Annotated in this window: 55 protein-coding genes (1 of these 55 only partly in view); 28 read left to right on the forward strand and 27 right to left on the reverse strand. The window is 71.3% G+C overall.

Going from position 1 to position 55,564, the window contains the following annotated elements; translation table 11 throughout:
* Both ABD437_RS41035 and ABD437_RS41040 read right to left on the reverse strand, forming a co-directional pair.
* Positions 1-2,197 (reverse strand): GAF domain-containing protein (locus tag ABD437_RS41035; protein ID WP_344654400.1); only part of this gene is annotated, 2,197 nt, incomplete at its 3' end.
* 27 nt (positions 2,198-2,224) lie between these two features.
* Positions 2,225-3,022: an alpha/beta fold hydrolase gene (locus ABD437_RS41040; RefSeq protein ID WP_344654401.1), complete on the reverse strand. Its 798-nt coding sequence runs from the start codon at positions 3,020-3,022 to the stop codon at positions 2,225-2,227.
* 178 nt (positions 3,023-3,200) lie between these two features.
* Here ABD437_RS41040 and ABD437_RS41045 point away from each other — a divergent pair, with 178 nt between their 5' ends.
* The 3 genes from ABD437_RS41045 to ABD437_RS41055 are packed head-to-tail and all read left to right on the forward strand — an operon-like array spanning position 3,201 to position 5,023.
* Positions 3,201-4,115, forward strand: a complete 915-nt coding sequence (locus ABD437_RS41045) for an SPFH domain-containing protein (RefSeq protein WP_344654402.1) — start codon at positions 3,201-3,203, stop codon at positions 4,113-4,115.
* 15 nt (positions 4,116-4,130) lie between these two features.
* Positions 4,131-4,355 carry a type II toxin-antitoxin system antitoxin gene (locus tag ABD437_RS41050; RefSeq protein ID WP_344654403.1) on the forward strand — a complete coding sequence of 75 codons (225 nt, stop codon included), beginning with the start codon at positions 4,131-4,133 and terminating at the stop codon, positions 4,353-4,355.
* A gap of 11 nt (positions 4,356-4,366) precedes the next feature.
* A complete protein-coding gene (locus ABD437_RS41055; protein ID WP_344654404.1) occupies positions 4,367-5,023 on the forward strand; it encodes a GOLPH3/VPS74 family protein in 657 nt (218 codons plus the stop codon).
* Between the two features lie 3 nt (positions 5,024-5,026).
* Here ABD437_RS41055 and ABD437_RS41060 read toward each other — a convergent pair whose 3' ends face one another.
* Both ABD437_RS41060 and ABD437_RS41065 read right to left on the reverse strand, forming a co-directional pair.
* Positions 5,027-6,697, reverse strand: coding sequence for a YibE/F family protein (locus ABD437_RS41060; protein ID WP_344654405.1), 1,671 nt, complete (start codon positions 6,695-6,697; stop codon positions 5,027-5,029).
* Between the two features lie 84 nt (positions 6,698-6,781).
* Positions 6,782-8,266 (reverse strand): DUF4331 domain-containing protein, encoded by a 1,485-nt coding sequence (locus ABD437_RS41065; RefSeq protein WP_344654406.1) that lies wholly within the window; start codon positions 8,264-8,266, stop codon positions 6,782-6,784.
* A 163-nt stretch (positions 8,267-8,429) separates the two neighbouring features.
* Here ABD437_RS41065 and ABD437_RS41070 point away from each other — a divergent pair, with 163 nt between their 5' ends.
* The 3 genes from ABD437_RS41070 (at position 8,430) to meaB (ending at position 13,520) form a co-directional block, all read left to right on the forward strand.
* Entirely contained in the window at positions 8,430-10,253 is a 1,824-nt protein-coding gene (locus ABD437_RS41070; protein WP_344654407.1) for a methylmalonyl-CoA mutase family protein, read from the forward strand.
* Complete coding sequence (gene scpA / locus ABD437_RS41075; RefSeq protein WP_344654408.1) at positions 10,250-12,418, forward strand: methylmalonyl-CoA mutase; 2,169 nt, start codon at positions 10,250-10,252, stop codon at positions 12,416-12,418. Before ABD437_RS41070 ends, scpA begins: the two co-directional genes overlap by 4 nt.
* 106 nt (positions 12,419-12,524) lie before the next feature.
* The gene (gene meaB, locus ABD437_RS41080) at positions 12,525-13,520 is read left to right on the forward strand and encodes a methylmalonyl Co-A mutase-associated GTPase MeaB (protein ID WP_344654409.1); all 996 of its coding nucleotides are present in this window, start codon (positions 12,525-12,527) and stop codon (positions 13,518-13,520) included.
* 101 nt (positions 13,521-13,621) lie between these two features.
* Here meaB and ABD437_RS41085 read toward each other — a convergent pair whose 3' ends face one another.
* Positions 13,622-14,611 (reverse strand): DUF2867 domain-containing protein, encoded by a 990-nt coding sequence (locus tag ABD437_RS41085; RefSeq protein ID WP_344654410.1) that lies wholly within the window; start codon positions 14,609-14,611, stop codon positions 13,622-13,624.
* Positions 14,612-14,735: 124 nt separating this feature from the next.
* Between ABD437_RS41085 and ABD437_RS41090 the strand changes: the two genes are divergently transcribed.
* Positions 14,736-15,302: a TetR/AcrR family transcriptional regulator gene (locus tag ABD437_RS41090; RefSeq protein WP_344654411.1), complete on the forward strand. Its 567-nt coding sequence runs from the start codon at positions 14,736-14,738 to the stop codon at positions 15,300-15,302.
* Positions 15,303-15,311: 9 nt separating this feature from the next.
* Positions 15,312-15,701 (forward strand): pyridoxamine 5'-phosphate oxidase family protein, encoded by a 390-nt coding sequence (locus ABD437_RS41095; RefSeq protein WP_344654412.1) that lies wholly within the window; start codon positions 15,312-15,314, stop codon positions 15,699-15,701.
* 2 nt (positions 15,702-15,703) lie between these two features.
* Here ABD437_RS41095 and ABD437_RS41100 read toward each other — a convergent pair whose 3' ends face one another.
* From ABD437_RS41100 to ABD437_RS41135, 8 genes are all read right to left on the reverse strand, one after another.
* Positions 15,704-16,222: an excalibur calcium-binding domain-containing protein gene (locus ABD437_RS41100; protein ID WP_344654413.1), complete on the reverse strand. Its 519-nt coding sequence runs from the start codon at positions 16,220-16,222 to the stop codon at positions 15,704-15,706.
* Between the two features lie 173 nt (positions 16,223-16,395).
* Positions 16,396-16,644 carry a hypothetical protein gene (locus ABD437_RS41105; RefSeq protein ID WP_344654414.1) on the reverse strand — a complete coding sequence of 83 codons (249 nt, stop codon included), beginning with the start codon at positions 16,642-16,644 and terminating at the stop codon, positions 16,396-16,398.
* Positions 16,645-16,708: 64 nt separating this feature from the next.
* A complete protein-coding gene (gene mmsB / locus ABD437_RS41110; RefSeq protein WP_344654415.1) occupies positions 16,709-17,935 on the reverse strand; it encodes a multiple monosaccharide ABC transporter permease in 1,227 nt (408 codons plus the stop codon).
* Positions 17,932-19,470, reverse strand: coding sequence for a multiple monosaccharide ABC transporter ATP-binding protein (gene mmsA / locus ABD437_RS41115; RefSeq protein WP_035857373.1), 1,539 nt, complete (start codon positions 19,468-19,470; stop codon positions 17,932-17,934). Before mmsA ends, mmsB begins: the two co-directional genes overlap by 4 nt.
* Positions 19,471-19,530: 60 nt before the next feature.
* A complete protein-coding gene (chvE, locus tag ABD437_RS41120) occupies positions 19,531-20,658 on the reverse strand; it encodes a multiple monosaccharide ABC transporter substrate-binding protein (RefSeq protein ID WP_344654416.1) in 1,128 nt (375 codons plus the stop codon).
* Positions 20,659-20,693: 35 nt separating this feature from the next.
* On the reverse strand, positions 20,694-21,347 hold the full coding sequence (locus tag ABD437_RS41125; protein WP_344654417.1) for an L-ribulose-5-phosphate 4-epimerase: 654 nt from the start codon (positions 21,345-21,347) through the stop codon (positions 20,694-20,696).
* Positions 21,344-23,017, reverse strand: coding sequence for a ribulokinase (gene araB / locus ABD437_RS41130; RefSeq protein ID WP_344654418.1), 1,674 nt, complete (start codon positions 23,015-23,017; stop codon positions 21,344-21,346). The genes ABD437_RS41125 and araB overlap by 4 nt, the downstream gene beginning before the upstream one ends.
* A 10-nt stretch (positions 23,018-23,027) precedes the next feature.
* On the reverse strand, positions 23,028-24,017 hold the full coding sequence (locus ABD437_RS41135; RefSeq protein WP_344654732.1) for a LacI family DNA-binding transcriptional regulator: 990 nt from the start codon (positions 24,015-24,017) through the stop codon (positions 23,028-23,030).
* 359 nt (positions 24,018-24,376) lie between these two features.
* Here ABD437_RS41135 and ABD437_RS41140 point away from each other — a divergent pair, with 359 nt between their 5' ends.
* The 5 genes from ABD437_RS41140 (at position 24,377) to ABD437_RS41160 (ending at position 30,140) form a co-directional block, all read left to right on the forward strand.
* Positions 24,377-24,511 carry a hypothetical protein gene (locus tag ABD437_RS41140; protein ID WP_344654419.1) on the forward strand — a complete coding sequence of 45 codons (135 nt, stop codon included), beginning with the start codon at positions 24,377-24,379 and terminating at the stop codon, positions 24,509-24,511.
* A gap of 228 nt (positions 24,512-24,739) precedes the next feature.
* Positions 24,740-25,711: an endonuclease domain-containing protein gene (locus tag ABD437_RS41145; protein ID WP_344654420.1), complete on the forward strand. Its 972-nt coding sequence runs from the start codon at positions 24,740-24,742 to the stop codon at positions 25,709-25,711.
* A 19-nt stretch (positions 25,712-25,730) separates the two neighbouring features.
* A complete protein-coding gene (locus ABD437_RS41150) occupies positions 25,731-26,366 on the forward strand; it encodes a hypothetical protein (protein WP_344654421.1) in 636 nt (211 codons plus the stop codon).
* Entirely contained in the window at positions 26,363-29,467 is a 3,105-nt protein-coding gene (locus ABD437_RS41155; protein WP_344654422.1) for a helicase HerA domain-containing protein, read from the forward strand. Before ABD437_RS41150 ends, ABD437_RS41155 begins: the two co-directional genes overlap by 4 nt.
* A 181-nt stretch (positions 29,468-29,648) precedes the next feature.
* Positions 29,649-30,140, forward strand: coding sequence for a hypothetical protein (locus ABD437_RS41160; RefSeq protein ID WP_344654423.1), 492 nt, complete (start codon positions 29,649-29,651; stop codon positions 30,138-30,140).
* Positions 30,141-30,183: 43 nt separating this feature from the next.
* Here the strand turns inward: ABD437_RS41160 and ABD437_RS41165 are convergent, their stop codons facing one another.
* Complete coding sequence (locus ABD437_RS41165; RefSeq protein ID WP_344654424.1) at positions 30,184-33,033, reverse strand: YfhO family protein; 2,850 nt, start codon at positions 33,031-33,033, stop codon at positions 30,184-30,186.
* 151 nt (positions 33,034-33,184) lie between these two features.
* Here ABD437_RS41165 and ABD437_RS41170 point away from each other — a divergent pair, with 151 nt between their 5' ends.
* A complete protein-coding gene (locus ABD437_RS41170; RefSeq protein WP_344654425.1) occupies positions 33,185-34,186 on the forward strand; it encodes an NAD-dependent epimerase/dehydratase family protein in 1,002 nt (333 codons plus the stop codon).
* On the opposite strand, the gene ABD437_RS41175 is transcribed toward ABD437_RS41170, so the two are convergent.
* A complete protein-coding gene (locus tag ABD437_RS41175) occupies positions 34,183-34,410 on the reverse strand; it encodes a DUF6480 family protein (RefSeq protein ID WP_344654426.1) in 228 nt (75 codons plus the stop codon). The genes ABD437_RS41170 and ABD437_RS41175 overlap by 4 nt on opposite strands.
* A 112-nt stretch (positions 34,411-34,522) precedes the next feature.
* Between ABD437_RS41175 and ABD437_RS41180 the strand changes: the two genes are divergently transcribed.
* Together ABD437_RS41180 and ABD437_RS41185 are read left to right on the forward strand one after the other, a co-directional pair.
* Positions 34,523-35,428, forward strand: coding sequence for a Rieske (2Fe-2S) protein (locus ABD437_RS41180; protein ID WP_344654427.1), 906 nt, complete (start codon positions 34,523-34,525; stop codon positions 35,426-35,428).
* Positions 35,425-35,613 (forward strand): CDGSH iron-sulfur domain-containing protein, encoded by a 189-nt coding sequence (locus ABD437_RS41185; RefSeq protein ID WP_344654428.1) that lies wholly within the window; start codon positions 35,425-35,427, stop codon positions 35,611-35,613. Before ABD437_RS41180 ends, ABD437_RS41185 begins: the two co-directional genes overlap by 4 nt.
* A 46-nt stretch (positions 35,614-35,659) precedes the next feature.
* Here ABD437_RS41185 and ABD437_RS41190 read toward each other — a convergent pair whose 3' ends face one another.
* From ABD437_RS41190 to ABD437_RS41200, 3 genes are read right to left on the reverse strand one after another with little or no spacing between them, the layout of a single operon-like run.
* Entirely contained in the window at positions 35,660-36,664 is a 1,005-nt protein-coding gene (locus tag ABD437_RS41190) for an iron-containing redox enzyme family protein (RefSeq protein ID WP_344654429.1), read from the reverse strand.
* Between the two features lie 52 nt (positions 36,665-36,716).
* Positions 36,717-37,526, reverse strand: coding sequence for an MBL fold metallo-hydrolase (locus ABD437_RS41195; RefSeq protein ID WP_344654430.1), 810 nt, complete (start codon positions 37,524-37,526; stop codon positions 36,717-36,719).
* A gap of 27 nt (positions 37,527-37,553) precedes the next feature.
* Positions 37,554-38,195 carry an ATP-binding protein gene (locus tag ABD437_RS41200; protein WP_344654431.1) on the reverse strand — a complete coding sequence of 214 codons (642 nt, stop codon included), beginning with the start codon at positions 38,193-38,195 and terminating at the stop codon, positions 37,554-37,556.
* A 263-nt stretch (positions 38,196-38,458) separates the two neighbouring features.
* Here ABD437_RS41200 and ABD437_RS41205 point away from each other — a divergent pair, with 263 nt between their 5' ends.
* From ABD437_RS41205 to ABD437_RS41215, 3 genes are all read left to right on the forward strand, one after another.
* Positions 38,459-39,454, forward strand: a complete 996-nt coding sequence (locus tag ABD437_RS41205) for a chemotaxis protein CheB (protein WP_344654432.1) — start codon at positions 38,459-38,461, stop codon at positions 39,452-39,454.
* Positions 39,455-39,523: 69 nt separating this feature from the next.
* Positions 39,524-41,392 carry a CheR family methyltransferase gene (locus tag ABD437_RS41210; RefSeq protein WP_344654433.1) on the forward strand — a complete coding sequence of 623 codons (1,869 nt, stop codon included), beginning with the start codon at positions 39,524-39,526 and terminating at the stop codon, positions 41,390-41,392.
* Positions 41,393-41,445: 53 nt separating this feature from the next.
* Positions 41,446-43,410: an acyltransferase family protein gene (locus ABD437_RS41215; protein WP_344654434.1), complete on the forward strand. Its 1,965-nt coding sequence runs from the start codon at positions 41,446-41,448 to the stop codon at positions 43,408-43,410.
* A 4-nt stretch (positions 43,411-43,414) separates the two neighbouring features.
* On the opposite strand, the gene ABD437_RS41220 is transcribed toward ABD437_RS41215, so the two are convergent.
* The gene (locus ABD437_RS41220; protein WP_344654435.1) at positions 43,415-44,077 is read right to left on the reverse strand and encodes a nucleotidyltransferase family protein; all 663 of its coding nucleotides are present in this window, start codon (positions 44,075-44,077) and stop codon (positions 43,415-43,417) included.
* Between the two features lie 178 nt (positions 44,078-44,255).
* Here ABD437_RS41220 and ABD437_RS41225 point away from each other — a divergent pair, with 178 nt between their 5' ends.
* The 5 genes from ABD437_RS41225 to ABD437_RS41245 are packed head-to-tail and all read left to right on the forward strand — an operon-like array spanning position 44,256 to position 47,928.
* Complete coding sequence (locus tag ABD437_RS41225; RefSeq protein ID WP_344654436.1) at positions 44,256-44,990, forward strand: STAS domain-containing protein; 735 nt, start codon at positions 44,256-44,258, stop codon at positions 44,988-44,990.
* 46 nt (positions 44,991-45,036) lie between these two features.
* Positions 45,037-45,963 carry an acyl-CoA dehydrogenase gene (locus tag ABD437_RS41230; RefSeq protein WP_344654437.1) on the forward strand — a complete coding sequence of 309 codons (927 nt, stop codon included), beginning with the start codon at positions 45,037-45,039 and terminating at the stop codon, positions 45,961-45,963.
* On the forward strand, positions 45,960-46,688 hold the full coding sequence (locus ABD437_RS41235; protein ID WP_344654438.1) for a PIG-L deacetylase family protein: 729 nt from the start codon (positions 45,960-45,962) through the stop codon (positions 46,686-46,688). The genes ABD437_RS41230 and ABD437_RS41235 overlap by 4 nt, the downstream gene beginning before the upstream one ends.
* Positions 46,685-47,287 carry a class I SAM-dependent DNA methyltransferase gene (locus ABD437_RS41240; protein WP_344654439.1) on the forward strand — a complete coding sequence of 201 codons (603 nt, stop codon included), beginning with the start codon at positions 46,685-46,687 and terminating at the stop codon, positions 47,285-47,287. Before ABD437_RS41235 ends, ABD437_RS41240 begins: the two co-directional genes overlap by 4 nt.
* Before the next feature lie 14 nt (positions 47,288-47,301).
* Complete coding sequence (locus ABD437_RS41245; RefSeq protein WP_344654440.1) at positions 47,302-47,928, forward strand: glycosyltransferase family 2 protein; 627 nt, start codon at positions 47,302-47,304, stop codon at positions 47,926-47,928.
* A 162-nt stretch (positions 47,929-48,090) separates the two neighbouring features.
* Here ABD437_RS41245 and ABD437_RS41250 read toward each other — a convergent pair whose 3' ends face one another.
* The 7 genes from ABD437_RS41250 to ABD437_RS41280 all read right to left on the reverse strand — a co-directional run bounded on the left by ABD437_RS41250 (position 48,091) and on the right by ABD437_RS41280 (position 51,492).
* The gene (locus ABD437_RS41250) at positions 48,091-48,609 is read right to left on the reverse strand and encodes a DUF1360 domain-containing protein (protein ID WP_344654441.1); all 519 of its coding nucleotides are present in this window, start codon (positions 48,607-48,609) and stop codon (positions 48,091-48,093) included.
* Between the two features lie 6 nt (positions 48,610-48,615).
* Positions 48,616-48,960 (reverse strand): hypothetical protein, encoded by a 345-nt coding sequence (locus ABD437_RS41255; RefSeq protein WP_344654442.1) that lies wholly within the window; start codon positions 48,958-48,960, stop codon positions 48,616-48,618.
* A gap of 66 nt (positions 48,961-49,026) precedes the next feature.
* Positions 49,027-49,236 (reverse strand): hypothetical protein, encoded by a 210-nt coding sequence (locus tag ABD437_RS41260; RefSeq protein ID WP_344654443.1) that lies wholly within the window; start codon positions 49,234-49,236, stop codon positions 49,027-49,029.
* Positions 49,237-49,395: 159 nt separating this feature from the next.
* A complete protein-coding gene (locus ABD437_RS41265; protein WP_344654444.1) occupies positions 49,396-49,668 on the reverse strand; it encodes a DUF4235 domain-containing protein in 273 nt (90 codons plus the stop codon).
* Positions 49,665-50,048 (reverse strand): DUF3618 domain-containing protein, encoded by a 384-nt coding sequence (locus ABD437_RS41270; protein WP_344654445.1) that lies wholly within the window; start codon positions 50,046-50,048, stop codon positions 49,665-49,667. Before ABD437_RS41270 ends, ABD437_RS41265 begins: the two co-directional genes overlap by 4 nt.
* Positions 50,045-50,494 (reverse strand): phage holin family protein, encoded by a 450-nt coding sequence (locus ABD437_RS41275; RefSeq protein WP_425558366.1) that lies wholly within the window; start codon positions 50,492-50,494, stop codon positions 50,045-50,047. Before ABD437_RS41275 ends, ABD437_RS41270 begins: the two co-directional genes overlap by 4 nt.
* A gap of 14 nt (positions 50,495-50,508) precedes the next feature.
* Complete coding sequence (locus tag ABD437_RS41280; protein WP_344654446.1) at positions 50,509-51,492, reverse strand: YihY/virulence factor BrkB family protein; 984 nt, start codon at positions 51,490-51,492, stop codon at positions 50,509-50,511.
* Between the two features lie 317 nt (positions 51,493-51,809).
* Here ABD437_RS41280 and ABD437_RS41285 point away from each other — a divergent pair, with 317 nt between their 5' ends.
* Positions 51,810-52,130, forward strand: a complete 321-nt coding sequence (locus ABD437_RS41285) for an STAS domain-containing protein (RefSeq protein ID WP_344654447.1) — start codon at positions 51,810-51,812, stop codon at positions 52,128-52,130.
* Here ABD437_RS41285 and ABD437_RS41290 read toward each other — a convergent pair.
* Entirely contained in the window at positions 52,116-53,387 is a 1,272-nt protein-coding gene (locus ABD437_RS41290; RefSeq protein WP_344654448.1) for a glycosyltransferase, read from the reverse strand. The two genes, ABD437_RS41285 and ABD437_RS41290, sit on opposite strands and share 15 nt — an antisense overlap.
* 480 nt (positions 53,388-53,867) lie before the next feature.
* Here ABD437_RS41290 and ABD437_RS41295 point away from each other — a divergent pair, with 480 nt between their 5' ends.
* The 3 genes from ABD437_RS41295 to ABD437_RS41305 all read left to right on the forward strand — a co-directional run.
* The gene (locus ABD437_RS41295; RefSeq protein WP_344654449.1) at positions 53,868-54,488 is read left to right on the forward strand and encodes an SRPBCC family protein; all 621 of its coding nucleotides are present in this window, start codon (positions 53,868-53,870) and stop codon (positions 54,486-54,488) included.
* Between the two features lie 65 nt (positions 54,489-54,553).
* Positions 54,554-55,033, forward strand: a complete 480-nt coding sequence (locus tag ABD437_RS41300; protein ID WP_344654450.1) for an ATP-binding protein — start codon at positions 54,554-54,556, stop codon at positions 55,031-55,033.
* Positions 55,034-55,224: 191 nt separating this feature from the next.
* A protein-coding gene (locus ABD437_RS41305) for an RNA polymerase sigma factor SigF (protein WP_425558383.1) crosses the window boundary here: on the forward strand, positions 55,225-55,564 show its beginning. It continues 422 nt past the right edge of the window; the window shows 340 of its 762 coding nt (coding positions 1-340); the start codon lies at positions 55,225-55,227; its stop codon lies off the right edge, out of view.

The raw sequence follows: 55,564 nt of genomic DNA on the forward strand, positions 1-55,564 counted from the left end.
CGACCACGATGCCGATCTTGTCGTCACCGAGCTCGAACGCGTCGTACCAGTCGCCGCCGACCTCGAGGTTCTCCACCGCCGGCCGGTAGTGGGTGGCGATACGCAGCCCCTGCCGCTTCGGCAGCCCGCCGGAGAGCAGGCTGCGCTGCAGCGTGTACGCCACCTCGCGCTCCTGCTCGTAGCGGCGCGCGTTGTCGAGCGCGAGCGCCGCGGTGGCCGCCACCTCGGAACAGAACGCCACTTCGTCGACGCTGAACGCCCGCTCGTAGCGCCCCAGAACCAGCGCGCCGAGCGTCCGCCCCGAGGCGCGGAGCGGGAGCGCGAGCCACCAGTTCGCCGCACGGGGACCGGACGGGCCGATCGGCTGCCGCTCGGCCAGCAACTTCGGCCGGGTACCGCTGACGACCTGCGCGATGAGATCACCGGCCCGACCGGGCTGGATGCCGATCAGGTCACCGGTGGCCTCGGCGGTGCCGTCGGCGCGTGACTCGGCCAGCCGCCGGTTGCCGTCGGTCTCCATGAACTCCACGCTCGCGACCTCGGCGAGGTCCCGGGTGACCAGGTCGACGAGCCGTTGCGCCCGGTCGACCAGCCGGACCGTCTCCTCGAGGGAACGGCTGGTGGTGGCCAGGAAGTCCGACCGCTCGGCGGATTTGGTCGCTTCCGCGTGCAGGGCGGCGCGCTCCAGGGCCTGCCCGCCCTGACGTCCGAGCGCGTGCAGCAGTTCCCGGTCGTCGTCGGAGAGCTGACGGGTCTCGACGCACCCCGCGGCCAGGACACCCACCCGGTGATCGCCGACGTCGAGCGGGATCACGACGAGCGAGCCGGTGTTCGTGCGCTCCATGGCGGCCGCGATCAGCGGGTGCCGGAACCGGATCGACTCGGTCGAGTCGATCAGGATCGGACCGCGGCGGCGCAACGAGAACCGCTCCGGGTCGGGGACCGGGATCCGGGCCAGCTCGTCGAACTCACCGATGTTGACGGCCGCGATCTGCAGCAGGCCGTGCGTAGAGAGTTCGGCCGCGGCGGCCAGCCCGTCGTTGCCGAGCGCCTCGTCCACCTCGGTCGCCTGCGCGACCTCACGGCGGTCCAGGAGCCAGAGGCCCGCCCGGTCGCCGCCGAGCGCGTTGATCGCGGCGTCGACGAGCACGCGGCCCACCTCGGCGAGGTCACCGGCCGCGGCCAGCTCCGCGGCGACGCCCTGCAGGGTACGCACGCGCTCCTCGGACCGCTCGGCGCGGCGGCGCTGGACGAGCAGCTCCTCCTCGTACCGGCGCCGGTCGGTGGCCCCGAACACGGTGGTGCGGATCCAGCGGGGTTCCCCGGCGGTGTCGCGGTCGAGGACGGCGTTGACCAGGACGGGTAGCCGCTGGCCGGCCGGGTCGCGGATGTCGACCGCGATCTCGCGGACCGCGCCCTGCATGAGCAGGAGGGGTGAGTAGTGCGTCTCGTAGTAGATCTGATCGCCGGGGGCGAGCAGGTCCTGGAACCGGATCCGGCCGACGAGATCCTCGGCGCGGTAGCCGGTGGAGGTCAGGAAGTGCTGGTTGACCTGCGCGATGAGGCCGTGCGGGTCGGTGACGACGAAGCCGCAGGGCGCCTGGTCGAGCGGCCCGTCTCCGCCCAGGTCCCCGTCTCCGCCCGGGTCCCTGTCTCCGCCCTCACCGGAGCCAGCGCCGTCCGGCCCGGCGGGCCTGGACCCGGCGGCGCTCGACCCGGCGTGCTTCGGGGCGGAACTCGGCACGGCGTGGCTCGCAGCGGCGCTCGACCCGGCGTGGTTCGGGGCGGCGCTCGACCTGGCGTGGTTCGGGGCGGCGCTCGGCACGGCGTGGCTCGCAGCGGCACTCGCCCCGGCGTGGCGCGGTCCGTTCTCGCTCGGGGCCCCGTCCGCCGAACCGGGCGGCACGACCGAACCGGACGGCACGACCGAACCGGACGGCGCCGGGTCGGGTGGTAGCGACGGGCCGGACGGTGTCGGCGGCCCGACCGGGGCCGTGCCCGTCGCAGCGGGGTCCAGCGCGGCGGGATCCAGCGCGGCGGGCTCGATCGCGGCGGGGTCTATCGCGGCGGGGTCTATCGCGGCGGGGTCGGTCGGGGTGGGGCGGCGGCGGGTGCGCGGGCCCGGCCGGCGCCGCCCGGTGCCCGCGTGCGCCGCGGCCAACTCAGCGGCCGGATTGGACCGCTCCGGCGTCTCCACTCGGCTACCCCTCCGAATTCGTCAGAGTCAGCAGAAACCCTGCATGGCGGCGATGGTCTCGGCCGGGGCGCTCAGGTGCGGGCAGTGACCCGTGGCCGAAAGCAGCACGTACTCGCTCTCCGGCAGGTGCGCGTGCACGTACCGCCCGACGACCTCGGGCGCGATGACGTCCGCCGTGCACTGCAACACCAGCGACCGCACCGGCACCTTCGGCAGATCGGCCCGGTTGTCGCTGAAGAACGTGACCCGCGCGAACTGCCGGGCGATCGCGGGATCGGTGCGGCAGAAGCTGTTGGTCAGCTCGTCACCGAGCTCGGGCCGGTCGCCGTTGCCCATGATCACCGGCGCCATCGTGCTCGACCACCCCAGGTAGTTGCTGTCCATCGAGTCGAGTAAACCGTTCAGGTCCTCGGCGCGAAAACCGCCGACGTATCCGGCTGAGTCGTCGTCGAGGTAGCGCGGTGAGGGCCCGATCATCACGAGGCTCTCGAAGCGGTGCGGCTCCTGGATCGCGGCCAGCGCCCCGATCATCGAACTCACCGAGTGCCCGACGAACACGACCGACTCGAGCTCCAGCGCCGCCAGGACGTCGAGCAGGTCCTGCGCGTACCCGCCCAACGAGTCGTACCGTTCGCGGTCGTAGGCGGCGAGCTCGGACTTGCCGTGCCCGACGTAGTCGAACAGCACGATGCGGTACCGGTCGGCGAAGGCCGGCGTCAGGTACCGCCACATCGACTGGTCACAGCCGAAGCCGTGCGCGAACACCATCGCCGGACCGCCCTCGCGACCGGCCAGTTGCACGTGATTCCTGCTCAGGATGCTCATCTCGACTCGCAATCGGTCGGAGCGGCGGAGGGGGTTCGAGGCAGTGAGGGTGAGGCTACCCAGCGTCATCCGTGGCTGACCCTACCGTTCCGGCGACCCCCGTTGACCACTGTCCACACCTCTTGAAAAAAGTGATATCACTTTGCTAGACTGGAGCTATCGACGGGAGGAGCCGAAGATGACCATCGACCAGCCAGTGGTGGAAATGCCCGCCCCGCAGGTCCGTGAGCGACGCACCGACGGACTGCCGGGCATCCCGATCGCGCTCGTCCTACTGATCGTGCTGCTGGGTTCGGCGGCACCGATCGTGTACGGCGCCCAGAACGCCCCCGGCGCCGGGCCGGTCACGCTCATCGTCCTCGGCGTGGTGCTGGCCCTGGCCGCACTGCTCGGCCTCTGCGGCCTCACCGCGGTGGCCCCCGGCGAGGCCAGGGTGGTCCAGCTGCTCGGCCGCTACACCGGCACGATCCGGGCCGACGGGCTGCGCTGGGTCAACCCGATCACGAACCGGCAGAAGGTCTCGACGCGGGTACGCAACCACGAGACCGAGCTGGCCAAGGTGAACGACGCCGACGGCAACCCGATCCAGATCGCCGCCGTGGTGGTGTGGCAGGTGTCCGACACCGCGAAGGCCGCGTTCGAGGTCGACGACTTCGTGGAGTTCGTCGCGATCCAGAGCGAGACCGCGGTGCGTCACATCGCGAACAGCTACCCGTACGACGCCCCCGAGGACCAGCTCTCCCTGCGTGACAACGCCGACGAGATCACCGGCCGGCTCTCGGCCGAGATCGCCGCACGCGTCACCGCCGCCGGCGTCGAGGTGATCGAGTCACGTATCACCCGGCTGTCGTACGCGCCGGAGATCGCCCAGGTCATGCTGCAGCGTCAGCAGGCCAACGCGGTGGTCGCCGCACGCACACGCATCGTCGAAGGCGCGGTGGGCATGGTGGAGCTCGCGCTCGGCCGCCTCGCCGAGCACGACGTCGTCGAACTGGACGAGGAACGGAAAGCGACGATGGTGAGCAACCTGTTGGTGGTCCTCTGCGGTGATCGCGGCACGCAGCCGATCGTCAACGCCGGCTCCCTCTACTGACCGAGGGGCTACCCGATGGCCAGCGAGCGCAAGAAAATCCTTCTGCGGCTCGACCCGGCCGTGCACGACGCGCTGGCGCGGTGGGCGTCCGACGAACTGCGCAGCACCAACGCGCAGATCGAGTTCCTGCTGCGCCGGGCGCTCGGGGACGCCGGCCGGCTTCCCCGCGAGGCGCAACGCATGCGCGGCCCCGGCCGCCCCCGCCTGAACGAAGACGACGACGAGAACGACGAGTCGTAGGAGAACCCCTCATGGAGACCGAGATCTTCCTCCCCGCCCGGCTGTTCCTGCTCGCGTACGACCCGAAGAAGCAGCGCATCGCGGGCGCGTGGCACCTCGGTGCGGTGCTGCGTGCCGCCGCGCTGGCCGAACTGCAGTCCGGCGGACACCTGGCCGACGAGAACGGCCGCGTCGTCGTCACCCACCACCGCCACCCCGACCACGGCGACCCGGTGCTGGCCGACCCGTTCCTGCGCACCGTGCTGGACGAGGTCGCGGCGAGCCCCAAGCCGCGCAAGTGGGCGCACTGGATCGGCCGCCGCAACAGCGCCGCGGTCAAGGCGGTGCGTGAACAGCTGGACGCCGACCACACGATCAAAGCCGAGCGGCGACGCGCGTTCGGGGTGGTGCCGTACTGGACCGTGGCCCTCCGCGACACCCGGGCCCGCACCCGGTTCGCCGAGTCCGCGCGGCGAGCGCTGCGCGGCGGTGAGCCCCTCGACCGGCTCGACCGGCGCGACGCCGCGGTGGTGGCGCTGGCCGCCAACGGCGAGTTGCGGACCGTCGTCAGCGGCGCCGACAAGCGGAAGTACAAGCCGCGCCTGAAGGCGATGGGCGAGCTGGTCGGGCCGGTGGCCAAGGGGCTGAAGTCGGCGGTCCAGGCGTCCCAGGCGGCAGCCGCCGCCTGAGGCCTACGCGGGTGTTCCGGCCGGCTCCTCGTCCTCGGCGGGGGGCTCGGCCACGAGCGCCGCCAGCGCGGTGGTGATCGGAACCGACGCCACCAGGCCGATCGTCCCGACCAGCGCGCGGACGATCTCCTGCGCCAGCGACTGACCGGTGACCAGCGAACCGAGGCTCTGCCCGCTGACCGAGATCAGCAGCAGCAACGGCAGCGACGCCCCCGCGTACGCGAGCACGATCGTGTTCACCGCCGAACCGACGTGTGCCCGCCCCACCCGGATCGCCGCCCGGTACAGGTCGAACCGGCTGCGCGGGGCGCGGGCCAGCTCGGACACGACCTCGGCCTGCGTGATCGTGACGTCGTCGAGCACACCGAGCGAGCCGATGATGATGCCGGCCAGCAACAACCCACGCATGTCGACGCCACCCTCGACGGTGGCGAGGTAGACGCTCTGCTCGTCGCCGAGGCCGGTCAGCTCGGTGAGCGCGGTGAAGCCGGCGCCGAGCAGGCCGGTGAGCACGAGGCTCGCCAGCGTGCCGAGGATCGCCACCGAGGTACGCACCGAGACACCGTGGGTCAGGTAGAGCACCGCGAACATGATCGTGCTCGAGCCGACCACCGCCACCAGCAACGGCGGCGAACCGCCGAGGATGCCCGGCAGCACGAACAGCAACAACACCGCGAAGCTGACGACGAGCCCGCCGATCGCGGCGAGCCCACGCAGCCGCCCGAACCCGATCACCACGACCGCGGCGAGCGCCACGAGCAGCCAGAGCGAGCCGGAACGCTGCTTGTCGACGATCGTGTAGCGGGCGGTGGAGTCGCCATCGCCGCCCGAGAGGACGACCAGCACGACCTTGTCGTCGGCGTGGACGACCGGGGCGCCGGGGCCCTGGGGCAGTTCGATCGTGACGGTCTGCCCCTTGCCGACCCCGTCGGTGACCTTGACCGTGGCCGTGCCGCAGGGGCCGGTGAGTCCGGCGGCCTCGGCTTCGTCGGTGTCCGGGCAGGACTGCTCGACGACGCCGGAGACGGTGCCGGCGGACCGTTGCTGCTGGCCGCTGTCGCCGGTGCTGTTGCCGTAGTGGATCTGCCCGGGCCAGAGCCAGATCAGGCCGACGACGGTGGCGAGGATCGCGGGCACGAGGATCGCGATGACGGCCTTGCGGGTGCGCGCGGAGACCGGGGTGGCGGCGCTGTGGGTGTGGCTGTGCACGAGCTCGTCGTCCCGGAGCTCCGCCCCGTGCCCCGCGTGCCCGGGATAGCCGGGGTGGCCGGCCCCGGTGTGACCCGACCCGGCGTAACCCGAGCCGGCGCGGCCGGGCTCGGGATAGCCCGGGTCGGGGTAGCCGGGGGCCGAGCGGGGTGGGGCGGGCGGCGCGGCACCGGGGTGAACCGGGGGCTGGTGCCACTCCCGTTCGGCGGGGTGGACCGGAACCGACGCCCGGCCGGACGTCGGATACTCCGGCGTCTGACCGGGATTCTGGAAGTTCAGCCGGTCGTACGTGCCCTCGGCGTACTGCGGCGCGCTGTACTGCGGCGACCCGTACTCGGGCGGCTGGTACTGCGCCCCGCCCGACCGGTACGACTCGTCGTCACGACGTACGGCGTCCCGGTCCGGGGATGCGTTCCTATCGGGTTGACCGTCGCGGTCGGGCCACTCCGGGAACTGGTTGGCCATGGCCGCTTCTCTTCCTGGGGACAGAGCGGTCCGACGCTATCAGAGCCACGTGAGCGCCCGGAGGACGAACGGAATCCGCTGGCTTCAGGAGCCCCCGGCGAGCCGGCGACGCCAGAGCCACGCCGCCCCGAACGCCAGCAGCCCCGCCCCGCCGACCGCCGCACCCAGCGGAACGAGGTCGTCGGAGACGTCCGCCGCCGGGGAGCGTTCCGGCGGCCCGGCTACTCCGGTGACCGTCAGGGCGGCCGCCGAGGCCGGGGCCGCCGGAACGGTCCGCGACGACGAGGACTTCGGCAGCGCCAGGTACGGGAACGACCGCTCGAACGGAACGTCGTTGGTGTCCACCGCGTCGCCGAGGTCGTTCGCCGCCCCGGCCAGCTCCCCCGCGGCGACCTGGAGCGTGATGTCGAGGACGTCGTCGCCGAGCCGCCGCCCGTTCGGGAACCCGGCCTCGTCCCCGTCGAGCACCCCGAGCCGCTTCGGCGACGCCGTCGGTGGGATCGACGTGTTCAGCCGCAACTGTTCGCTCGGCGTGACCCGCGCCGGCCGGTTCAGGCCGGGCACGCCGGTGAGGAACGCACGCACCAGGTCCGCTCGTGGCGTCGCCGGGGCTTTGACGCGGTGGGTCTTTTCGAGCAGTCGCGGCACCTCGGGGTCGGTCACGTACCGGAGGAAGGCCCCGTCCCCGGCCGGTGACGAGGCGTTGAACCGGTCCTTGTCCCGGATCGGCACGACGATCTCGTTCACCAGCGGCATCCCCAGCCGCGACAGCTGGACGTACTCCCCGGTCGAAGTCCGCCGCGACGTGGTCGACCAGATCCCGACCACCGGGTCACCGTCGCGCACGATCCGGGAGATCGGCAGCTGGAGAGCGACCGAGTTGACGTTGTACGGCGCGTGCGTGTCGCGGCCGGCCCCGCTCGGACCGCCGCCCTGGAGCCGGTCGAAGACCCGCCGGTCGAGGAAGAACGGGTCGTCGGCCTGACCGGCGAACATCGTGACGCCGTGCTGGGAACGGATCACCCGGTCACGCAGGGCGCGGTAGTCCGGCATCGACGCCGCGCCGACGTTCGACGGGGCGACCGGCAGCGCCTCGGCGAGCACGTCGGTGCCGGTCCGCGACCCGTCCGCGGCCCAGTGGATCTCCTCCAGGCGGTAGGTCTGCCAGAAGTTGAGGTCCTCGTCGTCCAGGCCGGTGACCGGCCCGCTGTTGTAGAAGACCCTGTCCTCGCGGGCGTACGTGCTGGTGAACTGCCACCGGTAGGTGAGGTCGCGGTGGGCGTCGCCGTTGTTGTCGACGTTGATCTCGTACCGGGCGTCGGTGGCGAACGGGTAGAAGCCCGGGCCGCCGGCCGGCTCCTCGAACGGGATCCAGTCGGCGATCAGCGTGACGCGGTCGGGCCGGTCGGGGCTGACGAACGCGTACAGGTCGGTGTTGTCGTACTGGGGAAAGCCCGCGATGGCCGGGGCTTCGCGGTGGCTCGAGGCGGCCGCGCTGCCGGGCGTCAGCGCGGTCATTCCCAGGCCGAGCGCGGTGAGTGCGACAAGGATCCGCGGCGTGCGGGGCATCGGACGTCCTTCCGGGCGAGGAGGCTGCACCTCCGATTCGCCGCCGCGTGGCCCCCGGACGGGGGCGTGTCGCCTAGTTGACAAAACCGATCCAGGCGACTCGCCCCGGTTACCCGGACCACACTTCGGTCAGGGCTGACCGGAACGGCAATACGATCCCGACATGACGGTGCCGTCGGAGAAACTCGCGCTGGCCACCGGCTTCGAGCCGGCCGATCGGGAGCGCTGGCACGAGCTCGTGCTGGGTGTTCTGCGCAAGTCGCGGGTCGCGGACGACGAGACGCCCCCCGGCGCGGTGGAGGAGCTCCTCGCGACGACCACGTACGACGGCATCCGGGTCGCACCGCTCTACACCGCGGCCGATGCACCGGCCGAGGTCGGCCTTCCCGGCTTCCCGCCCTTCGTGCGGGGCAACCGGCAGCGTGACCTCACGGCCGGGAGCGGCGAGCGCCCCGGCGGGTGGGACGTCCGGCAGCGGCACGCCGACCCCGACGTCGCCGCGACGAAGGCCGCGATCGCCGCGGATCTGGAGAACGGCGTCACGTCGCTGTGGCTCGTGCTCGGCGACGAGGGGATCGCGGTCTCCGCGCTCCCCGACGTGTTGGAGAACGTCCTGCTCGACCTGGCTCCGATCGCCGTGGACGCGGGCGCCGCCACCCGTGAGGCCGCCGACGCCTTCCTGGCTCTGAACCCCACGACGAGCGGCAACCTGGGCGCCGACCCCATCGGTCTGGCCGCACGCACCGGGGTTCCGGCCGACCTCACCGTGCTCACCGACCTCGCGCAGCGCACCCGGGGCACCGCGATCCGCGCCGGGCTCGTCGACGCGACCCCGTACCACGACGCCGGCGGCTCGGACGCGCAGGAACTCGGCGCCTCGATCGCCACCGGCGTCGCCTACCTCCGAGCGCTCACCGAGGCCGGGCTCGGCGTCGAGGAAGCGCTCGGCCAGCTCGAGTTCCGCTACGCCGCCTCCGCGGACCAGTTCCTCACGATCGCCAAGTTCCGGGCCGCGCGGCGGCTCTGGGCCCGGGTCGCCGAGGTCAGCGGCGCCCCCGACGTCCCGCAGCACCAGCACGCCGTGACCAGCGCCGCGATGATGGCTGGCCGCGACCCGTGGGTGAACATGCTGCGCACCACGCTCGCCTGCTTCGGTGCGGGCATCGGCGGCGCGGACGCCGTCACGGTCGCGCCGTTCGACGCGGTGCTCGGCCTGCCCGACGCGTTCTCCCGGCGCATCGCCCGCAACACCCAGTCGCTGCTGCTGGAGGAGTCCAGCCTCGGCCGCGTGATCGACCCGGCCGGTGGCTCCTGGTACGTCGAGAGCCTCACCGACGAGCTGGCCCGCGCGGCCTGGGACGTCTTCACCGGAATCGAGAAGGCCGGTGGCATCACGACGGCGCCGATCGCCGACGACATCGCGAAGACCTGGGACGAGCGCCGCCGGAACATCGCCCACCGCCGCGACCCGCTCACCGGCGTCAGCGAGTTCCCGAACCTCACCGAGAACCGGCCGGCCCGCAAGCCCGCACCGGCGCCGGCGCGCGGCGGCCTCCCGCGGATCCGGTACGGCCAGGAGTTCGAAGCCCTGCGTAACGCCGCCGACCGGGCCGCGAGCAGGCCGACGATCTTCCTGGCCACGCTCGGCCCGCTCGCCGCCTACACCGCGCGGGCGACGTTCGCCGCCAACCTGTTCCAGGCCGGTGGCGTCGAACCCGTTCTCGCCGGCCCGGACCTCACCCCGGAGCAGCTGGCCGAGAGCTTCGCGGCCAGCGGGGCACGCACCGCCGTGCTCTGCTCCACCGACTCGATCTACGCCGCCGACGGGGAGGCCGTGGCCACCGCGCTCACCGGGGCCGGAGCCGCCCGCATCTGGCTCGCCGGCAAAAAGGGCACGCTGCCGAACGTCGACAATTATCTTTTCAGTGGTTGTGACGCGGTCGCCGTGCTGACGACGACGCTCGACGACCTGGGGGTTACGCGATGACGATCCCGGACTTCTCGAACGTCGAGCTGGGCGCGCCGGCCCCCGCGAAGGGCGAACGCGCCGAGACACCGGTCTGGGACACGCCCGAGGGCATCCCGGTCAAGCCGCTCTACACCGCCGACGACCTCGACGGACTCGACTTCCTCGACACCTATCCGGGCATCGCGCCCTATCTGCGCGGCCCGTACCCGGCGATGTACGTCACGCAGCCGTGGACGATCCGCCAGTACGCCGGGTTCTCCACCGCGGCGGCGTCCAACGCGTTCTACCGGCGCAACCTGGCCGCCGGCCAGAAGGGCCTCTCGATCGCGTTCGACCTGGCCACGCACCGCGGCTACGACTCCGACCACCCGCGGGTCGGCGGCGACGTCGGGATGGCCGGTGTCGCGATCGACTCGATCTACGACATGCGTCAACTGTTCGACGGCATTCCGCTCGACCGGATGAGCGTCTCGATGACGATGAACGGCGCCGTGCTGCCGGTGCTCGCGCTCTACATCGTCGCCGCGGAAGAGCAGGGTGTCGCGCCGGAGCAGCTCGCCGGCACGATCCAGAACGACATCCTCAAAGAATTCATGGTCCGCAACACGTACATCTATCCGCCGCAGCCGTCGATGCGGATCATCTCCGACATCTTCGCGTACACGTCGCAGCGGATGCCCCGCTTCAACTCGATCTCGATCTCCGGGTACCACATCCAGGAGGCCGGGGCGACCGCCGACCTGGAGCTGGCCTACACGCTGGCCGACGGCGTGGAGTACCTCCGAGCCGGCCAGGAGGCGGGGCTGGAGATCGACAAGTTCGCGCCGCGCCTGAGCTTCTTCTGGGCGATCGGCATGAACTTCTTCATGGAGGTCGCGAAGATGCGGGCGGCCCGCCTGCTCTGGGCGCGCCTCACCCGCGAGGCCGGCGCCGTGAACGCGAAATCCCAGAGCCTGCGCACGCACTCGCAGACCTCCGGCTGGTCGCTCACCGCCCAGGACGTGTTCAACAACGTCGTCCGGACGTGCGTCGAGGCGATGGCGTCGACGCAGGGACACACCCAGTCGCTGCACACGAACGCGCTCGACGAGGCGCTCGCGCTGCCGACCGACTTCTCCGCACGCATCGCACGCAACACCCAGCTGCTGCTGCAGCACGAGTCCGGCACCACGCGCGTGATCGACCCGTGGGGCGGGTCGGCCTATGTGGAGCGGCTCACCCACGACCTGGCCCGGCAGGCCTGGGGTCACATCCAGGAGGTCGAGGCGGCCGGCGGCATGGCCCGCGCGATCAACGAGGGCATCCCGAAGCTGCGCATCGAGGAAGCGGCCGCACGCACGCAGGCACGCATCGACTCCGGACGGCAGCCGGTCATCGGCGTCAACCGCTACCGGCCCGAGGCCGACGAGCCGATCGAGGTACTCCGCGTCGACAACGCCTCGGTCCGGCGCGAGCAGATTCTCAAACTCGAGAAGCTCCGCGCCGAACGTGATCCGCAGGCGGTCGAGTCCGCGCTGGCCGCGCTCACCAAAGCCGCCGACGCCGCGCTCAACGGCCACCGCGGCCCTGGCCTGGACGAGAACCTGCTCGCGCTGGCCGTGGAAGCGGCCCGGCACAAGGCCACGGTCGGCGAGATTTCCGACGCGCTCGAGAAGGTGTACGGGCGCCACGCCGGTCAGATCCGTACGATTTCCGGCGTGTACCGGGACGAGGCGGGATCGGCGGGGAACGTGGCCGCGGCACGTTCGGCGACCGCGTCGTTCGAGCAGGCCGAGGGTCGTCAGCCGCGGATCCTCGTCGCGAAGATGGGCCAGGACGGGCACGACCGGGGCCAGAAGGTGATCGCGTCCGCGTTCGCCGACCTCGGCTTCGACGTCGACGTGGGCCCGCTGTTCCAGACCCCGGCGGAGGTGGCGCGCCAGGCCGTGGAGGCCGACGTCCACATCGTCGGGGTGAGCACGCTGGCCGCCGGGCACATGACCCTGGTGCCGGCGTTGCGTGAGGAACTCGCCGCACTCGGCCGGGACGACATCATGATCGTCGTCGGCGGCGTCATCCCGCCCGCGGACGTATCGCCGCTCGCTGATCTCGGCGCCTCGGCCGTGTTCCTGCCCGGCACCGTGATCGCCGACGCGGCCCTCGGCCTCCTGGCCGAACTCCGCACCCGCCTCGGCCACCCGTGACGGTAGCTCCCGTGCTTTTTTTCCACGCCGCCCCCAGCCAGGTAGCGGGGCCGGGCGCAGCGGCCCGCACCGCCGCAACGCCGCCACACGTCGCGCGGGGCGGGCAATGAGCCGGCCGGCGCCGGACGTGGAGGAGTACGCGCGCGGCGTGCTCGCCGGGGAGCGGGCCTGGATCGCGCGGGCGATCACGCTCGTCGAGTCGCGTCGGGCCGATCACCGCGTCGCGGCCCAGGAGCTGCTCACCCGCCTCACCGCGACCGGGCGCGGTGCGCCGGTGCGCCGGGTCGGCATCACCGGCGTACCCGGCGTCGGGAAGTCCACGTTCATCGACGCGCTCGGCGTGACGCTCACCTCCGCCGGACACCGGGTGGCGGTGCTCGCCGTCGACCCGTCGTCGACCCGCACCGGCGGCAGCATCCTCGGCGACAAGACCCGGATGACGCGCCTGGCGGTCGACGAGAACGCGTTCGTCCGACCGTCCCCCAGCGCGGGCACGCTGGGCGGCGTCGCCAAAGCCACCCGCGAGGCGATGGTGATCGTCGAAGCCGCGGGCTACGACGTGGTGCTCGTCGAAACCGTCGGCGTGGGCCAGTCCGAAACCACGGTCGCCGAGATGGTCGACTCGTTCCTGCTGCTCACGCTGGCTCGCACCGGCGACCAGCTCCAAGGCATCAAGAAAGGCGTCCTGGAGCTGGCCGACGTGATCGCGGTGAACAAGGCCGACGGACCTCACGTCCGGGACGCCCAGAAGGCCGCCCGCGAACTGGCCGGCGCGCTGCGCTTGCTGCACGGCGACCGCGGTGGCTGGGACGCTCCGGTACTGACGTGCAGTGCGTCCGAGGGCACGGGGTTGGTCGAGGTCTGGGAGCAGATCGTCCGCCACCAGGACACCAGGTCGGCCTCCGGCGCCTTGGAGGCCCGGCGGCGGGAACAACAGGTGCGCTGGGTGTGGACGATGGTGCAGGACCGCCTACTGGCCTCGCTGCGCGACAACCCGCGGGTGGCCGAGCTGGCCCCGAAGGTGGAGCAGCAGGTGGCCGAGGGAACGCTCACTCCCGCCTTGGCCGCCGAGGAACTACTGACCGCCTTCCGAGAGACGTGATCCCCTAGCCGCCGAGGTGGGCTCCGCCCGGTCTGTCCGGGCCTGAAGCAGCGTGCGCAGAAGCGGAGCGACCGGAGCTGAGGCGTGGCTCGATGCGTGGGTTATCGCGTGACGGTGGCCGCCGCGCGGCGGAGCATGGAGCGGACCACGAGTGGGTGCACGCGCTCCACCACCGCGAGGTAGAGGCGACCACGCCGGTTGTGGGCGCGAGCCAGCGTGGCCAGCGTGACCTCCTGTTCGTCCACCACGAGCGCGGCCCGGAACACGAGGTGCTCCGCGTCGGCGTCGACGGTGGCGGTTCGGTCGGTGACCGCGCTCGGCCGGAACGTGTCCCGGGGCGCACGCTCGATGCCCAGCAGCGGCACGGCGGCCTGCCGGAGGGCGAGCGCGGCCCGCACCCAACCGGGCGGATTGCCGAAGGTGGCACCGAGCCAGGCCGAAGCCTTCCGCGGCATTCCGGGCCCCAGCCGCACCGCGTAAGCGTCGGCCAGGTCCGCGGCCCCGAACCCGGCCGACACCTCCCCCGGCACCGCCACCGCCACCGGACGCCGACCACCACGCCGGGCCCCGACCGCCCCCGCCCCACCACCAGAACCCCGCATCACGTCCGCCGCCACCCGCCCGAGCCCCGCCTGCCGAAGCACGCCGATCGACGCCCGCCCACCGGGGCGATTGCTCCGGCGGTGGCGGAGTAGGCGCACCCATGTCGACCAGTGGTGGGGCCGGCCGACCGTGCCCGTCGTGGTGCGTTCCGCGTTGTCCAGGGCGTCTTCGATCAGGGCGTCGTGGAGCCATCGGATCGCCAGCGGCCACAGCAGGCGCATCCGGCCGTGGAGGGTCGCGTCGCACTCGTGCACTACCCGCACCCGGTCGTCGGCCAAGGGCTCGGCTCGGAACTCGTGGTGGCCTCGCACGCCGATAGCCGGGTCGAAGGCGCAGCGCACCCGGCGGCCGGGGTCGTACTCCACCACCGTGTAGCGGATCGCGCTGTGTCCGCCGGAGGCGCCTACCTGGAGGGGACGGTCGAACGTCAGCGGTGGCCACCGCCGCGGCCAGAGCGTGTCGTCGGGGCTGCCCAGGCCGTCGATCAAGGGGGCTACGGCACTGAGCGGGGCAGGCAGATCACGGCTGTGGACGTTGCGCACGATGGCCTCCATACGGTGCCGTACGGTCCTCACCATACGGTAGCGTATGGGGGTGGGTAGGGACACGCGTTTGAGCGCTGACGACTGGGCGGCCGAGGCGCTCGTCGTGTTGGGCGAGAAAGGGCTCGGCGGCATCGCGGTCGAGCCGATCGCCGCGCGTCTGGGGGCCACCAAGGGCAGCTTCTACTGGCATTTCGCCAACCGGGACGCGCTGGTGGAGGCCGCGCTCGCGCGCTGGGAGCAGGTCACCGAGGGCATCATCACCGCGATGGACGAGGAGCCCGATCCCCAGCAGCGGCTCCGGCGGCTGTTCCGCCAGGTCGTGACCGGTGCGACGAGCAACGGGGTCGAGATCGGCCTGCTCGGCAACGCCGACGATCCCCGGGTGGCACCCGTGCTGCGCCGGGTGACGCAGCGCCGGTTGCGGTACGTCGCCGACACGTTCGCCGCGATCGGTTTCGACGAGCGGGCCGCCCGGCAGCGGGCGGTGCTGGCCTACACCGCCTACCTGGGGCACGTGCAGCTCGCGTCCACCGCGCCCGACGAACTGGCCGACCCGATGGCCGACCCGGACTACTTCGAACTGGTAGTGAACGGCCTGATCCACCCGGTCCGGCACGCACCACACGACCGATAGGCTCGATCAGTGAGCTTCGACCCCGCTGACCTGCCCCCGGCCGCGCTGGAATTCCTCACCGCGCGGCATCTCGCCACGCTCACCACCCTGCGGCCGGACGGATCGCCGCACGTCACGCCGGTCGGGTTCACCTGGGACGCCGACGCGGGCCTGGCCCGGGTGATCTGCTCGGGCCCCTCACGCAAGGCGCGGAACGCCGCCGAGACCAAACGGGCCGCGTTGTGCCAGGTCGACGGCGGTCGGTGGCTCACCCTGGAGGGCACGGTGGAGGTGGTCTCCGACCCCGCGCGCGTGGCCGACGCCGAGCGACGGTACGCCGCCCGCTACCGCCAGCCGCGCGAGAACCCCCTGCGGGTGGTCTTGGAGATCACCGTGACCACGGTCCTGGGCCGCATCTAGCGCTACTCGCAGCCGACCCCGTCCCCGTCCCGGTCGAGGTGCTTGGCGTAACCCGGTTCGCCGACGTGGATGGGGGCGGCGCCGGCCGCGCGCACGGCGTCGCAATTCTTGTAGTAGACGGAATCCGGCTCGGGCTGCGGGGCCGCCGCCGTGGTCCGGGGTGGGTCGGGCCGACGGGTAGCCGGGGCCGCGCGCCGGGTCGTCCGCGCCGGCTCGGGCTCGACGACGTCCACCTCCGTGCTCGTCTCCGCCACCGGTGCCTGCTCACCCACGAGCGGAGCCGCAGTTGACGGCACCGCCGCCGAGGAAGGCACAGCGGAAGCCGGAGGCGAAAAAGACGGTGACTCGGTGGCCGCGACGAACGACGTCTTCGGCGCCGGGTCGTCCCCCACCGACCCAATCACGCCGACGACGCCACAGAGCCCGCAGAAAGCCAGAATCGCGCCCCCGACGCCGAGGAGCACCCAGTGCAGCGGCTGCATACCCGTGCGACCGCTGGGAACGTGCGGTGAATAAGACACCGCGCGATGTTACGAACGGACGACACCCAGCCACGACAGCCGCTGGTCCCCCGTCACCTCGGGCGGACGGCCCAGCCGAACGGCTAGCTTCGGACGCCACCGGGCACCCCCGGCAAAGCCACTCAGCCGTTCGGCGCCCGATCCCACCCGTGCGTCCGTAACGCGACGACCCGCTACTCCAGCGGGCTCGGGTTGGCGGTGGGCGAGAGGACTGCACCGGCGTTGCGCCAGCCGGTCCAGTCACTCGCCACCCGCCCCACCCCGGTCTTCGTGTCACCGAACTCGGCGATGGCGGCGGTCAGCGCGAGCGTCGCGTGTACCTGTGCGAGCGCCGCGTGCGCCGTCATCCATTCCGGTTCCTTGTCGGTGGCCGACTCGGTCGCGTACTTCTGCGCGTGCAGGTAGTGCTCAGGTCCGTTCACCAGATCCCCCGATCAGTGCGTAACACCCAGATCGGAAGATAACCGACGAAAGACCTGTTAAAACTCAGAGCCCGCCGCGACGTCGCTTGTTGTAGAAGTCGAACGCCACCGCTGCGAGCAGCACCAGGCCCTTGATGAGCTGCTGCCAGTCGGTACCGACACCCAGGATCGACATGCCGTTGTTCAGGATGCCGATGATCAGACCACCGATGATCGCACCGGGGATCGTGCCGATACCGCCGGTCACGGCCGCGCCACCGATGAACACCGCGGAGATCGCGTCGAGCTCGAACCCGTTACCCGCGCTGGGGTTGGCCAGGTTGAGGCCGGCGGTGTAGACGAGGCCGGCCAGCGCCGAGATCACGCCCATGTTCACGAACAGCCAGAACGTCACCGACTTGGCTTTGACGCCGGACAGCTGGGCGGCGGACAGGTTGCCACCGATCGCGTAGATGTGCCGACCGAACACCGACCGGCTCATGACCGCGGTGTACCCGACGACGAGCAGGCCGAGGATCACCAGCACGATCGGCGTGCCGTCGTAGCTGGCCAGCTGCACGGTGACGAGCATGATCAGCGCGACCGCGAACGCCTGCTTGGCGACGAACCACCAGAGCGGCTCGCTCTCGAGGTCGTACTTGCGCCGCTCGCGCCGCTGCCGGAACGCCGACGCCACCAGGGCCAGCGACGCCAGTACACCGAGGATCATCGTCAACGGTTCGTACCCGCTCGACCCGAACGTCGGCAGGAAGCCCGAGCCGAGGTCACGGAACCCGTCGGGGAACGGCGCGATCTGCTTGTTGTCCAGCACGATCTGGGCCGCACCGCGGAACGCCAGCATGCCGCCGAGCGTCACGATGAACGCCGGGATGCCGAAGTACGCGACCCAGTAGCCCTGCCAGGCACCGACCAGACCACCCACGACCAGGCAGAGCACCACGGCGAGCGGCCAGGGCAGGTCCCACTTCGTGATCATGACGCCGGCCACGGCGCCGATGAACGCCACGATCGACCCGACCGACAGGTCGATGTGCCCGGCGATGATCACCATGACCATGCCGACAGCCAGGATCAGGATGTAGCTGTTCTGGATGATCAGGTTCGAGATGTTGATCGGCTTCAGCGTGATGCCGTCGGTCGTGATCTGGAAGAACACGACGATGGCGATCAACGCGATGAACAGGCCGACCTGGCTGAGCTGCCCGGTGAGGTAGCTGAGCACCCCGGACGTCGGGGGCTTGGCCGGCTTGGTGTCCACCGGCGGCTTGTCGAGTCCCGTGGGCGCGCTCATGCGTCCACCTCCCGGTACTTGGTCATGTACTGCATGAGGCCCTCGGCGGTTGCTTCGCTCCGGGGTACGTCAGCAGTGATGTGACCCTCGGAAAGTGTGTAGATCCGATCGCAGATGCCGAGCAGTTCCGGCAGTTCGGACGAGATGACGATGATGCCTTTGCCCTCGTCGGCGAGTCGGTTGATGACGGTGTAGATCTCGTACTTCGCGCCGACGTCGATGCCCCGCGTGGGCTCGTCGAGGATCAGCACCTCGGGGTCGGCGAACATCCACTTCGACAGCACGACTTTCTGCTGGTTGCCGCCGGAGAGCTTGCCGGTCTTCGCGGTGACGTTCGGCGCTTTGATGTTCATGCTCTTGCGGAACCGCTCGGCCACCGTCGACTCCTCGGCGTCGTTCACGAAGCCGAACCGCGCGAGCTTCCCGAGCGCGGAGCCCGAGATGTTGCGCTTGATGTCGTCGATCAGGTTCAAGCCGTAGCGCTTGCGGTCCTCGGTGACGTACGCGATGCCGGCCTCGATGGCGCGCGGAACCGTGTTGGTCCGCACCTCGACCCCGCGCTTGTAGACCTTCCCGCTGATCCCGGTTCCGTAGCTGTGCCCGAAGACGCTCATCGCGAGCTCGGTGCGCCCGGCACCCATCAGCCCGGCGATGCCGACGATCTCGCCCGCACGCACGTTCAGGGTGGCGCCGTCGACGACCTTGCGTGACCGGTCGATCGGGTGGTGGACGGTCCAGTCCTCGATGCGGAGCAGTTCCTCGCCCGGGTTCGACTCGTGGTCGGGGAACCGGCTCTCCAGGCTGCGCCCGACCATGCCGCGGATGATCCGCTCCTCGGTGACCTCACCGGAGTGCATTTCGAGCGTCTCGATCGACTTGCCGTCACGGATGATCGTGACGCGGTCGGCGATCGCCTCGATCTCGTTCAGCTTGTGGCTGATGATGATCGACGTGATGCCCTGCTCACGCAGCTGGCTGATCAGACCCAGCAGGTGCGCGGAGTCGTCGTCGTTCAGCGCCGCGGTGGGCTCGTCGAGGATCAGCAGCTTCACCTCTTTGGAGAGCGCCTTGGCGATCTCGACGAGCTGCTGCTTGCCCACCCCGATGTCGGTGACCTTGGTGATCGGGTTGTCGCGCAGCCCGACCCGCTTCAACAGCTTCGCGGCCTCGAGGTTCGTCTTGTTCCAGTCGATCCAGCCGCGCTTGGCCTGCTCGTTGCCGAGGTAGATGTTCTCGGCGATCGACAGGTACGGGCTCAGCGCCAGCTCCTGGTGGATGATGACGATGCCGGAAGCCTCGGAGTCGTTTATCGACTTGAACTCGACCGGCTGGCCGTCGAATTCGATCGAGCCCTCGAACGTGCCGTGCGGGTAGACGCCGGAGAGCACCTTCATCAAGGTGGACTTCCCGGCCCCGTTCTCCCCGCAGATCGCGTGAACGGTGCCGCGCTCGACTTCGATCGAGACGTCTTGCAGGGCTTTGACGCCCGGGAACGTCTTCGTGATGTCGCGCATCGCGAGGATCGTGTCCTGCATAGGTTCTCCCAAGGCAGCGCCGGTGGGTGGCGGGATCCCCGCCACCCACCGGTCAGCGGCCTACTTGTCCAGTTCTGCCTGGGTGTGGTAACCGCTCGCGATCACGTCGGTCTGCACGTTGTCCTTGGTGACGACGACCGGCGGGAACAGGTAGCTCGGGACGACCTTGACCTTGTTGTTGTAGGTCTTGGTGTCGTTGACCTCGGGCTCCTTGCCGGTCAGGAGGTCGTTCGTCATGACCGCGGCCTGCTTGCCGAGCAGTCGGGTGTCCTTGAAGATCGTCGAGTACTGCTGACCGTTCAGGATCGACTTGAGGCTCGGCACCTCGGCGTCCTGGCCGGTGACGACCGGGAGCTTCTTGGCGCCCTGGCCGTAGCCGGCACCGGTGAGCGCGGAGATGATGCCGAGCGAGAGGCCGTCGTAGGGCGAGAGCACACCCTGGACGGTCTTGCCGCCGGAGTACGACTTCGCGATCAGGTTCTGCATGCGGGCCTTGGCCGTGGCCGGGTCCCAACGCAGGGTCGTGACCTGGTTGAAGTCGGTCTGGCCGCTCTGCACGACGATCGTCTTCTTGTCGATGTAGGGCTGCAGCACCGACATCGCGCCCTTGAAGAAGAACGCCGCGTTGCTGTCGTCGTTGCTACCGGCGAAGAGCTCGACGTTGAACGGGCCCTTCTGGCCGGTGTCCTTGCCGTCCTTGTCGACGACGCCGAGGCCCTGCAGCAGGCTCTTGCCCTGCTCCACGCCGACCTTCTCGTTGTCGAACGAGACGTAGTAGTCGACGTTCTCGCTGCCGGTCAGCAGACGGTCGTACGAGATGACCTTGATGCCGGCCTTGTGGGCGTCCTCGAGCTGGTCGCTCAGCGAACCACCGTCGATCGACGCGATGATCAGGACCTTGACGCCCTTGGTGATCATGTTGCCGACCTGCTTGACCTGGGTCGGGATGTCGTTGTTCCCGTACTCGAGGTCGACCTTGTAACCGGCCTTCTCCAGGTCGGCCTTGACGGCGTCGCCGTCGGCGATCCACCGCTCGGAGACCTTCGTCGGCATGGCGACGCCGATCAGCGCGCCCTTGTTGTCGCCCGAGTCAGCCGAGTCCTCGGAGCCGCGGCCGCCGCTGCAAGCGCTGAGCGCCAGCGCCAGGCTCAGGGCAACAACGCCACTGAGTGCCTTTTTCGCGTGCATTCCTGTCGTCCTTCTTCTGGGGGGTTGGGGTGGATCTAGTTCTGGCCGTAGACGTTCTGGTAGCGGTCGTACAGCCGGTCAATGGACGCCTTGTCGACCGGTTCTACCGGTCCGCCCTGTTGAGCAATGTGGACGGTACGTGCCACGTCCTCGAGCATCACGGCTGCCTTCACCGCGGCCTTGGCGTTCTTCCCGATCGTGAACGGACCGTGACTCCGCATCAGCACGGCCGGGGACCGGTGGTTCTGGAGGGTCTCGACGATGCCGCGCCCGATCGAGTCGTCACCGATCAGCGCGAACGGCCCGATCGGGATCTCCCCACCGAACTCGTCGGCCATCATCGTGAGCGCGCACGGGATCGGTACGCCCCGGGCGGCCCAGGCGGTGGCGTAGGTGGAGTGGGTGTGGACCACTCCCCCGACGTCGGGCCGGTGCTTGTAGACGTAGGCGTGCGCGGCGGTGTCGCTCGACGGGGACAGGTCGCCCTCGACGAGGTTGCCGTCGAGGTCGCAGACGACCATCGACTCCGGCGTCAGGTCGTCGTACGAGACACCGGACGGCTTGATCAGGAACAGATCCTCACCGGCGACGCGCTGCGAGACGTTTCCGGCGGTCCAGATCACCAGGCCCCACCGGATCAGCTCCCGGTGCAGGTGGACGAGCTCTTCGCGGATCTGCTGGTGATTCATCGCCGGGCCTCGTTCCGGATCCGGCGCAGGCGGTGCAGCACGTCGTTGGTGCCGGTGCCGAAGTAGTCGTGCAGCGTGCGGTACTCGGCGTAGAGCGCGTCGTAGGCCTTCGCGCGCGACGGGTCGGGCCGGTACACCGCCCGCTCGACCCGGCCCATGACCTCGGCCGCGGCCGGGACGTCGGGGTAGGCGCCGGCCGCGACCGCGGCGTGGATCGCGGAGCCGAGCGCGGGGCCCTGCTCCGAACCGATGACCGAGATGGGCCGGTTCGTGATGTCGGCGTAGACCTGCATGAGGAACGTGTTCTTCAACAGGCCGCCGGCCGCGACGAGCTCGTCGACCGGCACGCCCGACGTCTCGAACGCGTCGATGATCGTGCGGGTGCCGAACGCGGTCGCCTCGACCAGCGCGCGGTAGATGTCCTCGGGCTTGGTCGCCAGCGTCGCCCCGACCAGCACTCCGGACAGCTCGTGGTCGACCAGGATCGACCGGTTGCCGTTGTGCCAGTCCAGGGCGATCAGGCCGTGCGCGCCGACGGCCTGCTTCGAGGCCAGCTCGGACAGGTACTCGTGCGGGTCCTGGCCGTTGGCCGCCGCCGCCTCGTGGTAGGCCGGGGGCAGCTGCGTGTCGACGAACCAGCCGAAGATGTCGCCGACGCCGGACTGGCCGGCCTCGTAGCCGTGGAGGCCCGCGACGATGCCGCCGTCGACGACGCCGCACATGCCCGGCACCTCGGCCAGCACCGCGCCGTTCATGACGTGGCAGGTGCTGGTGCCCATGATCGCCACCATCTGGCCGGGCGCGATCGACTGGGCCGCCGGCGCGGTGACGTGGGCGTCGACGTTGCCGACCGCGACCGCGATGCCGGCCGGGAGACCGGTCCACTCCGCGGCCTGCTCGGTGAGCGAGCCGGCGCGGTCGCCGAGCGCGGAGAGCGGGTGCTCGATCTTCGCGACGAACTGCTTGAAGCCCGGGTTCAGCGCCTCGAGGTAGTCCTCGCTCGGCCAGGATCCGTCCTGGTAGATGCCCTTGTAACCGGCAGTGCACCGGTTCCGGGTCTCGACGCCGGACAGCTGCCAGATGATCCAGTCGGCCGCCTCGATCCAGCGCTCGGTCTCGGCGTAGATCTCCGGGTCCTCCTCCAGGACCTGCAGGCCCTTGGCGAACTCCCACTCGGACGAGATCTTGCCGCCGTAGCGGTTGATCCACGGTTCGCCCCGCTCGTGGGCGAGCGCGTTGATGCGGTCGGCCTGGCCCTGCGCGGCGTGGTGCTTCCAGAGCTTCGGCCACGCGTGCGGCCTTTTCTCGAGCCCTTCGACGGCGCACAGCGGCGTGCCGTCGGCGGTGGTCGGCAGCACGGTGCAGGCGGTGAAGTCGGTGGCGATCCCGATGACGTCGCCCGGGTCGATGCCGGCCGCTTGCACCGCGGCGGGCACCGCGGTCTTGAGCACGTCGATCCAGTCGCTCGGGTGCTGGAGCGCCCAGTCCGGGGGTAACGGCTTGTCGTCGCCGGGCAGCGTGCGCTCGATCACCGCGTGACCGTAGGGGTGCACGGCGGTACCGACCTCGGCCCCGTCCTGCACGCGCACGACGAGTGCACGACCGGACAGCGTTCCGTAATCCACCCCGATCACGTATTTCGGTGCGCTGTTAGCGCTCACATCGGTCATGGACACCTCCTCAGTTCTTGTGCTGCACGGGGCCGGTGCTGTCGCGAAGTACCAGGTCGGGAGGGATGACCACGCGCTCGTCGGAGCGGGGCGCGCCCTCCACCTGGGCCACCAGCAGCGCGAGACTCCGACGGCCGACCTCACCGAAGTCCTGTCGGAGCGTGGTGAGCGGAGGCGCGAAGTACGCCGCCTCCGGGATGTCGTCGAAGCCGACGACGCTGATGTCGCCGGGGACGTCGATCCCCGCCTCGGCGAAAGCGCGGAGCACGCCGATCGCCATCTGGTCGTTGGCCACGAAGACCGCGGTGTGGTCACGGCGAGTGGCGAGCGCCAACCCCGCCTCGTAACCGGCCCGCGGGCTCCAATCGCCGTTGATCACCAGCGTCGGCGACTCGCCCGCCTCGGTGAGAGCGTCCCGCCAGCCGCGTTCGCGTTCGTTCGCTTCGTGCCAGTCGTCCGGGCCCGCGATGTGCGCGATCCGGCGGTGGCCCAGTGAGAGTAAGTGACGCGTCGCCCGGACCGCGCCGAGGTACTGGTCGACGGCGACGGTGGGCATCGGGCCCTCGCCGCCCTCGACCGCGACCAGCGGCACACCACCGGGCGCGTCGCGGAGCGCGGCCGCCGTGGCGGCACGCGGAGTGATCGCCACGATGCCTTCCACCGACTGCGCGGTGAGGTGCTCGAACGCTTCGCTGAGCGAGCGCCGGTCGGGCTCGCGCATACCCGCGATGCTCACCGCGTAGCCGGCGTCCCGGGCCGCGCGCTCGATCGCGACGAGCATCGACGCCGGCCCGAAGAGCGTCGTGTTAACGCTCACCACGCCGAGCTGCCGGGTGCGCCCGGTGGCCAGCGCGCGGGCCGCCGTGTTCGGCCGGTACCCCAGCGTCGTCATCGCGGCGCGGACCCGGGCCCGGGTGGTGGGGCTCACGGCCGTGCTGTCGTTGAGCACCCGCGACACCGTCATGTGCGAGACACCCGCCAACCGAGCGACGTCGGCCATGACCACGCGACGCTCCACGCCGTTCTCGATCACTTCGGAGATCGCGTCCGATCCATCGGCAGCCACACCCTTCACCTCCGTCCGCGTCCGGCGCTGTGGCTCAGGTCACCGCGCTAGCCGGAGATGTTAGCGGTAACACAAGGCGGGTCAAGCGAACGTTGCCGTTCGGTTACCAACCCGAGAACTGAACCGATTCCGATGGTCACTCGGCGCGCCGATCGCACCACTCGGCGCAAGCTCGTCCACTGTGCTGGGTCGCGCCCACATTCTTCCGAGGATCAGGTTTCCCACGCCGGTGACGGGGGGTAGCCGAAGAACGCAAGGATTTCGAGATCGATTCGAGTTCCCGAGGTGGTTCGATGGCGACCGGCGCGGCCCTGAAGCGAGACGTGAAGAAGACGGCGAAGACCGCCAAGAGCGAGGCCAAAGGCACCGGCAAAGCCGTGAAGCGCGACGCGAAGAAAGCGAAGCGCAAGGCGAAGAAGAAGGCCTGACCCCTCCCCCGACCCCGCCCCGCCCATCCCCTCCGGGCGGGGCGGTTTTCTGTCCACAGTCACCCGTACGGCTCTTCTCCGTCACCCACCTGGTCGAACTCGCTCACCGAGCGTTCGCTGACCGTCACCCAGCAGGCACCCTGCAAGGGGTTGCCGGGGGACGTGGGGCATGGGGGCGCAGTGCGGTCGGACGTTTCGTGGTGGACATCGTTACCTCGCGGTCGCGTCGTGCACCTCGTCGAGGTGGACGCGGAAACACTCGCCCTCGCGCTGGATCCGTTACCGCGTGACGCCCCGGTGGTGCTGACCTACCACCCGCGGGCGACCGCCTCCCAGCCGGCGATCGTGGCCGAGGTGCTCGGCCTCCTCGAAGCGTCGGCGATCGCGTTGTTCCCGGCCTGGCTCCCCGAGGCCGCGGGCATCACCGAGCCCAGCGACACGAACGTGGCGGCGGTCCGCGCGCTCGCGTCCCGTCTCGCCGGTAGGAGCCGCCACTTCGGCCCGTTCCTCGCCGACCTCGCGGCGCGGGCCCTCACCGGCGCCGGCTCCGACCGCTCGTTCCAACCCGAGGTCCGCGCCGCCGGCCTCACCCGGGTCCTGCTGGCCGCGTACTCACGCGCCGACGTCGTCCTGGTCGTCGACGTCCCGGAGGGGTTGCCGGCCGCCCACGAGACGCCGCTGATCGCCGCGCTGGAGTGGCTCGCCTTCCGGGGCGGCCTCGGCGGCGTGTGGCTGACCGGAGCGCCGTTGGCGGACCCCGACCGGGTGCAGTCCCAGCGGGTGCGGCTCCCCACCGCGGTACCGGCCGACACGCGCGGCGGCCCGGCTCCCGAGACGCTGACGATCCCGTCCCTGGGCGGACGGCCGAACCCGAACAGCGCCGCCGAGCAGTTGCTCGAGAAGGTGCTGAGCAGCCGCGCCTGGGCCCGCGGGCGCACGTGGAACCAGCCGTTCTCGTTCGGCCCCCTGACCAGCCAGATCCGGATCGATCTCTGCTGGGAGGCCGAACGCACCGCCGTGGAGGTGGACGGGCCGGAGCACCGGGGCCCCCTCCACTACGCCACCGACCGGACCCGCGACGTCCTGCTGCAGACCGCGGGCTACGCGGTGCTGCGCTTCACCAACGACCAGGTCCTGGGCGACGTCAACGCGGTCGCCCACCAGCTCGAACTCTTCCTGGAAAAACGACGCGGCGAATGACGCCCGAAGGGATTCAACAATGGCGAACGACGCTCTGACACCCCCGCAGCGTGCCGCACTGCTGCTCCTGCTCGGGGTGGCTTCCGAGGTCGGGAACAACGATCTGGGTGAGCGCTACGGGGTAACGCTCACCGGCAAAGACAAAGCGCATCTGAACCACGCGAAGCTCATCACCTCGAAAAAGGTGAAGGGCTTCGGCAATCAGTTCTTCCACGAACTCACCGAGCCCGGCTGGGCCCGCGCGCGTGAGGAACTGACCGGTGAACTGCCCACCGGCCTCTGGGGCCGGGCCGTGGCGCTCAGCCTCGCCGAGCAGCTGGACCGTTACCTGCACCGGGCGGATCTGCGTCTGCACGACGTGTTCCGGGCCACGGAGGTCACCGTCGCCGAGCCGGTCGTGCTGTCGGATCGGATTCGGGCCGCGTATTGGCGCATCACTCCGAAACCGAACGGCTGGGTGCTTCTCTCGGCTCTGCGTGAGCAACTCGCCGACGTCTCCCGGGACGACCTGGATGCGGCGCTGATCGCGCTGAACGCCGCTCCGGACGTCACCTACTCCACCGAGACGAATCGGAAGTCGCTCGCCGATCGCGGCGAATCCGCCGTGGTCATCGGGGCTCAGAAGAAGCACTTGATCGCGATCGAGGGCGCATGAGCGACCTCGAACTCCGGGCGCTCCGCGCGGTACGGATCAACTTCGCACCGACGCCCGACGACGTGTGGAACCCGAACCCGTTCCACGTGGACGGCATGCACCAGCGAGCGATCGACGCCGTGCTCGACGGCCTCGACGACGCCTCCGACAGCGACGCGAGCAGCCCGATCGGCGTCACCATCCAGGGGCAGCGCGGCACCGGGAAAACCCACCTCATGGGGTGGCTCCGCGACCAGATCCAGGATCGTGACGGCTACTTCTTCCTGCTCACCCTCGTCGACCCCAACGCGTTCTGGCCGAGCACGGTGGTGTCGATCCTCGACGGTCTGACCCGCCGGGTGAAACGCCGGATGCCCCAGCGGCGGATGCTGCTGAACCGGCTGGCCGAGGACGGTGACCTGGCTCCCGGCCTGCTCCCCCAGATCCTCGGCGACGAGCCGATCACCCCGCAGGCGCTGACCGCGTTCGTCCGCGCACTGCAGAACGTCGACAACCAGGTCGCGCGCGATTGCCAGGACACGGTTCGCGCGCTCGTCCTGTACGGCTCCGCCGATCTGGAGACCCAGGACATCGGGCAGAACTTCCTGCATTCGCACCCGGACGAGGCCGGGAACGGCGCCGCGTGGGGCCTCGGCAAGCACGTCAAGGACGCCCGGTTGATCGTCCGCGACCTGTCCCGGCTCCTCGCGTTGACGGGGCCGAGCGTCATCGGTGTCGATCAGATCGACCCGCTGGTGATCGCCGCGTCGAGCGGAGCGGCCGGCGGCGACGTCACCGACGACCCGGTCCGCAACATCGCGCTGGACCAGATCGCCGAAGGGCTGATGTCGCTCCGGGAGAACACCCGCCGAACGCTCACCGTGCTGACCTGCAGCCCCACTACGTGGACGCTCATCGCCGACGAGGCCATCGACACCACGCAGGACCGTTTCCGGGTCGCGCCGCACCTGCAGTCGATTCCGTCCGAGGAGTTCGCCCGGGCCCTGATCGCGAAACGCTTCGAGTGGCACTACGGCCGGATCAAGTTCGAGCCGCCCTACCCGACCTGGCCGATCGCCCACTCCGCGTTCCGGGGAGCCGGCGAGTTCACGCCGCGAGAACTGCTCAAGCGGGTCGATCAACACATTCGGGCGTGCGTCGACCGGCGAGAAGTCCAGGAATTGTCCGCGCTCACCGATACGCTCACCGACCGTTCGCATCGCCCGACGTCGCCCGACGTGATGGCCGCGCTGGACAGCCGATTCGATCGACTCGTCGCCTCGGCCGACGTCGCGCACGTCCTGGCGCCCTCCACCGAGGACGCGATCGTGCCCAGGCTGCTCAACGCCGGGCTGGAAGCGTGGATCCTGGAGAAGCAGGACACCGAAAAACTGTTCTCGTACGACCCGCTCCCCGGCGTCAAGCCGCCGTTGCACGCCCGGCTCCGGATGACGCTCGACGAACAGACCGAGGACGAGGCGCACTGGGCCTTCCGCGCGATCGGCGCCGAGCATCTCAACGGGGCCCGGCCACGGATCCAGACGGCCTGCATGATGTCCGGGCTCTCGCAGCGGATGCCGAAGCGGCGCCTGTTCATCCTCCGGAACGCACAGTGGCATGCGACGCCGGGCACGAAGACCTGGCACGTGTTGAGGGAGTTCGAGGACGCCGGAGGCCGCACCCTGCGTGTCTCGCCGGCCGATCTCAAGGTGCTCTCCGCTCTGAAGGTGCTGCTGGAGGAGAGCCCGAACCACCTCGAGGCGTGGCTGGAAGACCGCCGGCCGAGTGAGCGGGTCGAGTTCCTCCGTGAAGCCCTGTCCGACCTTGCCGCCGGCCCGCAGCCGGAGTCAGTGCCCACCCCGACTCCCCCCGGAGCCCCGCTGCCGACCGTGCCGTCGCTCGTCGTGGGGCGGGCCGTCGGCAGCGGCGAGGCGGTGAGCGTCGAGCTGGAGGCCCTGCGCAAGCACGTCGCGATCTTCGCCGGTTCGGGGTCGGGCAAGACCGTGCTGATCCGGCGGCTGGTCGAGGAGTGTGCGCTCCACGGCGTCTCCTCGATCGTGCTCGACCCCAACAACGACCTGGCGCGGCTCGGGGACGCCTGGCCGGAGACGCCGTCGGGGTGGGGTGCGCAGGACGCGGCCAAGGCCGCCGACTACCTGGACGGCACGGACGTCGTGGTGTGGACGCCACGGCGGCAGGCCGGGCGGGCGCTGAGCTTCCAGGCGCTGCCGGACTTCGCGAGCGTCCGCGACGATCCGGACGAGTTCGACGCGGCGATCGACGCCGCGGTGGCGACGCTGGCGCCGAGGGCCAGGGCGGACGGTGGCACCGCTCGGTCGGTGCGCTCACGCGCGGTGCTCACCGAAGCGCTGCGGTTCTTCGCACGCAGCGGCTTCTCGACGCTGCGTGAGTTCATCGCCGTGCTGGCCGCGTTCCCGGAGGACGTGAGCCGGCTCGAGAACGCCGAGAAGATCGCCGCGGAACTCGCCCAGGACCTCAACGCCGCGGTCGTGAACGATCCGTTGTTCGGGGGTGCGGGCACGCCGGTCGATCCCGGTGAGCTGCTGACCCCGGCGCCGGGCAAGCGGGCCCGGGTGTCGGTGATCAGCCTGGTCGGGTTGCCCTCGGACGAGCAGCGGCAGAGCTTCGTCAACCAGCTGCAGATGGCGTTGTTCGCCTGGGTGAAGAAGAATCCGGCCGGTGACCGTCCGCTGGGTGGACTCTTCGTGATGGACGAGGCCCAGACGCTGGCTCCGTCCGGGGCGATGACCGCCTGCACGCAGAGCACGCTGGCGCTGGCGTCGCAGGCCCGGAAGTACGGGCTCGGTCTGGTGTTCGCCACCCAGGCGCCGAAAGGGCTGCACAACCGCATTCCCGGCAACGCGGCGACGCAGTTCTTCGGGCTGCTCAACGCACCGGTGCAGATCAACGCCGCCCAGGAGATGGCCAAGGCGAAGGGCGGCAGCGTCCCGGACGTCGGGCGGATGGGCACCGGGGAGTTCTACGCCGCGCCGGAAGGCTCCGGGTTCGTCAAGGTCAAGACGCCGCTGTGTCTGAGTCATCACCCGAAGAGCCCGCTGACCACGGAAGAGGTCGTGGCCCGGGCCCGTACCGCACGGTGACCGGGCGCTGCACGCACCGTGCTGATCGGGGGGCACGGTCGAACCGGTTCCCGGGGTTGGCACGTTTTCGGGAGAACGGGCTCCGCCTCCGCCCGTAGGTTCTTACTCAACAGCTCGTCCGACGACATCCGGGCGGGCGGAAGTACCGCAGTTCCTCCCCGAGACATCAGGAGCACGAACCATGAGCGAGTACGAGACCAACGTCGACGTCGACGGTGACGGCACCTACGACGACGTCAACTTCGAGCAGAACGCCGACGGCAGCGTCACGATCACCGCCGACCAGAACAACGACGGCGTCGTGGACTTCGTCGCCCACGACTACAACGCCGACGGCATCGTCGACGACGCGATCTACGACGACGACTACGACGGCGACGCCGACACCTTCTGGAAAGACACCACCGGCGACGGGATCCTCGACCGCGCCGCGGGCGACACCAACGACGACGACGTCGTCGACTGGAACGGCGTCGACGCCAACCAGGACGGCCACATCGACCACGCCACCGTCGACACCAACTACGACGGCAAGGCCGACACCTACGTCGCCGACGACAACTACAACGGCAACGCCGAATACGCCGCGGTCGACACCGACGGCGACGGCTACACCGACCGCACCACCGACCCCACCCAGGCCGGCAACCAGGCCCAGGTCAACTGGAGCTGATTCCCTCGCTGCCCCCACGCGATCGCGTGGGGGCAGCCGTGTTTCAGACCTCGGCGCCGCGCTTGCGGCGGGAGCGGAACCACGCCCCGGCGAAGATCGCCGCGATCACCAGCGCGGTCGCCGCCGACAAGTACGTGCCCGCGCCGTGGTACGGCGTCCGGTACGACAGCGACACCGTGTGCGTGCCGTCCGGCACCGCCACCGCCACCACGCCGTGGTCGGCCGGGACCAGCGTGGCCGGCTGGCCGTCGACCGTCACCGCCCAGTCGTTCTGGAGTGCGTCGGCCACGACGAGGTAGCCGTCCCCGGTCGCGTCGACCCGGGCCGAGATCGTGTCGGCGCCGTCCTCGAGCACCGAGATCTTCGCCCTGCTCCCGGCCGTGGCGGCCGGGCCGGACGAGTCGAGCACGACCTGGTTCGCCGTCAGCGTCCCGCTGTTGACCAGCGCGATCCGCGCGGCCGCGTCCGGCTCCACCACCGCCGTGCCGGCCCAGCGGATGCGCGGCAGTGCGGTCAGCCGCTGGTACACGACCGCGTTGCCCGCGTGGACCAGGCGCAGCCCGTCGTCGGCCGGGTGGACCGCGCCGACCCCACCGGTGATCGCCAGCGCCTCCCGCGCGTCCTGCGTGACGACCGCGGACACCTTCGTGCCGGCCGGAATCCCTTCACCGGCGACCGGAACCGTCAGCGCGGTGCCGGCCGCGACGCCGTCCCCCTGGTGGTCGCGCCCGATGATCACCCGGGACGCCCGGGCGAGCTCGGTGCCCTTCTCGTCCTGCAGCGTCACGGTGATCGTGGTGTCGGACGCCGGGCGGAACGCCGACGTGAGCTCCACCGTCACGCCACGCAGCGGACCGGTGCCCGGCACGTCCGCACGCAGTGGCTGATCACCCCGGATCGAGACGGCGCCGGCGGCGCTCGACGCCTTCGTCACGGTGCCGAAGACCGTGTCCGAGGGTGCCGTCACGAAGTACTTCACGCCGAGCCGGTCGAACAGGGGTTGCTGGGCGGTCTGCAGCGTCGGCCGGAAGTTGATGTAGGTGGGCGGATCACCCAGGCCCCAGCCGGGCATGCCGTCCAGCGCCTCGCCCAGGCGCTTGCCGATGAAGAAGTGGCCGTTCAGCGCACGCAGCGGATACGCCGAGTCGGCGCCGACGAACATCGCGCCGCCGGCCGCGTACCGGTCGTCACCGAGGTGCGACGCCAGGTAGCGGTGGACGTCGGTGACCGGGTAGTAGGTGTCCTTGTCGGATTTGGGCCAGTAGAGGCCGGCGAACGACAGCGCCTGCACGGCGATGAGCACCGGCACCAGGAGAGCGGCGACCCCGGCCAGCGACGGGCGACGGCGGGCCGCCCACCATGCGCACCCGATCGCGGCGAGGGCCAGCGCGCCGAACAGGGCCGCCCAGAGCAGCTGGCCGTCGAACCACGAGACCCGGTAGCTGCCCTCGGCGCCCCCCTCGGCGATCCGCGCTGCCCGGCGGCCCCGCCAGAGAAGGGCCGCGAAGACCACGAGCGCACCGCCGAACACCACCGCGGGCCACGCCACCCGGACCCACCGGGGCACGCGCCCGCCTTCGCGGCGGACCGACGGGACCACCCGCCGTACCAGCAGGTCGAACCCGACGGCCGCCAGCACCGCGACGAGGAAGCAGAGCACGCTCCGCATCCGCCCGACGTAGTTGTCGGAGAACAGCACCGGAAGCTTCTGCAGCGCCGCCAGCGGCGCACCGCCCCCGTAGATCACCACCAGACCGAGCAGGGTGGCGACCAGGAAGTACGAGAACCCGCCGCGCGGCAGCCGCCCGGCGGCCACCCGGGGGAACGCGACCGCGATCAACGCCAGCAGCACCGCCGCCGCGCCGACGTACACGGTCGACTCGACCAGGTTCACCGGCAAGTACCAGTACGGCCCGCGGTTGGGATCGGTGGTGCCGAACGCCCACGGGGCCACGGCGGTGAGCGCGGTGACCGGCAGCAGATGGTCGTCGGGGGTCTGCTCGCGCCCGGCGATGTAGACGCCGGACATCGCCGAAACGAACGGCAGCAGCTGGACCGCGGCGAGCGCCACCGCACCCACCAGGGCCACGCCGGCACCGCCGACGATCCCGACGATCCGCCGCCAGGAGAACCCGTACTCGGCCAGGACACGGACCACGAGATAACTACCGGCGAACAGGATCGTGTACCCGGTGACCGCCGGGAACCCGCCGAGCAGCATCGCGGCCACGGCCAGGCACAGCAGCGCACCGTCGCGGGCCCGGCGTGAGGCGACCAGCCGCTCCACGCACCAGAACACCGCCGGGATGAACGCCGCGACCCGGCTCTGCGGCCAGTTCGTCCACGCGATCAGGAAGCCGCTGCCGACGAACACCAGACCACCGAGGCCCGCGGCCGCGCGCCCGAGGGAGAACCGGCGCAGGAACAGGAACGTCGCCCCGGCGGCCACCACGATCTCGAGCAGCTTCACGTACCCGGGCGCCAGCCAGCCGGGCAGCAGCAGGTACGGCACGGACAGCGGGTTGAACAGCGCGTAGTTGGGCGTCGACCCGAACGCGGCCCCACCGGACTGGTACGGGTTCCAGAGCGCGACGTCGCCCTCGCGCAACAGCTCGCCGAACAGCGCGGAGTTGGGCAGCACCGAATCGACGGTGTCGTTGAGGAACGTGTTCGTCGGCTGGACGTCCGAGAGCCCCGCCGTGGCGTACGGCGCCTTGTCGGCGAGCATGTCGGTGGCCGCGAACACCTTCAGGCCGAGCAGCGGCGCCCCGATGCCGGCCAGCGCGTAGCCGATGATCGCGAGCATCACGACCGCGGTGAGCGCCCGCTGCCAGCGCGGTTCGCGGACGGGCTCGTCCGCCTCGGGTGACGGCTCCGGTGCCGGGGTTGCCACGACGGTGTCGGACCTTTGGCTCACGGGAATCTCGGCTCCGGAACGCGGGGGGTGCAATCGCCCAGCGAGAGTAACAGCCCTGTGGTAACCCTCGGCCGGACGGCGATCAGCCTGTGGATTGTCCCGGCGCAGGCGGGGAACACGAACGGACATGCGCATCGTCGTGACCGGAGCCAGCGGAAATGTCGGAAGCGCCGTGGTTCGGGCGGCGGTGGGGTCTGGGGCGGAGGTGACCGGGGTCGTCCGGCGCACCCCGTCCGAACGGGCGGCTCCCACCGGTACCCGGTGGGTCCGCTGCGACATCGGTGCGGTCCGGGCCGGCACCGCGCTGCGCGCCGCGATGGAGGGCGCCGACGCCGTCGTCCACCTGGCCTGGGCGATCCAGCCGAGCCACGACCGCCACCAGCTGGCGCGGACCAACCTGCTGGGCACCGCGGCCGTGATCGACGCCGCCGAGCGGGCGGGGGTGCCGCACCTCGTGCACGCGTCCAGCGTCGGCGTCTACTCGACCGGGCCGAAGGACCGCACGGTCGGCGAGGACTGGCCCACCGACGGGATCTCGACGTCGTCCTACAGCCGGGACAAGGTCGCCGCCGAGCGGCTGCTCGACGCCAGCACGGTGCCGGTCGTCACCCGGATCCGCCCGGCCCTGGTCGTGCAGCGCCGGGCCGCGAGCGAACTGCTGCGGTACTTCCTGCCCGCGCTGGCCCGGCCGCTGGTGAAGCTCAAGCTGCCGGTGCTGCCGCTCCCCGACCGCACGGTCACCCAGGTCGTCCACGCCGACGATGTCGCCGACGCCGTGCTGCGGATCCTCGCGGCGCGGGCGGCGGGGCCGTTCAACCTGGCGCCGGAGCCGCCGCTGCGCCCGGCCGACCTGGCCGCGGCGTTCGGCGGCCGGCACGTCCCGCTGCCGGCGGCCGTGCTGCGTGCCGGTGCGGCCGCCAGCTGGGCGGCGCACCTCCAGCCGGTGGACGCCGGCTGGGTCGACCTGCTGCTCGGCACGCCGCTGCTCGACAGCTCGCGGGCGCGGAACGAGCTCGGCTGGGTGCCGAAGTACGACACTTACGCGGCGCTCGCCGACGTCGTCGCGGGTCTGCGCGACCACTCCGGCGACCGCTCGCCCCTCCTCCGCCCGCTGAAGCTCCTGGCCTAGTCGGCCAGGAAGAACACCCGCAACAGCATGAACAACGCCACGGCGACGACCATCAGGCCGATCGCCCCGATCACCACCCAGGGCACCCACTTCGGGGCGGGCCCCTTCTCCTGATGAGTGATCGCGGACGTGCCGCCCTCACCCGGCGGCGTCTCGCCCGGCGGTACACCTCCGCCCGGCTCCAGTCCAGGGGTGCGGCTCGGGTCCGGACCTTGCCAACTCATCCGTCCTCCTCCGACGTGCAGTCGTTTCGGGCTACCCGTCGTCACACCGAACACACCCCGAACAATCAGGCGTTTCCGGTGTGACCGCGCGCCCGACGGGTAACCGAGCCGCATGTCGGTGATCCGAGGACTCTTCTCCCGCCTAGAGAGCGCGCGACTCCTCGACCCCGTGGCCGAGGCCGTCGCCGGTGCCGTCCAGACGTCGATCCCGAGCGCCCGCATCAAGGACCTGTTGCACGGCCGCTGGCTCGGCCATCCCGTGCACCCGGTGCTGGTGCAGGTGCCGGTCGGCGCCTGGGTTTCGGCCAGTGTGCTGGACTTCGCGCCCGGTGGCCGCAGGGCCGCACAACGATTGGTCGGGCTCGGTCTGCTGACCGCGCCCGCCGCGGTGGCCGCCGGTCTCGCGGACTGGTCCGAGCTCGAACCCGACCAGCGTCGGGTCGGGCTGGTGCACGCGGCCGCGAACACGGTCGGAATCGCGTTCTACGCCGCCTCCTGGGGTGCCCGCCGCAACGGGCGCCGAGTAGCCGGAGTGGGGTACGCCCTGCTCGGTCTGTCCGCGGTGGGCCTCGGGGGCGCGCTCGGTGGCCACCTGGCGTACTCGCAGGCCAGCGGCGTGAACCACGCCGAGGGTGCGGCGCGTCGGGCCGGTGGGGAGTGGCACGACCTCGGGCCGCTGGACGAGATACCGGTCGGGCAGCCGGTCCGGCGGGACGTCGGCGACACGACAGTGGTCGTGTACCGGCGGGCGCTCTCGTCCGGTGGTGGCGTCCACGTGCTGGCGTCGGAGTGCAGTCACGCCGGCGGGCCGCTGCACGAGGGTGAGGTGACCGACGGACCTGGCGAGCCGCGCATCTCCTGCCCGTGGCACGGGTCGGTGTTCCGGCTGGTCGACGGGGAGCCCCTGCGGGGTCCCGCGACGGCCTGCCAGCCGGTGTTCCAGACCGAGATCGCGGCCGGTCGGCTGCGTGCCCGGGCGAACGCGGAAGGAAGCGTGTGGAAGAACGCGGAAGTGTGAGCGTCACCCTGTACGAGGACGGTCCGCTGCTGCTGCGCGGCGACTTCGTGATCCAGGGTCAGGACGGCGAACCGATCGATCCGGGCCGGGCCACGGTGGCGCTGTGCCGCTGCGGCAAGTCCGGCCTCAAGCCGTTCTGCGACGGCACCCACAAGCTCACCAACTTCTCCGCCCCCGGCCACTGATCCGACGACGAAGGCCCGCCCCCTCGGGGGCGGGCCTTCGTCGTGGTCAGGCGGAAGCGGCCAGGTCCGTGGACGGGGCGTTCCGCAGGGACGACTCGCCCGACTCCCAGCGGCCGAGGATCCACTCGGCGGCGACGCCGTCCAGAAACAGGCCGCACGCGGCCCCGAACAATAGGTCGCCGGCGTGGTCGGGGAACTGGGCCACGTACCCGCCGCACAGGTCGTGCGCGGCGATCTGCTCGTGCACCGCGTCGGCCGCGACGTGCTCGTCGTAGAAGCGGGTCGCGTCGGCGTCGCCGCCGAGCCGGCGCAGCCCGTTGCCGTAGCGCCGGTTCGGAATCGACGAGGTCATCTCGAACGCGGCCAGGTGGCCCAGCAGCGCGGGCAGCCAGCGCCGGTGCAACCCGAACATCGACATCAGGTTGTTGGTGGCCAGCGTCGGCGCGGACACCTGCCCCAGGTAGGCCCCGTACTCCTGGTCGAGGTCCAGCTTGCCCATCGTCGTCCGGAACAGTTCGGCGTGCATGCGCTCGAGCCGGCCGCCGCCGTACTCGTCGGTCTGGATCTCGACCAGTGCGGCCTTCGGCCGACCGCCGAGCCGCGGAATGCCCCAGCTGTGCGGGTCGGCCTCCTTGAGGTGGTAGATCGACCGGTGGACGACGAACTCGCGGAACTGCGCGAGCGTCGCCTTGCGTTGCAGGAACCGGCTCATCGACGGGCCGGTGTCGGCGTTCGCCAGCGTGCTCAACGCCCGCGCCACCGGTGCGTCGGGCGGTGCCGGGACCGCCGCGCGGAGCCCGTCGACGAAGTGCGCCTCCAGCCGCGCACGCAACGCCAGCAGCTGGGGGTCCCACTCCCAGTCCGGGTCGACGCCGTCGAACCCGCGGTAGTGCAGTTCGTAGAGCACCCACAGCGCCAGCTGAAGGTCCTCGTCCAACCAGGGCTCGTCCCCCGACCGGGGTACCGGAACCCCGGTCAAGGATCCGGGGCTCTCCACGAGAGCCCCGACCACCGTTCCACTCACGCCACCCCGTGGCTCCGGCAACCGCATGAAGTTCCTCCCGGATCGGCCCGTCCTCGCGCCAACCGCCTCGAATTTCCCCCTAACGCGCATCCGAAACGGCAGGTGAGAGTGGAACCGTGCGGCCACGCTCGAGCGTCCGCACGCCGGCGATCCCGCGCCGCGAGGTCTCGTCGACGAACGCCGAGAGCGGCGACTTCATCACCGTGTAGTCGTCGAAGTGGATCGGGTGGATCACCGGCGCCCCGATCAGCGACGCCAGGTCGGCGCCCTGTTCCGCGTCCATCGTCACCAGGACGCCGAGCACGCGGGTGCCCCCGAGGTGCACCAGCATCGCGTCGATGCCGGGGAAGCGCTCGGTGATCTCGCCGAGCCAGGGACGGCACAGCGTGTCACCGGTGACGTACAGCCGGTACGCGCGCTCGCCGTTGCGCTCCAGGTCGACGATGCTGCCCATGACCGGAGGCAGCAGCCGGTGGAACAGTGCGGGCCCGTGCTGTCCGGGCACCGACGTCACCCGCAGCACCTCGTCTCCCCGGCTGGTCTCCCACTCGGTCCACGGGGAGAGCCCGGACGCTTCCCGGAAGCCCTTCCGGTCCAGCCGCCGCGCCGCCGCCGGGGTGGAGACGATCGGCACCGTGCGTGGGAGCCCGCGTGCCGCCCGCCGGTCGAAGTGGTCGCCGTGCAGGTGCGAGAGCACGACCGCGTCCAGCGGCGGGAGGTCCTCGACGCCCAGCGCGGGAGCGTGCCGCCGCCGGGACACCAGGCCCTTGCCCAGGTACGCGTACTCCCCGCGGTGCAGGAAGTTCGGGTCGGTGAGAACGGTGAAGCCACCGAGCCGCAACAGCACGGTGGCGTTACCGACGAACAGCAGGCTTCCGACGGGCGTCATGCTCCCCGGGTAACCCGCTGGTGGCGATTAAACGGGCTCCTCCGGCACCAGCGACAACGTCGCCCAGACCGTCTTGCCGTCGGGGTGGTCGAGGATTCCCCAGTGCCGGCTGACGCGGTCGATCAGCGGCAGCCCGCGGCCCCGGAAGCTGACCATGTCCAGCGGACGCGCCACCGGTTGCGTGGTGGACCCGTCGCGAACGCTGATCTTGAGCGTCTCGTCGGTCAACTCCAACGCGACCGTCGACGACGTCCCGGCGTGTTCGACCGCGTTCGACACCAGCTCGCTCACGACCAGCTGGGCCACTTCGGTCAGGTCGGGGGACAGATCCCAGTCGGCGGCGGCTTCCTGCAGGAACCGCCTGGCCGTAGCCGAAGCCGTCGGGTCGGCCGGGACCGCGCAGTCCCGGCGGACCCGCGCCGGCCGGTCATCGACATGGCGCACACCCGCCTCCGTCGCCGGGTAGAAGGGAAGGAGGTCGGAGCAGTGCACTCGCCGTGCGGCGTCCTCGAAGACACCCTCGGCATCCACTACAACCATCCGCGCGGTGGGCCACCCACCGGCGGTATTGAGCACGCTGGGTAGCAGCGCGACGCACTCCGGGTTCGCCAGCTGGAGCCGGGACACGTCCACCACCACCTTTCCCACGTCGAACAGTGACTTCAGCATTGCCCGCCGAGCCACTGGCGCGGTGCGCACTGAGAGCTGACCGTGCAGGCGCAGAACCGCATGGTCGGCCCGGCGATCCAGGTCGACGTGCAAGTTCGGGCCCATTGCTCCGCTCTCCGGTCTCTGTTGCGTCGTGTTACCCACGATCCGTAGTGGGCACACGCGGAAAAGCCACCGCCGTCGCGTTCCGGGGTAACCTCCGTCACAACCCGCATTCCAGGGACGACTGCGAGTGGATCCCGCCACGTCCCGAAGGGGGAACTATGTCAGGCCGACCGCTCGTCGTCGTCGGCGCGTCCGCCGGTGGTGTCGAGAGCCTCCGGGCCGTGGTCCGAGGGTTCCCGCCTGACCTACCCGCGGCCGTGCTCGTCGTGCTCCACACCACTCCGGGCGGCAGCAGCGTACTCGCGTCGATCCTCGATTGGGCCGGCCCACTGCCCGCGAGCACCGCGGTCGACGGCGACGAGCTGCTCCCCGGGCACATCTACGTGGCTCCCCCGGACCACCACCTCACCGTGCTCGACGGTCGCTGCAGCCTCTCGCGCGGGCCCCAGGAGAACGGTCACCGCCCGGCGATCGACCCGTTGTTCCGCTCGGCGGTCCGGGCCGCCGGCTCCGCGGTCGTCGGCGTCGTGCTGACCGGCATGCTGGACGACGGTGCGGCCGGCCTCGCCGCGATCGCCCGGCACGCGGGGGCGACGGTCGTCCAGGACCCCGCGGACGCGCTCTACCCGAGCATGCCCCAGGCCGCCCTCAGCCTCGTGCCGAACGCCGCCACCGCCTCCGCCGACAAGCTCGGGCCGCTCGTCGCCGACCTGGTCCAGCAGGCACCGGCGATCGACCCCACCCCCGACGACCCGCTGCTCAATCAGGAAACCGCCATCGCGGAGTTGGACATGGACGCGCTCAACGACCCCGACCGGCCCGGCGTACCGGCCGGTCTGGGCTGTCCCGACTGCAACGGTGCCCTGTTCGCGGTACCCGAGGGTGCGCTCACCCGGTACCGCTGCCGGGTCGGTCACGCCTGGTCGCCGGAGAGCCTGCTGGCCCGGCAGAACGCCGCCATGGAGGGTGCGCTGTGGATGGCGCTGCGCACGATGGAGGACAAGGCCGCCCTGCACCGCCGGCTGGCCGACTCGGCGAACGACCGGGGCGCTCCGCTCGTCGCCACCCAGAACCTGCGCTCGGCCGGTGAGCTGGGCGAGGCCGCCCGCCTGATCCGCGACCTGCTGGCGCAGGAGCCGCCCGGTCAGCCGTGACGCGAACCGTCGCCCGGTGCCGGTGCGGTGCGGGGTAACAACGAGCGACTCCTGGAGACAAGGACTGCAGTGAGCGAGGACGATCCCGATTTCGAGGCGCTGCTCGAGTTCCTCAAGGAGAGCCGCGGGTTCGACTTCACCGGGTACAAGCGATCCAGTTTGATGCGGCGGGTCGCTCGGCGCACCCAGGCCCTGGGTATCGAGGGGTGGAACGAGTACCTCGACTACATCCAGGTCCACCAGGACGAATACACCACGCTGTTCAACACGGTGCTGATCAACGTCACCGGGTTCTTCCGCGACCAGGACTCCTGGCTGCAGATGCGTGCGGAGATCCTGCCGCAGCTGATCGCGTCGAAGAAGCCGTCGGAGGCGATCCGGGTCTGGTGCGCCGGCTGCGCCACCGGTGAAGAGGCGTACAGCATCGCGATGCTGCTGGCCGAGCTGCTCGGCCCGGAGGAGTTCCGCGACCGGGTCAAGATCTACGCCACCGACGTCGACGACGAAGCGCTCTCGATCGCCCGCCAGGCCACGTACGGCGAGAAAGAGGCCCGCGCGGTCCCCAGCGACCTGCTCGACCGCTACTTCGAGCGCAACGGTGTCCGGTTCGTCTTCGCCAAGGATCTGCGCCGGAGCGTCATCTTCGGGCGCAACGACCTCGTGCAGGACGCCCCGATCAGCCGGGTCGATCTGCTCACCTGCCGCAACACGTTGATGTACCTGAACGCCGAAACCCAGGCGCGCGTCCTGGCGCGGTTCAATTTCGCGCTGAACGAAGTCGGCGTACTGTTTCTCGGCAAGGCCGAGATGCTCTTGAGCCACGGCCAGCTGTTCACACCGCTCGACCTCAAACGCCGGTTCTTCCGCAAGGTGCCCCGCGCCGTACCGGGGCTCGGCGTGATCACGTCGGGCGGCGCCGGGAAGAACGCGTTGCGCGAACTGCTGGGAGCCGACCGCTTGCAGACCGAGGCGCTGCTCACCGCGCCGGTGGCCGCGATCGTCGTCACGAACGACGGCACGGTGGCCGGGGTGAACCAGCGTGCCGAAGCGCTGTTCGGGGTGTCCGCCCGCGATCTGGGGCGGCCGTTCCTCGACCTCGACGTCTCCTACCGGCCGATCGAGCTGCGCCCGTACCTGGAGGAGGTGCGGCGGGAGCGTCGTCCGGTCTGGGTCCGCGACGTCGAGTGGACGCGCTCGCCCGGCGAGAAGCTCTGCGTCGACTTCCAGATCATGCCGCTGATCAGCTCCGACGGACAGCACGCCGGCGCAGCGGTGTTCGCCTCCGACGTCACCCGCTACCGCAATCTGCAGGACGAACTCGAGTTCGCGAACCGGCAGATCGAGACCGCGTACGAGGAACTCCAGTCCACCGTCGAAGAGCTCGAGACCACCAACGAGGAACTCCAGTCGACGGTGGAGGAGCTGGAGACCACCAACGAGGAACTCCAGTCCACCAACGAGGAACTGGAGACGATGAACGAGGAGCTCCAGTCCACCAACGACGAGCTCCAGTCGATAAACGACGAGCTGCGTGAGCGCACCGATCAGCTCAACGACGCGAACGCGTTCCTCGAGTCGATCCTGCGCTCCCTGCGCAGCGTGGTCGTGGTCGTCGACTCCGACCTGGTCGTGCGGGTCTGGAACCGCCAGTCCGAGGACCTCTGGGGGCTCCGGCCGGAGGAGGCGGTCGGGCAGCACCTGCTCAACCTCGACATCGGCATCTCCACCGACCGGCTGCGGCCGCTGATCCGGCAGGTGCTCGTTGGCGGTGAACCCACCGCACCCGCCGAGCTGGCCATCGACGCGATCAACCGCCGGGGGCGTCCGGTCGAGGTGCGGGTGGGCGCGAGCCCGCTCATCTACCGCGCCGGGCAGGTCGCCGGGGCGATCGTGGTCATGGACCAGGTGTCGGCACCCGCCCCGAACGACCCCAGCTAGGAGCAACACCGGGCACGGCATTTATAACCGTTTGTGCCCATATTCTCCTCCGCATGCCGGACCGCGTCGCCTCACTCGACACCCCGACCCCCGTTCGAGTACGCAAGCAGCGAGCCGAGCGACTCACGCTCACCCACCGCCCGGCGCTGGACGGCGTCCGCGCGATCGCGGTGCTCGTCGTCCTGCTGTTCCACGGTGGAGTGTCGTGGCTGCCGGGCGGCTGGATCGGCGTCGACGCGTTCTTCGTGCTGTCCGGGTACCTGATCACGACGCTCCTGCTCGCCGAACACGAGCGCACCGGCCGGATCCGGCTCGGCGCGTTCTGGGCCCGGCGCGCCCGGCGACTGCTCCCCGCCCTGCTCACCGTGGTGGCGGCGGTGCTGGCCGGTGCCCGCTGGCTCGTGCCGCCGGAGGAACTCGGGGCGCTCGGCACCGATGCGCTGGCCACGCTCGGCTACGTCGCCAACTGGCGGATGCTCGACCGCGGCGACGGCTACGCCGCGCTCACCGCCGCGCCGTCGCTGCTGCAGCACACCTGGTCGCTGGCGCTCGAGGAGCAGTTCTACCTGCTCTGGCCGCTGCTCGTCGCCGGTGCGCTGGCCTGGTGGTCGGCGCGGGGCCTGCTCGGTGGGACGCTCGTCGCGGCCGCGGGGTCCGCCGCCGCGATGGCGCTGCTCTACGTGCCCGACGTCGAGCCGGCCCGCGCCTACTACGGCAGCGACACCCGCGCGTTCGGGCTGCTGGTCGGCTGCGCGCTGGCGTTGCTGCTCAGCGCGCGGCGCTACCGCCCCGGCCACGCCGCTCCCCGCCGGTGGTCGGTTCCGGTCGGACTGGCCGTCGCGACGCTCGGCGTCGCGCTGTTCGCCCTGGACGACGCCGGACCCGTGCTCTACCGGGGCGGCCTGCTGGGCGTCGCGGTCGCGGTCGCGGTGGTGATCAGCCGGGCGGAGCGCGAGCCCGACGGCCGGACCGCCCGGGTGCTGTCGGCCTCCCCGCTGCCCCGGCTCGGGCGGGTGTCGTACGAGCTGTACCTGTGGCACTGGCCGGTGTTCGCCTGCCTCGACGCCGAACGCACCGGGTTGACCGGCCTCCTGCTGCTGGTCACGCGGTGCGCGGTGACGCTGGTGCTGGCGGAGCTGACGTATCACCTGATCAGCCGCCCGGTGCGCAGCGGGCGGTGGCCGCGGCCCGGGCGCGTGCTGCCGCCGCTGACCGCGCTCGCCGCCGTGGCCGGCGTCGCGGTGGCGGCGGTGGTCGTGACCGCGCCGCCGACGCACCGCACGCAGGCGCCCGGAACGACGATCGCCGCGGCGCCGAGCACGTTGCTCACCCGGCCGGGCCGCCCGGCGGGGCCGCTGCGGATCACGGTGTTCGGCGACTCGGTCGCGAACAGCCTGGCGATCGGGCTGCCGACGCTGTCCGGGGCGACGCTCACCAACCGGTCGCTGATCGGATGCGGCATCGCGCGGTCCGGGCCGGTGCGCAACGCGTCGAAGATCCAGGACCCGTACGAGCGGTGCCCGCGCTGGGACGCCTACTGGGCCCAGGGGGTGCGTGCCGATCACCCGGACGTCGCGCTCGTGGTGCTGGCGCGGTGGGAGGTGCTGGACCGCAAGCTCGACGGCCGGTGGCAGCACATCGGCGAGCCCGAGTACGACGCGTACCTGCACACCGAACTCACCCGCATGATCGGGGTGCTCACCACCGACGGGGCGCGGGTCGTGCTCGCCACCGCGCCGTACAACCGCCGGTACGAGCGGCGCGACGGCAGCATCTACCCCGAGGACGAGCCCGCGCGGATGGACGCGTGGAACCGGATGCTCGACGACACCGCACGCACCGACCCGGCCCGGGTCCGGGTCGTGGATCTCGGGGCGCGGCTCTGCCCCGAGGGTCGGTACACGACCGAGGTCGGCGGCGTCCCGGTGCGTACCGACGGCCTGCACCTCAGCGAGCGCGGCGTCCGTGAGGTCGTGGCACCCTGGCTCCTGCCGCAGCTCGCCTCGGCGGCCACCTGACCTGCTACACCGCGGCCGGGGCCGGATCGGACGACGGTTCGGGGTCGGACTCGGAGCGCGCCGCCCCGGTGGAGGCCGGGCCGGCGTCGTGGCCGAGGCCGTCGAGGCGCAGGGTGCCGGGCGGAGCGATCCCGAGCCGCTCGGCCGCGAGGAGGAACGCCTCGGCGTAGGGCGAGTGCGCGGTCGCGTCGTGGACGAGGTCCCAGTCGATCTGCTCGCGCAGCGCCCGCCCGAGCGGCAGCACCGTCGTGAGGTCGCAGTAGTGCTCGGTGAACGCCAGCAACTTGTTCAGCAGCAGGTCGGTGGCCGAGAGCACCGGCATCCGCACCGCCGCGACCGGCATCTCCTCGGCCCGCTCGAGCATCTCGGCCGTGACCTCGCGCTCCGACGGCCGGAAGATCAGGTCGACCAGGCACTCCCCGTCGTACACCTTGACCAGCCAGTCCTCCGGCGGCTGCTCGGAGCGCAGTCCGGCCTCGACGCAGGCACCCAGCGCCGACTGGACGTCCGACGGCCGGATCAGGAAGTCGACGTCGTGCGTGGACGCCGGCCCGCCTCTGGCGTAGACCGCGAAACCTCCGGCCAGCGCGAACGGGAGGTCGGCCGCTTTCAACGTGCTGGCCACCTTCTTCATCGTGACGATCAGCGCGTCCGGATCTCCACTCATGGTCCCCCCTTACCCCGTTGTCCGGCGGAGATACCCGCCTGAATGCCCGGTGACACGAACAGGTGGTCTCGCGGCGCCGTAGCATGATTACCGGACGAATTCTTCGCGTCCTTCGGGGTATCCAACGCCCCGACCGAGAATCGGTCGCGCGTCCGCGCGGCGAACTTGCGAGGGCTGGATGCTCAGCTGTCAGATCGACCGAACCCAGCCCGTCACGGTGCTGCAGTTGGTCGGTGACCTGCGCCTCGGCGCCGTCCACCAGGTTCGCGGCGCGCTGCTGAAGTGCCTGGTCGAATGCCCGGAAGCGGTGATCGTCGACCTGTCCCGCGCGCACGTCTCGTCCACCACCACGCTGTCGGTCTTCGGGGCCGTCAGCCGGCGCGCCGCCGACTGGCCGGTGGTTCCGCTGGTGCTCACCGCGAGTCCGCCGGACGTCCGGGACCGGCTGGAGCCGGTCACCCGGCTCTGGCAGATCCCGGTCTACGCGTCGCTGGACGAGGCGCTGGCTGAGGCCGTCCGGCACCCGCCGCCGGTGCGGCGCGAACGCCTGGAGCTGCGCCCCGGCACGATGGCGATGCCCAGGGCCCGCGCGATGGTGGCGGAAGCGTGCCGCGAGTGGGGGCTGAGCGATCTGGTGCTCCCGGCCGAGCTCATCATGTCCGAGCTGGTCAGCAACGCCGTCCAGCACGCCGGAACCGATCTGGTCGCGAGCGTGGTGCTCCGCCGCGACCTGCTCCACCTCACGGTCAGCGACGGGAACCCCAACCCGCCGCGCAAGAGCCCCGGCTACCCGCCGATCGGGGCGCTGAAAGGACGCGGGCTGCTGCTCGTCGACGAGTTCGCCAGCGGGTGGGGGTGCCTGCCGATCGAAGGCGGCAAGGTCGTCTGGGCCATCATCCGGCTGCCGTCCTGAGGCGCGTCACACGTTAGACCAGCTCGGGCCGGGGAAAACAGCAGCGGTGCCAACCGCAAGCAAGCTCCTCGCCGCGCACCGGGCCGGCGCACTCGACCTTCCCCTTCCCGGCCGGGGCCGCACCGCGGAACGGTTCGCCGCGCTGGCCGAGCTGACCCGCGCCGACACCGCTCTGGGACGCCTGGCCGAGGGACACACCGACGCGCTGGCCATCCTCGCCGAGCTCGACGGACCCGACCCCGGTAACGCGGTCTGGGGTGTCTGGGCCGCGGTGCCGGACTCGGTCACCGCCGTCCGGGAGGAGGGCACCTGGTGGCTGGCCGGTGACCGGCCCTGGTGTTCCGGCGCCGGGGTCTGCACCAGCGCCCTGGTCACCGCGGCCACCGACGACGGGGTGCGGCTGTTCGCGGTCGACGTCACCGGGCCGTCGGCGACCCCGCTGGACGGGACGTGGCCCGCGGTGGGCATGGCGGCCAGCGACAGCCGGACGGTCCGCTTCACCCGGGCACGTGGCGTGCCGGTGGGTGGGGTCGGCGACTACGTGAACCGCCCCGGGTTCTGGGCCGGCGGCGCCGGGGTGGCCGCGTGCTGGTACGGCGCCGCCGTGGGCGTGGCCGAACGGCTGGTGACAGCCGCACCGACCGATCCGCACGCGCTGGCGCACCTGGGTGCGGTCGACACCGCGCTCGGCGGCGCGTCGGCCCTGCTCGACCAGGTGGCCACGCTAATCGACACCGAATTCGACGCCGCGGTGCTGCGCCGCCCGGTCCGGCGGGTCCGCGCCGCGGTCGAGGCCGCCGCCACCGCGACGCTCGACCACGTCGGCCGTGCCCTCGGCGCGCGCCCGCTGGGCCAGGACGCCGAGCACGCGCGCCGCACCGCCGATCTCACCGTCTACCTGCGGCAGAGCCACGCCGAACGGGACCTGGCCGACCTCGGCGCCGACGTCCTGCTGGCCGGGGCCGGCTGGTGAGCCCGCTGATCGACGGCGCGGGCACCGACGAAGCGTCCTGGCGGGCCTGGTCGCCGGCCTGGCCGGTGCTCGACGTGCCGGAGACCGCGCCCCTGGTGGTGGCACCGCACCCCGACGACGAGGTCCTCGGAGCCGGTGGCCTCCTCGCCCGGCTGGCGGCGGCCGGCACGCCCGGCGTCGACGTCGTGGCGGTGACCGACGGGGAGGCCTCGCACCCGGGGAGCACCGTGTACACGCGTGCGGAGCTCGCGGCGCTGCGACGGGTGGAGACCGACGAGGCGCTCGCGCGCCTGGGCCTGACCGAACCGACCGTCCACCGGCTCGGCCACCCCGACGGCGGCGTCGACGAGGCCGCGCTCACGGCCACCCTCACGACCCTGCTCACCGCCGGCCGCTGGTGCCTGGCCAGTTGGCGCGGCGACGGGCACCCCGACCACGAGGCGGTCGGCCGCGCGGCCGCGGCGGCGTGCGCGGAGACCGGCGCGCACCTGATCGAGTACCCGATCTGGACCTGGCACTGGGCCCGGCCCGACGACCCCCGGGTGCCCTGGGACCGGTTCCGCCGTCTCCCGCTCACCGACGCCGAACGCGCCGCGAAACGGCACGCGCTCGCCGCGTTCGTCACCCAGGTGCGTCCGCTCGGCCCGGCCCCGGGTGACGCGCCGATCCTCCCGCCGCACGTCCTCGCGCGCTTCGACCGTCCGGAAGAGGGTTTTCTCCTGTGACCACGCTGCCCACCGAGTACTTCGACCGGATGTACGCCGCCGACGACGACCCGTGGGGCTTCCGTTCCCGCTGGTACGAGGAGCGCAAGTACGCGGTGACGCTGGCTGCCCTCCCCCGGCGCCGGTACCGCTCCGGGTTCGAGCCGGGCTGCTCGATCGGCGTGCTCACGGCCGCGCTCGCCGACCGCTGCGACACCCTGCTCAGCACCGACGTCGCCGAAGCGGCGGTCACCCGGGCACGCGCCAACGCGCCCGGAGCCAGGGTCGAGGTCCGCCGCCTGCCCGACGAGTGGCCCGACGAGACGTTCGACCTGATCGTGCTGTCCGAGGTCGGCTACTACCTCGACCGGGCCGCGCTGGAGCGGCTGGTCGACGCCACGATCGCCGGCCTCGAACCCGGCGGCGACCTGGTGCTGGTGCACTGGCTCCACCCGGTGGCCGACTACCCGATCGACGGCGACACGGTGCACGCCGCGTTCTCCGGACGTCCGGAGCTGGCGCGGACCGTCGTGCACGAGGAGGCCGACTTCCGCCTCGAGGTGTATGCGCGGGTGCCGCCGGCGGCGCGGTCGGTCGCCGCCCGCGAAGGCCTGTGCTGAGACGGATCGCCGTCGTGGTGCCAGCCCACGACGAGGAGGAACTGCTGCCCGCCTGTCTCGACGCGCTGCGCGAGGCCACCCGGCACGCACCGCTCCCGGTCGACGTCCTGGTGGTGCTGGACGCCTGCACCGACGCCACCGCCGCCGTGGCGGCCGAGTCCGGGGTGGACACGCTGAGCGTGGACGCACGCAACGTCGGCCGGGCCCGTGCCGCCGGCGCCGCCGCGGTGGTGGCCGACGACACCTGGCTGGCCTGCACCGACGCCGACACCCGGGTGACACCGGACTGGTTCGCCCAGCAGTTGCGGTTGGCCCGGGCCGGCGCCGACGTCGTCACCGGGATCGTGCTCGTCGACGACTGGGGCGACTGGCCGGAGGCGACCGCGGACGCGTTCCGGGCCGCGTACCGCGAGAACCTGCACACCCACGTGCACGGCGCGAACCTCGGGCTCAGCGGTGCGGCCTACCGGCGGGCCGGTGGTTTCCGGCCGGTGCCGGTGGCCGAGGACCACGCGCTGGTACGCAGCGCACTGGAGGCCGGACTGCGGGTGGCACGCAGCACCGAAGTGCGCGTGTTCACCAGCGCCCGCCGCCACGCCCGCGCCCCCGAGGGCTTCAGCGGCTACCTCCGAGCGCTTTAGGCCCTGTCCTGTGAGTCTCGCTCGCAGCGAGGCACCGCTCAGGCGTCGTCAGGCAAGGCGGAGGCCTTTCCCGATACCGCTGTTGTATCGGGAAAGGCCGACAACGCGGCCTGGCGGCGGCTGAGCGGAGCCGCAGCCGAGCATGGACTCGCAGGACAGGGCCTAGTCGACCTTCTCCCGGACCGCGGTGTAGGCGAAGTGGAGGAGGTCGGAGCCGGCCACCGCGGTGAGCGCGGTCGCCGCCACCCGGGTGAAGCCCGGTGCGAACACCAGGCCGGCCGCGAACGCCGTGGCGATCCACATCGACGTGCAGAACGGGCAGTTGGCGAGCTCACCGGCCGCGTGCCGCAGCGGGTCGTGATGGGCGGGCTCCTCGTTGACCTCGCCCTCCCCCGCGGGCTCCACGAACCGGGTGAACGGCGCCCGCAACGGGCTGGCGATCGCGTCCTTGGTGAGGATGCGGCTGAGTTTGTACGTCGCGGCGGTCAGCAGCGCCACGTCGCCGGCCGACACCGTGCGCGGAGCTTTGCGCCCGAGCGCGACGGCCAGACCGGTGAGGCCGGCCACCGTGCCCCCGTAAGCCCCGATCAGCGTCAGGTAACCCCGTAACGGCCGATCGTCCGGCGCCGTCCGCGAATAACGCTCCGCCACCCTGGACGCGGCCGCACGTACGTCGGTCATCACTGGTCAGGCCCCCTCGGTGTCGGTCGTGGTCAGCCCGGTGCCCCCGGGGTTCTCGAGGTCCGCCTGGCCCGGCTGCCGCCCCGAGACCCCGGCGCCCCCGGTCCGGACCCCGTCGTCCGCCGGTGGGGTCTCCGTCGATCCACTCGGGAAACCTTCGTCGCCGGACGAATTCCCCGGCACCTCCCGGGGCTCCCCGGTGGAGACGCCGTGCGCGACGCGTTCGTCGGAGGCGCTGGAGAGCGTGCCCGACTCGGCCGGTGCCTCCTGGGCGATCGCCGTGCCCTCACCCGGGTCGTTCTCGTGTTCCACGCCGCGGTAGGCCGGTGCCGGCTGCTCATGAGTACTCACCTCGATGGCATGTCCGCTGACGCCGGAGAAAAACCTGCGCGCGGGCCGGTTACGGCCGCGAACCGGTCAGGGACGGCCCCAGGTGGAGCGCATCTGGGTCAGGTAACCGCCGCCTGGGGGCTGTTCACCGTGGAACGCTCCGGCGGCGGGCCGGGACAGGAACGCGTGGCGCTCGGCGCGCATCCACGCCGCCGACGCGACCGCGGCCCGGGTGGCCCGGGACCAGGCCCAGGCGCCGAACGTTCCTCGCTGGGCGACTGCCGCAGCCTGCGTCATGGTGCACTCTCCTGATCGAAGCGCCCTCGGGGGGCGAGGACGGTTGGCAGCTACCCGGGTCGCGGGAGATCAATCCCCGACCGGCGTGCTGAACCGATGGAGAAAGCACAAGGAGCCGTACGCCCGATCGGGGCGCACGGCTCCATTATGGATTACCGGTCAGTCACCGGGCCATTCGCCGGTGGAGCGGGCCCACGCCTGCGCGCCCGCCCGGTCGATCGTCGCCTTGACCACGGCGTAGATCGCTCCCTGGATGGCGGACGCGAGCAACACCTCGCCCCACCCGTATTCACTCTGGGTCGCGCCCGGCGCGTCGTCCCGGCCGGACACCTTCTTCCACACCTGCTTGAAGATGACCCCGGCGATGAGACCACCGGCCATACCGGACGCCAGACCGATCGGACGGTAGACGACCTTCGACGCCTTGCTCATCGGCCGAACCTCCGCCGGACCGGCGTGGCCCGCCGGGCCCGCAGCTTCCGTCCGCCGATCACCAGCGCCACCAGGGCGGCCGCCGCACCCGCCGCGACCTGCGGCCACGGCGCGTACCGCGAGAGCGCCTCCTTGCCGCGCTCGGCCGAGGCCTGCGCCTTCACCCGGCTCACCTCGGTGCGCTCGGCGGCCCGGGTCTTGAGCGAGTCCAGCTGGACCTTCGTGGTCTCCACCGTCTCGCGGACCTTCGCCTGGGCCTGCGCCTTCACGTCGGCCTTCGCGGCGAGCGCTTCGACCGTGTCGCCGAGGTCGGCTCTTATCTCGGCGATCTCGGCGCGGAGCTGATCTGGGTCCTTCGCCTCGGTCTTGTCCGCCGTCATCGGTGCGCACGCTCCTTCACGGTCTCGATGTCACGCTTCACGCCGTCGACCGCCTCGGCCGGAACCGGCGGCGTCGCCTGCTGGAACTCCTTCTTGCCGGTCAGGGCGAGCACCCCGGCCACGGCGAACAGCACCACCGCGACGACGAGCGCGGACGCCCACACCGGCAGGACGAGAGCGAGCCCCGCGATCGCCGCGGTGACCAGCGCGCCGACACCGTAGAGCGCCACGACCCCGGCCCCGCCGAACATCCCGGCGCCGAGCCCGGCCTTCTTGCCCTTCTGGGTGAGCTCCAGCTGCGCGAGCTTCAACTCGTCACGCACGAGCGTCGAGACCTGGTCGGCCATCCGGGTGACGAGTTCGGCGGTGGACGCCGAAGCGGTGTCGAACCGCCCCGGCGAGGGCGGATCGACGGGCTGAACTCTGTGTTCCGTCTGGGTGGCCATGTGAACGTTCCTCCCTAGGTGAGCGAACCGGACGTGCTGGGCCCCACCTCGTCGGCCTTCTGGGCGCCGCGGTGCCCGAGGGGCTCGGCCGGCCCGGTGGTGCTGTCGCGCTCCGTCTGAGCCTCGAGTTCGGCGTTCAGTTCGGCGCCGAACAGGATCGCCATGCACGAGATGTAGAGCCAGAGATTGAGGACGATGACGCCGGCCAGCGCGCCGTACGTCTTGTTGTAGCTACCGAAGTTGTTGACGTAGAACGAGAACCCCGCCGACGCGATCAGCCAGAGCACGGTGGCGACCACGGCACCCCAGGAGATCCACCGGAAGCGCGCGTTGCTCCGGTCGGGCGCGAAGCGGTACAGCAGGCTGAGCCCGAACATCATCAGCACCGCGAGCAGTACCCAGCGACCGACCCTGACAACCCCGTTGGCGAACGAACCGAGATTCAACGCGTCGAGCACCGGCGGCACCACCGCGACCAGCAGGATCGCGACGACGAACGCGACGATCGCGCCGAGCGTCATCAGGATCGCCAGCCCGCGCTTCTTGAGGAAATTGCGTTCGTCCACCTCGTCGTACGCGGTGTTGACGGCCTGGATCATGCCGTTCATGCCACCGGACGCGCTCCACAGCACCGCGCCGAGCGAGATGATCAGGCCGATCGACAGGCCCTTGCCGCTGGCGTTGGTGGCGGCCGTGATCGGGTCGGTGATCACCGATTTCACGTCCGACGACAGGCTCGCGGTCAGTTCGTCGATCTGGCCGGCGATCACGTCCGGGCTGGCGACCAGGCCGTACATCGTGATCGCACCGATCGCGGCCGGGATGAGCGCCAGCCACGCGTAGAACGCCGCGGCGGCCGCGGCGGTCGAGATCTGATCGTCCTTGAACTCCCGGACCGTGCGGACGAGGACGTCTTTCCAGCCACGCAGCGGGATCTCACGGGGCGAGTTCGCTTGCCGGCCACGCGCTGCGCTCGAGCCGGCGGGCACTGCGGTCATCCGGTTCACCCCCTGGAGTCGGTACGCCTCCCATACCCCGAGTAACCGTTTCCAATACGCCCGGGCGGGGTGGAACTTCCCTCTTGTCCGGTCCACCCTGTTGTCCCGGCCACGTCACACGTACTCTTGACCGGATGGGAGAGGGTGAGCAGCCAGCCACTTCAGGCCGTGCGCCCTCGGCGCGCGCCCCGGTGCGGCGTTCAGCGAGGGAGTGACCCATGACGCCATCGAAGGCCGAACACCCCACAGCAGCGAGCGGCGTGGAAGTCCGGACCGTCGCCGAAAGTGCGGGTTCTCCCGTTCAAGAAACCCTGACGGTGGCTACGCAGCGTGAGGCGACCGGCCTGACCACCGTGAAGGTCGACGGCGAGCTCGACATGCTCACCGCGCCCACCCTGATGTCCGTGGTCGACGACGAACTCGACCGCGGCTGCAACCGGCTGCTCGTCGATCTGCGGCCGGTGCGCTTCCTCGGCTCCAGCGGGCTCACCGCGCTGATCGCGGTGGCCCGCCGCTGCGCGACCGATCAGGTGGAGCTCCGCCTGGTGGCGGATGGCCCGAGCGTGATGCGGCCGCTGGAGATCACCGGTCTCGCGGCCGCGTTCACCACCGTCTCGGATCCGCTAGACGCCTGGTAGTTCGTTTTCGAGCACGACTTCCTCGTCGACGATCGGGGTCGGCAGCAGGCGCCGGTACACCCGTTCGACGCTGGTGGCCACCCGCGACCACTCATAGCGCGACCGCGCGCGGTCGGCGCCCGCGACCCCGAACCCGAGCCGGCGCACCGGGTCGCCGAGCAGCGCCCGGATCGCCGACGCGAGGTGATCGGGACGGCGCGGCGCCACCAGCACACCGGAAACCCCGTCCACGACCACGTCGGAGACCGCGCCGACCGCCGTCACCACCACCGGGATCCCGCAGGCCATCGCCTCGAGCACCCGGCCGGCGCCGGCCGGGCCGTGCCAGGGCACACAGACGACGGCGTCGGCCGAACGGAGCATCGCCGGCCGATAGCCGGGATCGGTGCGGTCGAGATCCGGGTCGGCGAACGAGACCCGGTCGGCCACGCCGAGCTGGGCCGCGCCCTGGCGCAGGCGGGCCAGCTCGTCGTCGCCCTGCTGTTCGTCGGCGGTGGCACCGAAGATCAGCAGCTCGACGCCGGGCAGGCCGCGGAGCGCGGCGATGACCGTCTCGAACCCACCCGACGGGGTCAGGTCACCGAGCGCGACCAGGCGTGCCTCGTCGGAGGCGTCGAGCGCGGGGCCGGGCGCGAACCGGTCGACGTCGATGCCGGCGGGAACCATCGTGATGCGTTCACGCGGCACTCCCATCCGGGCGAGTTCCTCGACCTCGTCGTCGCTGCCGGCCACCACCGCGTCGACCGACCGGGCCAGCGCCACCTCGAGCCGGATGCGGTTGGCGAGCGCGGCGTCGGTCCGGCCGGCCGGTGCGCCCTCGCGGGTGCGGCGCAGTTCGGCGCCGAAGCCGGCGAGCGTCAGCACGAACGGCACCGGCGGCTGGCTGGCACCGCCTCCGACCAGCGCGGACTCCCGGAGTTGCTGACGGGCGGCGGCCGCGGCGAGCCCGGACGTCCACGAGTAGGCGTGCACGACGTCCGGCGGGTCGGCGCGCCACTGCTCGGCGAGCGCACGCCCGAAATCGCTTATCCAGGCGGCCAGTTCGGATTCGGGGAGCGGCTGCGGGGGGCCCGCGTCGACCTGGCGGATCGTCACGCCGGCCGTCGTCCCGGACTCGCTCGGAGTGGCCGTGTCGGCGCGCCTGGTGTGGACGTCCACGTCGTGCCCGGCGTCGGCGAGCGCGGCGGCCAGCGCCCTGACGTGGCCGGCCACCTCCCGCCCGCGCGTGGTGGGCAGGTCGACCGGCGCTGACACCATGGCGATCCTCATAAAGCAACTGCCCTTCCGGAGCGGACGAGACAGGGGAACCCGCTCCTGTTCCCACGCTAAGCCCAGCGAAGCCAAATCGCAGCAAACCAACCCGGGGTCGCGTGGCCGTCGCCGCGAAGACGTACTCCACTCACCGTAAAGCGCTCCGCTCACACCGCAACCTCACCGCCGGTGCGGGAAACGCGTCACGAATCGCCCGGAATCAGGTGTGTGAGGTCAGCAGACCCGGGTATGGGTGCTGTGGCCCCGCCAGCCGCCTACACAGCGTTATCGCTGGTCGGCAGCGGGGCGGAGACGAGCGACCGGGCGCGACGACGCCCGGAGTCCGCGGAGCGGGCCCCGAGCGGGGCTCGTATCCCCCGGGTCCAGCAGCGGGCCTTTCACGACGGGACACCCGTCGGCAATTTTTCACCGACCCGGGTGGCCGGTCCGTATTCGGGCCACCGCCCCCGTGAGGAGGAAAACGACGTGAGCACCATCGAGCGGTCGATCGACGTCCACGTGCCGGTCCGCACGGCCTACGACCAGTGGACGCAGTTCGAGACGTTCCCCCAGTTCATGGAGGGCGTCGAGAGCATTCAGCAGACCGACGACCTGCACACCCACTGGCGCACGAACATCGCCGGCGTCAAGCGCGAGTTCGACGCCGAGATCACCGAGCAGCGCCCCGACGAGCGGGTGGCGTGGAAGAGCACCAGCGGTGAGAAGCAGGCCGGTGTGGTCACGTTCCACCGGCTCGACGACGAGAACACACGCATCATGCTGCAGCTGGACTTCCAGCCCGAGGGCGCGGTCGAGAAGGCCGGCGACGCGCTCGGCGTGGTCTCGCACCGGGTGAAGGGCGACCTGGAGCGCTTCAAGTCGTTCATCGAGGAGCGCGGGGGCGCGACCGGCGCCTGGCGTGGCGAGAAGGACGCGCCGCCGCAGAAGGGCGACCTCGCGACCGACCACTTCACCCCGACGACCCCGCGTACCGAGGAGGACCCGAGCGCGATCGCGCACGGCGTCCCGGGCACGACCAACCTGACCAGGGAAGAAGCCCAGCGGGCCCACGACGAGGGCCGCCCGGCGACCCCGCCCGTGATCTGACGATCCATCCGTCGGCGCCGGCCGGGCTCCGCACCCCGGCCGGCGCTGGAATGAGGGGGTATTCGGTGCCAGCGACCCTGCGCCACGCACACTCCGCCCAGATCCACCCGGCACCGACGACGCTTACCCGCTCCGCGCGTGACCCGGATGCCGCCGACAACGCCGTCGAGGTCATCTGCCCGGCGACGGCCGAGCAACTCCCGGTGCTGCGTGCGATCGCGACGTCGATCGCGCTGCGCGCCGACGCCGACCTGGATCTCGTCGCGGATCTCCGGCTCGCCGTCGACGAGGCCTGCACCGCGCTGGTGCGTGCCGCCGGATCCGGTGAGCCGCTGCACTGCCGGTTCATCCAGCACCCCGACGCCGTCGAGGTGGTGGTCGCGGCTTGGGCTCCACAGCCGTCCCCGGCCGAGGACGAGTTGGGCATCCTGCTGCTGAGCAGCCTCACCGACCACATCGCGACCGAGACCCAGGCCGTCGACGACGGGTTCGAGCTGCGCACCTCCCTGCTGATGAAGGTGCACCCGGAAGGAACACGCTCGTGAACGACGGCGCGGGGGGCGTCGACGTCCGCGACCCCGGCCTACGCCCGGAAGCGGACCTCGGGGTGCAGCGCGGCCCCGACCTCTGGGGTGAGCCCGAGGCCGAGCGTCCGAAGCCCCGGCGGGACTCCTCCGACGGCTACAGCTCGTCGAAGCTGACCGCTCACCTCACCGACCAGGGCAACGGCCGGCGCCTGGACTACGACGACTACGCCACGGTCGCGCCGCTGTTCGAGCGGTACCTCGAACTCGACCGGGACGACCCGGAGCGGGTCGCGGTGCGGGAGAAGCTGGTCACCGCCCACCTCCCGCTGGCGCGGCACATCGCGCGGCGGTTCGCGAACCGCGGTGAGCGGCTCGAGGACCTGACCCAGGTCGCGATGGTGGGCCTGATCCAGGCGATCGACCGCTTCGACCCGCACCGGGGCGTGGAGTTCCTGTCGTTCGGCATCCCGACGATCATGGGCGAGGTCCGCCGCCACTTCCGCGACCAGGGCTGGTCGGTGCGCGTCCCGCGCCGGCTGAAGGAACTGC

The sequence above is a fragment of the Cryptosporangium japonicum genome (genome assembly GCF_039524755.1).
Classification (GTDB): Bacteria; Actinomycetota; Actinomycetes; order Mycobacteriales; family Cryptosporangiaceae; genus Cryptosporangium; species Cryptosporangium japonicum.

What these genes read in the sequence shown, in the direction of transcription:
- ABD437_RS41040 (WP_344654401.1), bottom strand. Translation starts at nt 3,022, where the DNA reads ATGAGCATCCTGAGCAGGAATCACGTGCAACTGGCCGGTCGCGAGGGC.
- ABD437_RS41045 (WP_344654402.1), top strand. Translation starts at nt 3,201, where the DNA reads ATGACCATCGACCAGCCAGTGGTGGAAATGCCCGCCCCGCAGGTCCGT.
- ABD437_RS41050 (WP_344654403.1), top strand. Translation starts at nt 4,131, where the DNA reads ATGGCCAGCGAGCGCAAGAAAATCCTTCTGCGGCTCGACCCGGCCGTG.
- ABD437_RS41055 (WP_344654404.1), top strand. Translation starts at nt 4,367, where the DNA reads ATGGAGACCGAGATCTTCCTCCCCGCCCGGCTGTTCCTGCTCGCGTAC.
- ABD437_RS41060 (WP_344654405.1), bottom strand. Translation starts at nt 6,697, where the DNA reads ATGGCCAACCAGTTCCCGGAGTGGCCCGACCGCGACGGTCAACCCGAT.
- ABD437_RS41065 (WP_344654406.1), bottom strand. Translation starts at nt 8,266, where the DNA reads ATGCCCCGCACGCCGCGGATCCTTGTCGCACTCACCGCGCTCGGCCTG.
- ABD437_RS41070 (WP_344654407.1), top strand. Translation starts at nt 8,430, where the DNA reads ATGACGGTGCCGTCGGAGAAACTCGCGCTGGCCACCGGCTTCGAGCCG.
- scpA (WP_344654408.1), top strand. Translation starts at nt 10,250, where the DNA reads ATGACGATCCCGGACTTCTCGAACGTCGAGCTGGGCGCGCCGGCCCCC.
- meaB (WP_344654409.1), top strand. Translation starts at nt 12,525, where the DNA reads ATGAGCCGGCCGGCGCCGGACGTGGAGGAGTACGCGCGCGGCGTGCTC.
- mmsB (WP_344654415.1), bottom strand. Translation starts at nt 17,935, where the DNA reads ATGAGCGCGCCCACGGGACTCGACAAGCCGCCGGTGGACACCAAGCCG.
- mmsA (WP_035857373.1), bottom strand. Translation starts at nt 19,470, where the DNA reads ATGCAGGACACGATCCTCGCGATGCGCGACATCACGAAGACGTTCCCG.
- chvE (WP_344654416.1), bottom strand. Translation starts at nt 20,658, where the DNA reads ATGCACGCGAAAAAGGCACTCAGTGGCGTTGTTGCCCTGAGCCTGGCG.
- ABD437_RS41125 (WP_344654417.1), bottom strand. Translation starts at nt 21,347, where the DNA reads ATGAATCACCAGCAGATCCGCGAAGAGCTCGTCCACCTGCACCGGGAG.
- araB (WP_344654418.1), bottom strand. Translation starts at nt 23,017, where the DNA reads ATGACCGATGTGAGCGCTAACAGCGCACCGAAATACGTGATCGGGGTG.
- ABD437_RS41135 (WP_344654732.1), bottom strand. Translation starts at nt 24,017, where the DNA reads ATGGCCGACGTCGCTCGGTTGGCGGGTGTCTCGCACATGACGGTGTCG.
- ABD437_RS41140 (WP_344654419.1), top strand. Translation starts at nt 24,377, where the DNA reads ATGGCGACCGGCGCGGCCCTGAAGCGAGACGTGAAGAAGACGGCGAAG.
- ABD437_RS41150 (WP_344654421.1), top strand. Translation starts at nt 25,731, where the DNA reads ATGGCGAACGACGCTCTGACACCCCCGCAGCGTGCCGCACTGCTGCTC.
- ABD437_RS41155 (WP_344654422.1), top strand. Translation starts at nt 26,363, where the DNA reads ATGAGCGACCTCGAACTCCGGGCGCTCCGCGCGGTACGGATCAACTTC.
- ABD437_RS41160 (WP_344654423.1), top strand. Translation starts at nt 29,649, where the DNA reads ATGAGCGAGTACGAGACCAACGTCGACGTCGACGGTGACGGCACCTAC.
- ABD437_RS41170 (WP_344654425.1), top strand. Translation starts at nt 33,185, where the DNA reads ATGCGCATCGTCGTGACCGGAGCCAGCGGAAATGTCGGAAGCGCCGTG.
- ABD437_RS41175 (WP_344654426.1), bottom strand. Translation starts at nt 34,410, where the DNA reads ATGAGTTGGCAAGGTCCGGACCCGAGCCGCACCCCTGGACTGGAGCCG.
- ABD437_RS41180 (WP_344654427.1), top strand. Translation starts at nt 34,523, where the DNA reads ATGTCGGTGATCCGAGGACTCTTCTCCCGCCTAGAGAGCGCGCGACTC.
- ABD437_RS41190 (WP_344654429.1), bottom strand. Translation starts at nt 36,664, where the DNA reads ATGCGGTTGCCGGAGCCACGGGGTGGCGTGAGTGGAACGGTGGTCGGG.
- ABD437_RS41195 (WP_344654430.1), bottom strand. Translation starts at nt 37,526, where the DNA reads ATGACGCCCGTCGGAAGCCTGCTGTTCGTCGGTAACGCCACCGTGCTG.
- ABD437_RS41200 (WP_344654431.1), bottom strand. Translation starts at nt 38,195, where the DNA reads ATGCTGAAGTCACTGTTCGACGTGGGAAAGGTGGTGGTGGACGTGTCC.
- ABD437_RS41205 (WP_344654432.1), top strand. Translation starts at nt 38,459, where the DNA reads ATGTCAGGCCGACCGCTCGTCGTCGTCGGCGCGTCCGCCGGTGGTGTC.
- ABD437_RS41215 (WP_344654434.1), top strand. Translation starts at nt 41,446, where the DNA reads ATGCCGGACCGCGTCGCCTCACTCGACACCCCGACCCCCGTTCGAGTA.
- ABD437_RS41220 (WP_344654435.1), bottom strand. Translation starts at nt 44,077, where the DNA reads ATGAGTGGAGATCCGGACGCGCTGATCGTCACGATGAAGAAGGTGGCC.
- ABD437_RS41225 (WP_344654436.1), top strand. Translation starts at nt 44,256, where the DNA reads ATGCTCAGCTGTCAGATCGACCGAACCCAGCCCGTCACGGTGCTGCAG.
- ABD437_RS41250 (WP_344654441.1), bottom strand. Translation starts at nt 48,609, where the DNA reads ATGACCGACGTACGTGCGGCCGCGTCCAGGGTGGCGGAGCGTTATTCG.
- ABD437_RS41260 (WP_344654443.1), bottom strand. Translation starts at nt 49,236, where the DNA reads ATGACGCAGGCTGCGGCAGTCGCCCAGCGAGGAACGTTCGGCGCCTGG.
- ABD437_RS41265 (WP_344654444.1), bottom strand. Translation starts at nt 49,668, where the DNA reads ATGAGCAAGGCGTCGAAGGTCGTCTACCGTCCGATCGGTCTGGCGTCC.
- ABD437_RS41270 (WP_344654445.1), bottom strand. Translation starts at nt 50,048, where the DNA reads ATGACGGCGGACAAGACCGAGGCGAAGGACCCAGATCAGCTCCGCGCC.
- ABD437_RS41275 (WP_425558366.1), bottom strand. Translation starts at nt 50,494, where the DNA reads ATGGCCACCCAGACGGAACACAGAGTTCAGCCCGTCGATCCGCCCTCG.
- ABD437_RS41280 (WP_344654446.1), bottom strand. Translation starts at nt 51,492, where the DNA reads ATGACCGCAGTGCCCGCCGGCTCGAGCGCAGCGCGTGGCCGGCAAGCG.
- ABD437_RS41290 (WP_344654448.1), bottom strand. Translation starts at nt 53,387, where the DNA reads ATGGTGTCAGCGCCGGTCGACCTGCCCACCACGCGCGGGCGGGAGGTG.